Annotated in this window: 49 protein-coding genes (2 of these 49 cut by a window edge); 33 read left to right on the top strand and 16 right to left on the bottom strand. The window is 69.2% G+C overall.

What is annotated here, in order from left to right; translation table 11 throughout:
• Window positions 1–425, bottom strand: the beginning of a protein-coding gene (locus ACWGID_RS04775; RefSeq protein ID WP_452194452.1) for a DHA2 family efflux MFS transporter permease subunit. It extends 1,582 nt beyond the left edge of the window; only the first 425 of its 2,007 coding nucleotides appear in the window; the start codon lies at window positions 423–425; its stop codon lies beyond the left edge, outside the window.
• A gap of 201 nt (window positions 426–626) precedes the next feature.
• Between ACWGID_RS04775 and hemW the strand changes: the two genes are divergently transcribed.
• The 3 genes from hemW to ACWGID_RS04760 all read left to right on the top strand — a co-directional run bounded on the left by hemW (window position 627) and on the right by ACWGID_RS04760 (window position 5,805).
• Complete coding sequence (hemW, locus tag ACWGID_RS04770) at window positions 627–1,898, top strand: radical SAM family heme chaperone HemW (protein WP_452194450.1); 1,272 nt, start codon at window positions 627–629, stop codon at window positions 1,896–1,898.
• A gap of 118 nt (window positions 1,899–2,016) precedes the next feature.
• The gene (locus ACWGID_RS04765; RefSeq protein ID WP_452194448.1) at window positions 2,017–4,380 is read left to right on the top strand and encodes a polysaccharide lyase 8 family protein; all 2,364 of its coding nucleotides are present in this window, start codon (window positions 2,017–2,019) and stop codon (window positions 4,378–4,380) included.
• A 102-nt stretch (window positions 4,381–4,482) separates the two neighbouring features.
• A complete protein-coding gene (locus tag ACWGID_RS04760; protein WP_452194446.1) occupies window positions 4,483–5,805 on the top strand; it encodes a M60 family metallopeptidase in 1,323 nt (440 codons plus the stop codon).
• 60 nt (window positions 5,806–5,865) lie between these two features.
• Here ACWGID_RS04760 and ACWGID_RS04755 read toward each other — a convergent pair whose 3' ends face one another.
• From ACWGID_RS04755 to ACWGID_RS04740, 4 genes are read right to left on the bottom strand one after another with little or no spacing between them, the layout of a single operon-like run.
• Entirely contained in the window at window positions 5,866–7,125 is a 1,260-nt protein-coding gene (locus tag ACWGID_RS04755; protein ID WP_452194445.1) for an alpha-L-fucosidase, read from the bottom strand.
• Entirely contained in the window at window positions 7,122–8,777 is a 1,656-nt protein-coding gene (locus ACWGID_RS04750) for a hypothetical protein (protein WP_452194443.1), read from the bottom strand. The genes ACWGID_RS04755 and ACWGID_RS04750 overlap by 4 nt, the downstream gene beginning before the upstream one ends.
• A gap of 10 nt (window positions 8,778–8,787) precedes the next feature.
• Window positions 8,788–9,681 (bottom strand): carbohydrate ABC transporter permease, encoded by an 894-nt coding sequence (locus tag ACWGID_RS04745; RefSeq protein ID WP_452194441.1) that lies wholly within the window; start codon window positions 9,679–9,681, stop codon window positions 8,788–8,790.
• Window positions 9,678–10,682, bottom strand: a complete 1,005-nt coding sequence (locus ACWGID_RS04740) for an ABC transporter permease (protein WP_452194440.1) — start codon at window positions 10,680–10,682, stop codon at window positions 9,678–9,680. Before ACWGID_RS04740 ends, ACWGID_RS04745 begins: the two co-directional genes overlap by 4 nt.
• A 152-nt stretch (window positions 10,683–10,834) precedes the next feature.
• Between ACWGID_RS04740 and ACWGID_RS04735 the strand changes: the two genes are divergently transcribed.
• The 5 genes from ACWGID_RS04735 to ACWGID_RS04715 all read left to right on the top strand — a co-directional run bounded on the left by ACWGID_RS04735 (window position 10,835) and on the right by ACWGID_RS04715 (window position 17,972).
• Window positions 10,835–11,956 carry a hydroxyacid dehydrogenase gene (locus ACWGID_RS04735; RefSeq protein WP_452194438.1) on the top strand — a complete coding sequence of 374 codons (1,122 nt, stop codon included), beginning with the start codon at window positions 10,835–10,837 and terminating at the stop codon, window positions 11,954–11,956.
• 412 nt (window positions 11,957–12,368) lie between these two features.
• On the top strand, window positions 12,369–14,228 hold the full coding sequence (locus ACWGID_RS04730) for a DUF2264 domain-containing protein (RefSeq protein WP_452194437.1): 1,860 nt from the start codon (window positions 12,369–12,371) through the stop codon (window positions 14,226–14,228).
• Window positions 14,188–15,288: a LacI family DNA-binding transcriptional regulator gene (locus tag ACWGID_RS04725; RefSeq protein ID WP_452194436.1), complete on the top strand. Its 1,101-nt coding sequence runs from the start codon at window positions 14,188–14,190 to the stop codon at window positions 15,286–15,288. The genes ACWGID_RS04730 and ACWGID_RS04725 overlap by 41 nt, the downstream gene beginning before the upstream one ends.
• Before the next feature lie 212 nt (window positions 15,289–15,500).
• Complete coding sequence (locus tag ACWGID_RS04720) at window positions 15,501–16,820, top strand: extracellular solute-binding protein (protein ID WP_452194434.1); 1,320 nt, start codon at window positions 15,501–15,503, stop codon at window positions 16,818–16,820.
• A 132-nt stretch (window positions 16,821–16,952) separates the two neighbouring features.
• Window positions 16,953–17,972, top strand: coding sequence for a LacI family DNA-binding transcriptional regulator (locus ACWGID_RS04715; protein WP_452194433.1), 1,020 nt, complete (start codon window positions 16,953–16,955; stop codon window positions 17,970–17,972).
• Between the two features lie 19 nt (window positions 17,973–17,991).
• Here the strand turns inward: ACWGID_RS04715 and ACWGID_RS04710 are convergent, their stop codons facing one another.
• Window positions 17,992–18,828 carry a hypothetical protein gene (locus ACWGID_RS04710; protein WP_452194432.1) on the bottom strand — a complete coding sequence of 279 codons (837 nt, stop codon included), beginning with the start codon at window positions 18,826–18,828 and terminating at the stop codon, window positions 17,992–17,994.
• 3 nt (window positions 18,829–18,831) lie between these two features.
• Complete coding sequence (locus ACWGID_RS04705; RefSeq protein WP_452194430.1) at window positions 18,832–19,449, bottom strand: hypothetical protein; 618 nt, start codon at window positions 19,447–19,449, stop codon at window positions 18,832–18,834.
• A gap of 125 nt (window positions 19,450–19,574) precedes the next feature.
• Here ACWGID_RS04705 and ACWGID_RS04700 point away from each other — a divergent pair, with 125 nt between their 5' ends.
• Window positions 19,575–22,169 carry a DUF3376 domain-containing protein gene (locus tag ACWGID_RS04700; protein ID WP_452194429.1) on the top strand — a complete coding sequence of 865 codons (2,595 nt, stop codon included), beginning with the start codon at window positions 19,575–19,577 and terminating at the stop codon, window positions 22,167–22,169.
• Here the strand turns inward: ACWGID_RS04700 and ACWGID_RS04695 are convergent.
• The 4 genes from ACWGID_RS04695 to ACWGID_RS04680 form a co-directional block, all read right to left on the bottom strand.
• On the bottom strand, window positions 22,144–22,968 hold the full coding sequence (locus ACWGID_RS04695; RefSeq protein WP_452194427.1) for a DUF3097 domain-containing protein: 825 nt from the start codon (window positions 22,966–22,968) through the stop codon (window positions 22,144–22,146). The genes ACWGID_RS04700 and ACWGID_RS04695 overlap by 26 nt on opposite strands.
• Window positions 22,969–22,977: 9 nt before the next feature.
• Window positions 22,978–24,513: an NCS1 family nucleobase:cation symporter-1 gene (locus ACWGID_RS04690; RefSeq protein WP_452194425.1), complete on the bottom strand. Its 1,536-nt coding sequence runs from the start codon at window positions 24,511–24,513 to the stop codon at window positions 22,978–22,980.
• A 93-nt stretch (window positions 24,514–24,606) separates the two neighbouring features.
• A complete protein-coding gene (locus ACWGID_RS04685) occupies window positions 24,607–25,377 on the bottom strand; it encodes an MBL fold metallo-hydrolase (protein ID WP_452194423.1) in 771 nt (256 codons plus the stop codon).
• A gap of 21 nt (window positions 25,378–25,398) precedes the next feature.
• Window positions 25,399–25,785: an EF-Tu/IF-2/RF-3 family GTPase gene (locus tag ACWGID_RS04680; protein WP_452194422.1), complete on the bottom strand. Its 387-nt coding sequence runs from the start codon at window positions 25,783–25,785 to the stop codon at window positions 25,399–25,401.
• Between the two features lie 92 nt (window positions 25,786–25,877).
• On the opposite strand from ACWGID_RS04680, the gene ACWGID_RS04675 reads away from it, so the two are divergent.
• The 8 genes from ACWGID_RS04675 to ACWGID_RS04640 all read left to right on the top strand — a co-directional run bounded on the left by ACWGID_RS04675 (window position 25,878) and on the right by ACWGID_RS04640 (window position 32,198).
• The gene (locus ACWGID_RS04675; protein WP_452194421.1) at window positions 25,878–26,519 is read left to right on the top strand and encodes a ThuA domain-containing protein; all 642 of its coding nucleotides are present in this window, start codon (window positions 25,878–25,880) and stop codon (window positions 26,517–26,519) included.
• A complete protein-coding gene (locus ACWGID_RS04670; RefSeq protein WP_452194419.1) occupies window positions 26,504–27,607 on the top strand; it encodes a Gfo/Idh/MocA family protein in 1,104 nt (367 codons plus the stop codon). Before ACWGID_RS04675 ends, ACWGID_RS04670 begins: the two co-directional genes overlap by 16 nt.
• A gap of 104 nt (window positions 27,608–27,711) precedes the next feature.
• Entirely contained in the window at window positions 27,712–28,734 is a 1,023-nt protein-coding gene (hrcA, locus tag ACWGID_RS04665; protein ID WP_452194417.1) for a heat-inducible transcriptional repressor HrcA, read from the top strand.
• A gap of 25 nt (window positions 28,735–28,759) precedes the next feature.
• The gene (dnaJ, locus tag ACWGID_RS04660; RefSeq protein ID WP_452194415.1) at window positions 28,760–29,905 is read left to right on the top strand and encodes a molecular chaperone DnaJ; all 1,146 of its coding nucleotides are present in this window, start codon (window positions 28,760–28,762) and stop codon (window positions 29,903–29,905) included.
• Between the two features lie 44 nt (window positions 29,906–29,949).
• Complete coding sequence (locus ACWGID_RS04655; RefSeq protein ID WP_452194414.1) at window positions 29,950–30,153, top strand: hypothetical protein; 204 nt, start codon at window positions 29,950–29,952, stop codon at window positions 30,151–30,153.
• On the top strand, window positions 30,150–30,623 hold the full coding sequence (locus ACWGID_RS04650) for an SAV_6107 family HEPN domain-containing protein (protein WP_452194412.1): 474 nt from the start codon (window positions 30,150–30,152) through the stop codon (window positions 30,621–30,623). The genes ACWGID_RS04655 and ACWGID_RS04650 overlap by 4 nt, the downstream gene beginning before the upstream one ends.
• A gap of 41 nt (window positions 30,624–30,664) precedes the next feature.
• A complete protein-coding gene (locus ACWGID_RS04645) occupies window positions 30,665–30,913 on the top strand; it encodes a hypothetical protein (RefSeq protein WP_452194410.1) in 249 nt (82 codons plus the stop codon).
• A gap of 73 nt (window positions 30,914–30,986) precedes the next feature.
• A complete protein-coding gene (locus tag ACWGID_RS04640) occupies window positions 30,987–32,198 on the top strand; it encodes a DUF480 domain-containing protein (protein WP_452194409.1) in 1,212 nt (403 codons plus the stop codon).
• A gap of 45 nt (window positions 32,199–32,243) precedes the next feature.
• On the opposite strand, the gene ACWGID_RS04635 is transcribed toward ACWGID_RS04640, so the two are convergent.
• The gene (locus ACWGID_RS04635) at window positions 32,244–32,603 is read right to left on the bottom strand and encodes a cupin domain-containing protein (protein WP_452194407.1); all 360 of its coding nucleotides are present in this window, start codon (window positions 32,601–32,603) and stop codon (window positions 32,244–32,246) included.
• Between the two features lie 209 nt (window positions 32,604–32,812).
• Here ACWGID_RS04635 and ACWGID_RS04630 point away from each other — a divergent pair, with 209 nt between their 5' ends.
• Both ACWGID_RS04630 and ACWGID_RS04625 read left to right on the top strand, forming a co-directional pair.
• A complete protein-coding gene (locus tag ACWGID_RS04630) occupies window positions 32,813–33,559 on the top strand; it encodes a class I SAM-dependent methyltransferase (RefSeq protein ID WP_452194406.1) in 747 nt (248 codons plus the stop codon).
• Between the two features lie 248 nt (window positions 33,560–33,807).
• Entirely contained in the window at window positions 33,808–34,209 is a 402-nt protein-coding gene (locus ACWGID_RS04625) for a DUF3040 domain-containing protein (protein WP_452194404.1), read from the top strand.
• A gap of 71 nt (window positions 34,210–34,280) precedes the next feature.
• Here ACWGID_RS04625 and ACWGID_RS04620 read toward each other — a convergent pair whose 3' ends face one another.
• The 3 genes from ACWGID_RS04620 to ACWGID_RS04610 are packed head-to-tail and all read right to left on the bottom strand — an operon-like array spanning window position 34,281 to window position 38,869.
• A complete protein-coding gene (locus ACWGID_RS04620; RefSeq protein ID WP_452194402.1) occupies window positions 34,281–36,599 on the bottom strand; it encodes a transglutaminase family protein in 2,319 nt (772 codons plus the stop codon).
• Between the two features lie 41 nt (window positions 36,600–36,640).
• A complete protein-coding gene (locus ACWGID_RS04615) occupies window positions 36,641–37,927 on the bottom strand; it encodes a DUF58 domain-containing protein (protein ID WP_452194401.1) in 1,287 nt (428 codons plus the stop codon).
• 3 nt (window positions 37,928–37,930) lie between these two features.
• Window positions 37,931–38,869 (bottom strand): AAA family ATPase, encoded by a 939-nt coding sequence (locus tag ACWGID_RS04610; RefSeq protein ID WP_452194696.1) that lies wholly within the window; start codon window positions 38,867–38,869, stop codon window positions 37,931–37,933.
• Window positions 38,870–39,467: 598 nt separating this feature from the next.
• Here ACWGID_RS04610 and mraZ point away from each other — a divergent pair.
• The 13 genes from mraZ to ftsZ all read left to right on the top strand — a co-directional run bounded on the left by mraZ (window position 39,468) and on the right by ftsZ (window position 56,249).
• Entirely contained in the window at window positions 39,468–39,899 is a 432-nt protein-coding gene (gene mraZ, locus ACWGID_RS04605; RefSeq protein WP_452194399.1) for a division/cell wall cluster transcriptional repressor MraZ, read from the top strand.
• A gap of 273 nt (window positions 39,900–40,172) precedes the next feature.
• Window positions 40,173–41,138, top strand: a complete 966-nt coding sequence (gene rsmH, locus ACWGID_RS04600) for a 16S rRNA (cytosine(1402)-N(4))-methyltransferase RsmH (protein ID WP_452194398.1) — start codon at window positions 40,173–40,175, stop codon at window positions 41,136–41,138.
• Window positions 41,138–41,785, top strand: coding sequence for a hypothetical protein (locus ACWGID_RS04595; protein ID WP_452194396.1), 648 nt, complete (start codon window positions 41,138–41,140; stop codon window positions 41,783–41,785). The genes rsmH and ACWGID_RS04595 overlap by 1 nt, the downstream gene beginning before the upstream one ends.
• A 613-nt stretch (window positions 41,786–42,398) precedes the next feature.
• On the top strand, window positions 42,399–44,282 hold the full coding sequence (locus tag ACWGID_RS04590) for a peptidoglycan D,D-transpeptidase FtsI family protein (protein WP_452194395.1): 1,884 nt from the start codon (window positions 42,399–42,401) through the stop codon (window positions 44,280–44,282).
• A 65-nt stretch (window positions 44,283–44,347) separates the two neighbouring features.
• Window positions 44,348–45,874, top strand: a complete 1,527-nt coding sequence (locus ACWGID_RS04585; protein WP_452194393.1) for a UDP-N-acetylmuramoyl-L-alanyl-D-glutamate--2,6-diaminopimelate ligase — start codon at window positions 44,348–44,350, stop codon at window positions 45,872–45,874.
• Window positions 45,871–47,262, top strand: coding sequence for a UDP-N-acetylmuramoyl-tripeptide--D-alanyl-D-alanine ligase (locus ACWGID_RS04580; RefSeq protein ID WP_452194391.1), 1,392 nt, complete (start codon window positions 45,871–45,873; stop codon window positions 47,260–47,262). Before ACWGID_RS04585 ends, ACWGID_RS04580 begins: the two co-directional genes overlap by 4 nt.
• A gap of 29 nt (window positions 47,263–47,291) precedes the next feature.
• Window positions 47,292–48,344, top strand: coding sequence for a phospho-N-acetylmuramoyl-pentapeptide-transferase (gene mraY, locus ACWGID_RS04575; RefSeq protein ID WP_452194695.1), 1,053 nt, complete (start codon window positions 47,292–47,294; stop codon window positions 48,342–48,344).
• Complete coding sequence (gene murD / locus ACWGID_RS04570) at window positions 48,341–49,780, top strand: UDP-N-acetylmuramoyl-L-alanine--D-glutamate ligase (RefSeq protein ID WP_452194389.1); 1,440 nt, start codon at window positions 48,341–48,343, stop codon at window positions 49,778–49,780. The genes mraY and murD overlap by 4 nt, the downstream gene beginning before the upstream one ends.
• A 176-nt stretch (window positions 49,781–49,956) precedes the next feature.
• Window positions 49,957–51,207 carry a putative lipid II flippase FtsW gene (gene ftsW, locus ACWGID_RS04565; RefSeq protein ID WP_452194388.1) on the top strand — a complete coding sequence of 417 codons (1,251 nt, stop codon included), beginning with the start codon at window positions 49,957–49,959 and terminating at the stop codon, window positions 51,205–51,207.
• Window positions 51,208–51,229: 22 nt separating this feature from the next.
• Entirely contained in the window at window positions 51,230–52,318 is a 1,089-nt protein-coding gene (gene murG, locus ACWGID_RS04560; protein ID WP_452194387.1) for an undecaprenyldiphospho-muramoylpentapeptide beta-N-acetylglucosaminyltransferase, read from the top strand.
• Window positions 52,315–53,775, top strand: a complete 1,461-nt coding sequence (gene murC / locus ACWGID_RS04555; RefSeq protein WP_452194385.1) for a UDP-N-acetylmuramate--L-alanine ligase — start codon at window positions 52,315–52,317, stop codon at window positions 53,773–53,775. Before murG ends, murC begins: the two co-directional genes overlap by 4 nt.
• An 18-nt stretch (window positions 53,776–53,793) precedes the next feature.
• Window positions 53,794–54,534, top strand: coding sequence for a cell division protein FtsQ/DivIB (locus tag ACWGID_RS04550; RefSeq protein ID WP_452194384.1), 741 nt, complete (start codon window positions 53,794–53,796; stop codon window positions 54,532–54,534).
• A gap of 161 nt (window positions 54,535–54,695) precedes the next feature.
• Entirely contained in the window at window positions 54,696–56,249 is a 1,554-nt protein-coding gene (ftsZ, locus tag ACWGID_RS04545; protein ID WP_452194382.1) for a cell division protein FtsZ, read from the top strand.
• Between the two features lie 79 nt (window positions 56,250–56,328).
• Here ftsZ and ACWGID_RS04540 read toward each other — a convergent pair whose 3' ends face one another.
• Window positions 56,329–56,847, bottom strand: a complete 519-nt coding sequence (locus ACWGID_RS04540; protein ID WP_452194380.1) for an ArsR/SmtB family transcription factor — start codon at window positions 56,845–56,847, stop codon at window positions 56,329–56,331.
• 57 nt (window positions 56,848–56,904) lie between these two features.
• Between ACWGID_RS04540 and ACWGID_RS04535 the strand changes: the two genes are divergently transcribed.
• Window positions 56,905–57,671, top strand: the 5' portion of a protein-coding gene (locus ACWGID_RS04535) for a S41 family peptidase (RefSeq protein WP_452194378.1). The gene runs 217 nt beyond the window's last position; 767 of the gene's 984 nt are visible here — the first part of the coding sequence; the start codon lies at window positions 56,905–56,907; its stop codon lies beyond the right edge, outside the window.

Below are 57,671 nucleotides of genomic sequence, written 5' to 3'. Positions count from 1 at the left end.
ACGCCCTGGTACCGGCCGCGCTCGGCCAGCGGTACGACGTCCGCGATCACCGCCATCGCGGTCACCATCAGGCCGCCGGCGCCGAGGCCTTGGATCGCGCGGGACCCGACCAGCCACAGCATCGAGTCCGCCATCCCGCAGAGTGCGGAGCCGGCCAGGAACAGTACGACGCTGAGCAGGAACATCGGCTTCCGCCCGTACAGATCGCCGAACTTCCCGATCAGCGCGGTCATGATCGTCTCGGCGAGCAGGTACGACGTGACCACCCAGGACAGATGGTTGGCGCCACCCAGGTCACTCACGATGGTCGGCAACGCGGTCGCGACGATCGTCTGGTCGAGGGCTGCGAGCAGCATTCCGAGCATGATCGCGACGACGACCGCGTTCCGGGTGCCGCGTCCGACTGGCTGAGCCTCGGTGTCCATAAGCCGAATGTAACCGTCTCAGCACTTTCTGCTACAGCATCAGCGCTGCGATCCGGTCAAGAAATAGTGCCGCACCGAAGAACGGGTAGTGGTCGGCCTCACCGGCCCCCGACCGCCTGCGTTCCTCCGTGAATGTCTGGCGCAGACCGACCACTACCCGTTGCTCGGTTCGCCGCTGTCGGGGTTCCGTAGGATGGGTGGGTGCCGTCGACACTGCCCGAGGGGGAGGTTGCGCCCCGGGATGGGGCGTTGCCGGATGCCGCTGTGCGTGAGGCCGGTTCGCGGCCGCTGGGCTTCTACCTGCACGTCCCGTTCTGCGCGTCACGCTGTGGGTACTGCGACTTCAACACCTACACCGCCAAAGAACTGGGCGGCGGTGGTTCGCAGGCGTCGTACGCCGACACCGCGGTCGAGGAGGTCCGGCAGGCGCGCCGCGTGCTCGGAGACCTGGACCGGCCCGTCGACACGGTGTTCTTCGGTGGCGGTACGCCGACCCTCCTGCCTGCCGCGGATCTCGGGAAGATGCTCGCCGCCGTCCGGGACGAGTTCGGTCTCGCGCCCGGTGCGGAGGTGACGACCGAGGCGAATCCCGAGTCGGTGGACCCGGCGTATCTCGAGGGTCTGCTGGCGGCGGGGTTCACGCGGGTGAGTTTCGGGATGCAGAGCGCGTCGTCGCACGTGCTCAAGATCCTCGATCGGCAGCACACCCCGGGCCGGGCGCTGCAGGCGGTCAAGGAGGCGGCCGCGGCCGGCTTCGAGCACGTGAACCTTGACCTCATCTACGGGACGCCGGGGGAGACGCTCGACGACTGGCGGGCGTCGCTGGAGTCGGCGTTGTCGGTGCAGCCGGATCACGTCAGCGCTTATGCGTTGATCGTCGAGGACGGGACGCAGCTCGCGCGGCGGATCCGGCGCGGTGAGCTGCCGATGCCGGACGACGACGATCTCGCTGACAAATACGTGCTGGCCGACGAGTTGCTCACGGCCGAGGGACTGCGCTGGTACGAGGTGTCCAACTGGGCGCGGACCGACGCGGCGCGCTGCCGGCACAACGAGCTGTACTGGCGCGGCGACACGTGGTGGGGCATCGGGCCGGGCGCGCACAGCCATGTCGGTGGGATCCGCTGGTGGAACGTGAAGCACCCGAGCGCGTACGCCGAGCGCATCGGTGCGGGCGAGAGTCCGGCGTACGCCCGCGAGACGCTGGACGAGGAGACGCGTCGGATCGAGCGAGTGCTCCTCGAGGTCAGGTTGTCGGCCGGCCTCCCGCTGGAAGTCCTCGACGACGCGGGCCGAGCCGCGATCGACCAGGTGGTCGCCGACGGCCTCGCCGTGATCGCCGACGGCGCGTTGACGCGCGAGGCGAGCGAGGTTCGCAAGGCGAGCGGTCGAGCGGTGGGTGGCGAGCGGCTTGTGCTGACCGACAAGGGTCGGCTGCTGGCGGACGCGGTGGTCCGCGACCTGCTGCCGTAACTGATCCGCGACCCCTGCCGTAAGTGATCAGAACTGATCACAGTGACCTGTTGACGACTGTTGTGCGCAGACGGCAGGCTTGGTGGTAAGCGTTTACTACCCCTTCCGAGGAGTCGCGATGCCGCCCTTCATCCGTCGCCGCCTGCTGCTCCAGGCCGGGCTCGCCGCCGGCGCTCTGAGCAGTCTGAGCGCGCTCAGCCTGCCCACCCGAGCGTTCGCCGAGGACGAGTTCGACGTCCTCCGGGCGCGCTGGGCCGAGCTGAACACCGGCGGTGCGATCGACGCCGCGGACAGCGCGTACGCCGATGCGCTCGCCGCGCTCAGCGAGCAGGCTCAGGGCTTCGTCGACACGCTGATCACGGCGGCGGACCGGACCGCACTCTGGCCGGACCTCCCGCTCAGCGCGGCGAGCGGCAACTTCTCGATCAGCTACACACGCCTGAAGACGATCGCCCTGGCCCGCGCGACCAGCGGCACCACGGTGACCGACGCCGGCGACCAGTTGAGCAGTGCGCTCGACTTCCTGAACGGCAAGAGCTTCAACGAGTCGCTCAAGGAGACCGGCAACTGGTGGTTCTGGGAGATCGGCGCACCGCGCGCCCTCCTCGACACCTGCATCCTCGCGTACGACGTCCTCTCCGCCGACCAAATCACGGCGTACCTGAGGGCCGTCGACCACTTCGTCCCGGACCCGAACCGCCGGACCAACTCCCCGTCGCTGCGCGAGACCGGCGCGAACCGGGTCGACAAGGCGCTGATCGTCGCGCTCCGCGGGATCGTCGGGAAGTCCGCCGACAAGCTCGCCACCGCCCGCGACGCGCTCAGTGATGTCGTCGAGGCCGGCAAGAACAGCATCTTCACCTATGTCACGAGCGGCGACGGCTTCTACCGTGACGGCTCCTTCGTCCAGCACGGCAATCTCGCGTACGTCGGCACGTACGGCAACGTCGCGCTCGGAGGCGTCGCGAACCTGATCGCGCTGCTCGGCGGCTCCACATGGGAGATCACCGACCCGAACCGCGCCGTACTGCTGGACGCGGTCGAGGCGAGCTTCGCCCCGTTCATGACCGACGGCCTGATGATGGACTGCGTCTCCGGTCGCGCGATCTCCCGCGAGCAGGCCGGCGACCACAGCAACGGGCACGGCACCACGTCGACCGTGCTGCTGCTGGCGAGCGGTGTCGCCGAACCGTACGCCTCGCGCTACAAGGCGCTCGCGAAGGGCTGGATCACCCGTGACCGCCTGAACGACTACCTTCCCGGCGCTTCCATTCCCCAGATCTCCCGCGCGAAGACACTCCTCGCTGACACCGCCGTGACGCCGGCGCCGGCGACTCCGCAGCACTTCCAGTTCTACAACCAGGACCGCGTCGTGCACCGGCGCCCGGGCTGGACGTTCGCGATCGCGATGTCGTCGAAGCGGATGGCCCGGTACGAGTGGGGCAACGGCGAGAACCTTCGCGGTTGGTACGTCGGCGACGGCATGACCTACCTGTACACGGACGACCAGGCGCAGTTCAACGACGCGTACTGGCCGACGGTCGACGCCGAGCGCCTGCCCGGTACGACGGTGAGCACGAAACCGCGCGATCCCGGTGGCAGCGGCGCGGGCACCGGCACGGTCGCGGCCTACGCCGAGTGGGTCGGCGGGGCGTCGTACAACAAGATCGCGGGTGCCGTCGGTATGCACCTGATCAACTACGACAAGACCTTGCAAGCCCGGAAGTCGTGGTTCTGCCTGCGCGACTCGGTCGTTGCCCTCGGCGCCGGAATCGTCGGCACCGACGGCTATCCGGTGGAGACGGTCGTCGACAACCGGAACCTGCACGAGAACGGCACCGCCGCGCTGCTCGTCGACGGGCGGACCGCGAGTGGCACGTACGACGATCCGCGGTGGGCCCATCTGGAGGGCGTCGCGGGCTACGTGTTCCCGCAGGGCGGACGGGTCCGGACCGAGCGGGAAGATCGCACCGCGTCCTGGTCGGAGATCAACATCGGCAACGACACGGCCGGTTCGACCACGCCCTACACCCGGCGGTACGCGAAGCTGATCGTCGAGCACGGCACCGCGACCGGCGGCTACGCCTACGTCCTGTTGCCCGGAGCAACCAGTCGCGAGACCGCCGAGCGCGCTGCGGATCCGGGCCTGAGCATCCTCGCGAACACCTCAGCCGTGCAGGCGATCCGCTCACACCGTGAGCAACTGACGCTGGCGAACTTCTGGGCCGCGGGACAGGTCGGCGAACTCACCGTCGACGGGCCCGCGTCCGTCGTGGTCGGCAAGGACGGCCGTACGACGACCGTCGCGGTGTCGGATCCGAGCCGCACGGTGCAGACGCTGAGGCTGATTGTCGACAAGCCGATCGGCGAAGTTGTCGACAAGGACGCCACCGTGACGGTGGTCGCGACCGGCAAGCAGCTGGTGCTCGACATCGCCGTCGGTGGTACCCGAGGAGCGACGCACACCGCGTCCTTCCACTGATTTTCCGCAAGCAACCGGGGCCGGCGATCATGCGCCGGCCGGGTCGCCGGGTGCTGGCAAGTTCAACCAGGAGGTTGTTCGATGATGCCGCACGCCCGCCCCATGCAATTCACCAGGCGACGTGTTCTTCAGATCACCGGCGCCGGTCTGGCGCTCGCCGCCGTACCCACGGTGGCCAGCGCGCAGACCGGTGGTAACACCATCACGATTCCCGCTCTGCCATCGGCCCGCACGACGGAGCTCGACCGCACCCAGAACTCGCTCAGCCCCACCGAGCTCCGCTCGACGGGCTTCTATCTCCCGTCCGCGACCGCGCTCAACGTCGTCGTACACCAGGGCAGCCTGCTCCCGACGCTCGTGATCGGTGCACCGGACGCCGACGCGCGCGCCGAGTTCAAGTCGTCCCGTGAGTACCCGCTCCAACTGGGCCGCAACACGATCACCGACGCCGGCGGTGGTGTCGTCTACCTCAAGCTGATCGGCGATTCCGGCCAGGCGAAGGTGACGATCGGTGAGCAGGCCCAGCCGATGCCGTACTTCGTCCTCGGCCGCACCGGTGAGGCCGAGTTCCAGGGCCAGCTCGACGAGCGCACCACGCCGTACGTCGAGCTCGTCTCGCCGCACGCGACGATCACGGTCGAACGCGCCTCGGCCCTGACGTACCGCAGCGAGAATCACACCGATCTGCTGTCCACCTACGAGGACATCATCCGGATCGAGGACACCACCAGCGGGTACGACGGGTCCGCGCCGGTGCACGCGCGGTTGGTGCACCCGTACCACTTCGTCGGGTATCCGTCCGCGATCACGGGCGTCGGCGCGTATGCGACGCACGGCCACATGTCGTTCCCGCCGCCGATCCAGGACCGGATGCTGACCGTCGAGGGGCTGCGGATGCGCGGCTGGGGGATCTACCACGAGCTCGGGCACCAGCATCAGCAGATCACCTACAAACCCAGCTCGTTGACCGAGGTGACGGTCAACATCTACTCGCTCGCGGTCAACGCGGTCTTCGCAACGAAGTACGGCCAGCAGCCGCGGCTGCACGCACCGGACGCGAAGACCGGCCTCACACCGTGGCAGAGCGCGCCCGGCAAACTGCGATCGCCGGGAGTCACCTACGGTACGACGTTCGACGCGTACGAGAAGCTGGTGATGTTCGAGCAGCTCCGGCTGGCGTTCGGCGACAGCTTCTGGCCGAACCTGCACAAGCTCGTCCGCGTCGAGCGCCCGTACGCGAGCGACTACACCGACGAGGCGGTGCGGCTGCGGAATCTCGTGGTGCTGTCCAGCCGGGTCGCCGGTCACGACCTCAGCGACTTCTTCCGCGCATGGGGCGTGCCGGTCGACGCCGAGGCGATCGCTCAGCTCGCGGCGCTGCAGCTGACACCGCCGGCTGTCGACCCGACGACGATCCGCCAGTAGGACAACAAGACGAAGGCACCCACCGGGTCGGGGTGGGTGCCTTCGTCGTTCGGGGTGAGCTCAGTCGCGCAGGAAGAGCTCGATCACGACACTGTCGACCTCGGGGGCGCGGTTCGGCAGCTTCAGCGTCAGCGTGTTCTCCGGTAGTCCGGCCAGGTACGTGTGGCCGGGCGCCGACGGGTCGACCGTGACCCGCTTGACCTCCGACGCGTCGTGCAGGAAGTGCGCGTACTCGACCCGGTCGCCGAGCCCCGGCAGATGCAGATGCCCCATTGGCCAGGCGAAGATGTGCAGATACAGCCGCCGTCCGTTCTGCGTGTACCTGCAGTCGGCCGGCGGAACGTACGAGCTCGGCCCGCACTCGCGCACCGATCGCTCGTGCAGGTGCATCCAGTCGCCGATGCCGGTCAGCACGTCGAGAGCCCGGGGTTCCCAGGCGCCGCGGCCGTTCGGGCCGACGTTGAGCAGCATGTTGCCGCCCTTCGACACCGCGTCGACGAGCATCCGGATCAGCAACGCCGGCGACTTCCAGTCGTGGTTGTCCCGGTGATAACCCCAGCTGCCGTTCAGCGTGTGGCACGCCTCCCACGGCACCTGCGTACCGTTGCCTGCCGCAACTTCACTGCCCGGCGGCTGCACCTGCTCCGGTGTGGTGAAGTCGCCCGAGCCGAGACCCAGGCGATTGTTGACGAGAATCCCCGGCTGCAACTCGCGGACCATCGCGAGCAGTTCCTCGGACCGCCACTCGTCCGGACCCTTCGCGTTGAACCCGCGATCGGCGTACGAGAAGTCGAACCACATCACGTCGATCTTCCCGTACTCCGTGAGCAGCTCGCGGACCTGGCCGTGCAGGTAGTCCGCGTACTTCGAGACGTCGCGGTCCGCCGTACGGTCGATGAAGTCGACGTCCTTGCGCTGCGGGTGGTAGAGGTCGACCGGGAACTCCGGATGGTGCCAGTCGAGCAGCGAGTGGTAGAGCCCGATCCGGAAACCACGCGCCCGGAACGAGTCGACCATCGGCGCGAGCAGGTCCTTGCCGTACGGCGTGTGCGGCGCCGAGTAGTCGGTCAGCTTGGAGTCCCACAGGCAGAACCCGTCGTGGTGCTTCGTGGTGATCACCAGGTAGCGCATCCCGGCGTTCCACGCGTCGTCGGCCCAGCGCACCGGGTCGTACAGGTCCGGCGAGAAGTGGTCGAAGTACGGCTGGTAGTCGGCGTCGGTGAGCTGCTCGTACGACTTCACCCACTCGTGCCGCGCCGCGGCCGCGTAGATGCCCCAGTGCACGAACAGCCCGAACCGCGCCTCGGTCAACCAGCTCATCGCGGGCTCGCACCGCCGCTCAGCGCCGACTCGAACTCGCCGCGGATCTTGTCGCCGCCGTCCTTCTTCCACTTCGCCAGGGCGGCGTCGAACGCGCTGATCGGCTTGCGTCCGGCGATCACGTCGTTGCGTACGTCGCTCAGCTTCTGCCCGATGTCGCTCCCGGACTTGTCGTTCGTCGGCGAGATCAGCGAGGCTGTCGGGTCCTTCACGACCAGGCCGATCAGCTTGGTCAGGTCCTCGTGCGCGCGGTCGACGTATGTCGGGGACTGGGCGTTGTAGAGCGCCTGCGGCGGGGCGGTGATGTACTTCCACGGCACGGTCATCTCGGCCTCACCCTTGCTGGTCAGCGTCGGGTTGCCCTGCGCGTCGCGGGTGAAGTCGACCCCTTCGACGCCGTAGCTGAGCAGCAGGTTCTCGGTGCTGCCGAACGGCGCGGCGAAGAAGTTCGCGACGTTGAGCAGCTCCTTCGCCCGCGCGTCGTCCGACTTCTTCATCAGCGTGTAGGCGAACAGGATGTTGTCCGACCAGGTGTTCGCCTTGCCGCCCTTGGGGGCCATCGGGACGAATGCCCGCGGGTCGTTCTTCGGGTCCAGGCGGGCCATGTCCTTGACATAGCCGGAGTACGCCGGGAAGCCGTCGTACACCAGTGCGCCCTTGCCGGAGCGGAACGCGTTCTTCCGGGCGGTGCCGTCGATCCCGTCCGAGCCGGGGACCAGGACGCCGGCCTTGACCAAGTTCACGGCGTACTCGAGGGCCGCCTTGTACTCCTCGGTCTCGAAGCTCTTCACCAGCTTGCCGTTGTCCTGCTTCCAGCCGTACGGGACGCCGAACATCTGCTGGACCATCGTGAAGAACGTGTTGCCCTTGGAGTTCACGATCGCCCACTGGCCCTGCTGCGGCTTGGTGAGCTCCTTGCAGGCGGCCAGGAAGTCCTCCGCGGTGGCCGGGTACTCGATGCCGGCGGCATCGAACAGCCGCTGGTTGTAGAACCCGGCACCGCCGGTGATGCTGCGCGGGATCGGCAGCCCGTAGATCTTGTCCTGGACCACGCAGGCCTGCCAGATCACCTGCGGGATGTTCGCCAGGTTCGGGTAGTCCTTGACCTTGTCACCGGACAGGTACGGCGTCAGGTCGGTGCACTTCGCCGACAGGAAGGCGGGCAGATTGTTGACCAGGCTCGAATCGGACAACAGGACGAGATCCGGCAGCTCGTTGGCGGCCAGCACCGTCTGGAACTTCGTCGCCCAGTCGCTGTCCGGAACGATCGTCAGGTCGAGCGTGCCGCCGAGCTGCTTCTCGACCGCCTGCCAGGCCGCGTTCTTCTCCTTGGCCGGCGGCAGCGGGTCGAAGATGTCGGTCATCACGCTCACCTTGCCGCCGGACAGCGGCGGTGACTTCACCGTGGTGACGAGGTCCTTCGGGTACGTCCGGTAGCCCGGCGGTACGCCGTCCGCGGTGCCGGCCAGATCCGGTTTCGGACCCTCGAAGGCGACGTACGTCGGCAGCGCCACCGAGGAGGCGCGCGCGGTACCGGCCGCCGTACTGCCGTTGCTGCAGGCAACCAGCGTCGGGACGCCGGTGGCGCTCATCACGGCGACACCTACGGCGCTCCGCAGGAAGCTGCGGCGACTGAGTGATGGGGTGGTCACGGTCTTTCTCCTAACCCTTGATGGCGCCGGTGAGTACGCCCTTGGTGAAGTAGCGCTGCAGGAACGGGTAGACGCAGAGGATCGGGACGAGCGCCACGACGACGACCGCCATCTGCACGGCCTGGATCGACGCCACCGCCTCGCCGGGCGACTCGGTGCCGCCGCCGACCGGCTGGCCCTGCAGGACGTAGAGGCGAAGGACGAGCGGCAGCGGCCACTTGCCGGTGTCGCTCAGGTAGAGCAGTGCGTTGAAGAACGCGTTCCAGTGGCTGACGGCGTAGAACAGTGCGACGACCGCGAGGACCGCCTTGGACAGCGGCAGCACGATCCGGATCAGGATCGCGAAGTCGCCGGCGCCGTCGATCCGGGCGCTGTCCAGCAGTTCCGCCGGGATGTTCTGGAAGAAGTTGCGCAGGACCAGGAAGTTGAAGGCGCTGACCAGGCCCGGGACGATCAGCGACGTGTACGAGTTGTACATCCCGAGCGCCTTGACCAGCAGGAAGTTCGGGATGATGCCGGCGCCGAACAACATGGTGAACAGGACGGCGGTGAGGATGAAGCGTCCGGCGACGATCGGCCGGCTGAGTCCGTACGCGAGCGCGATCGTGACGACCATGTTGAGCGCCGTACCGACCACGGTGATGGCCGCGCTGACCAGCAACGCATGGCTGACCACGCCCCCGGCGAAGATCGTCCGGTACGCCGCCAGCGTCGGCTCGCTCGGGAACACTGGAATGATGCCGCCGCGCCGCGTGATCTCGGACTCGCCGGCCAGGCTGGTCGCCAGGATGTTGACGAACGGGTAGAGCACCAGCAGACAGACGACCGCGATCACGACACCCTTGAGCGCGAGCCCGGCCTTCGTCGGCGCCTCCATCCACGGCGGCCGCTGCGAGGTCTTCATCGGCTGTAGATCCCTTCGTGGCCGAAGCGGTGGGCAAGCTTGTTCGCGCCGAGGATGAGCACCAGGCCGATCACGCCCTTGACCAGACCGACCGCGGCAGCCGGGCCCCACTGGCCGTCGAGGACGCCGTGGAAGTAGACGTAGGTGTCCAGGACCTCGGCCGCGTCCGCGCCGACGGCGTCGCGCTGGAGCAGGATCTGCTCGAATCCGACCGACAGGATGCTGCCCAGGTTGAGGATGAGCAGCAGTAAGGTGACCGGCACGATGCCCGGCAGCGTGACGTGCCACAGCCGCCGCCACCGGTCCGCGCCGTCGATCGCCGCGGCCTCGTAGTGCTCGGTCTCGATGTTCAGCAGCGCGGCGAGGTAGATGATCGTGCCCCAGCCGGCGTCTTTCCAGATCAGCTGCAACGTCACCAGCCACGGGAAGAAGCCCGAGCTCGTCATCAGGTCGACGCGCGGCAGGCCGAGATCGCCGAGCAACTGCGGGAGCAGGCCGGTGCCGCCGATCAGCTGCTGGCTGATCGAGATCAGGATCACCCAGCCGATGAAGTGCGGCAGGTACACGACGCTCTGCACGAACCGCCGGATCTTCGGGCTGACGATGCTGTTCAGCAGCAGCGCCAGTCCGATCGGGGCCGGGAAGAACAGCACCAGCTGGAGTACGGCGAACTTCAGCGTGTTCAGCAATGCGCGGTAGAAGTCCGGCTCGGCGAACACGGCGAAGTTGCCGAAGCCGACCCACGGACTCTCCTTGAACCCGAGGTACGGCTGGTAGTCCTGGAAGACGATCACGTTGCCCAGCAGCGGCACGTAGTGGAACACCACGAAGAACAGGAAGCCGGGCAGCACCAGCAGCAGCATCACGCGATCACGCCGCAGCCGCGCCAACAGCCCGCCGCCGGGCTTGGCCGGACGGGCGGCCTTGCGGGCGGAACGGCTCGCTGCGCGACTCGCGGCGCGGTCCGGTGCGCGGCCGGAGGATCGGCTGACGCGATGCATGATGCGCCTCCTGATAGTAAACGGTTGCTATCCCGGGTGGCAGTAACCATGAAACGTTCACCGCCTTGCTGTCAAGGACTTGGAGAACATGTCTTGACCATTGGCCGTCGAGCTGCCTACGGTTTCTAGTAACCGTTTACTAGGAGTGAGTCGTGCCGAATCCTGACACCGACCCGGGCAGCCGTCCGCGGTTGCGCACCCTCGTGGCGATGCCTGCGGAGACCTGGTCGGAGGTATTCACCCCAGCAACCCGCGAGCGCCTGCAAGCGTCCGCCGAGTTGCTCGGCCTCGACTGCGCCGGCTGCGACGAGGAGAACCTGGCCGGCGGGAGTTCGGTCGGCGGGAGCGCGGTCGGCGGGAGTTCGGCCGGCGCTGGGCGGCCGCGGTTGGTGTCGTCGTTTGCTGAAGTGGCGGACGAGTTGGCCGAGGCCGAGGTGCTCCTGACCGGGTGGGGTTGCCCGCGGATCACTCCCGACGTACTCGATGCGGCGCCGAAGCTGCGGGCGATCGTGCACGCGGCCGGGACGATCAAGACGTTCGTCGACGCCGACGTGTTCGAGCGCGGGATCGAGGTGTCGTCAGCGGCCGCGGCGAACGCGATCCCGGTCGCCGAGTTCACGCTGGCGGCGATCGTGCTCGCGGGCAAACGCGCCTTCCGGCACCGCGACTGGCTCCGCGAGTCCGGCGTCAAACGACCGTTGCCCGGCGCCCCGGTTCTGGGCGCACTCGGTACGACGGTGGGCGTCCTCGGCGCATCGCGGATCGGCCGATTGGTGCTCGAGCGGTTGCGGGACCTCGACGTCACGGTGCTGGTGAGCGATCCCTATCTGAGCCCGTCCGAGGCGGCGGCGCTTGGTGCCGAGTGGTGCGACCTTCCGACCTTGTTCGCGGCGAGCGACATCGTGACAGTGCACGCGCCCTTGCTGCCCGAGACCGAGGGGCTGGTGTCGGCGGAGCTGCTCGCGTCGATGCCCGACGGCGGTGTGCTGATCAACACGGCCCGCGGTGGGCTGGTCGATCACGCCGCGCTGGAACGCGAATGCGTGTCCGGCCGACTGGACGCCGTACTAGATGTCACCGATCCCGAACCCCTGCCGCCGGACTCATCGCTCCTCCACGCACCCAACGTCTTCATCACCCCGCACATCGCAGGTGCCATGGGCAACGAAACCACCCGCCTGGGCGACGCCGCAGCCGCCGAAGTCGAGCGCCTAGCGGCCGGCCATCCACTGGCCCACGCCATCACCCGCGACGACCTCAACCGCATCGCATGAAAAACCAACCGGCCAAGGGCGCCACCCCAGCCCGCGCGCACCAGCCTCGCGGTCCGCACGAGCCTCGCGGTGCGCGGTGTGCCGCACGGCGCGGGGTTATCCGCTCGTTTCGGGGGTTCTGCGTTCGTAGACCAGTGGAGAACCCCCGACTGGAGGGGATAACCCCCGGCGGTGCGCGGGAGCTTCGCGGGGCGCGGTGCGTCGTACGGCGTGGGGTTATCCGCTCGTTTCAGGGGTTCTACCCCCGTATGTCAACGGAGAACCCCCAACTGGCGGGGATAACCCCTCGTGTGGCGCGTGTGGGAGTGCAGGGCGTCGAGTGGGACGAGGTGGGCGTGAGGGTTCTGGCTGGCGGGGCTGCCGAGCGGTTGCGGGGGCCGGCGCAGGTGGACTGGTTGTGGATGGGGGACGCATGAGTGGCGGGATGCGGTTGCCGGCGCCGGATCGGCTGGTGTCTTCGCGGACGGGGTATACGCGGGAGACCTGGCTCAAGGTGGCTGATCAGCTGCTCGACTCCTTGGTGCCGTGGTTCTCGGCGAGTGGGGCGCAGGTGCGGTTGCCGGGGCGGGGGAGTTGGTCGGGGGCGGACTGTGACGGGCTGGAGGGGTTCGCTCGGTCGTTCCTGTTGGCTGCGTTCCGGATCGCGGCCGGTCAAGTCGATGAGCGATTGGTCGAGCGGTACGCGCGGGGGCTCGTGGCCGGTGCGGCGGGGGACTGGCCGCGGTTGACGCCGTGCTCGCAGCAGATGGTCGAGGCGGCGGCGATCGCGGTCGGGCTCCACGAATCGCGCGAGTGGTTGTGGGATCGGTTGGACGATCGCGAGCAGGGGCACGTGGTCGACTGGCTGAGCGGGTTCGTCGGGTCGCGGACGTGGGACAACAACTGGCGGCTGTTCCAGGTGGTCGGCGAGCAGTTCCTCGCGTCGGTCGGAGCGCCGTACTCCCAGGACGACATCGATGCGGGCCTCGACCGGATCGAGGACTGGTACGTCGGTGACGGGTGGTACTCCGATGGCCCCGGGCAGAACTTCGACCACTACATCGGGTGGGCGATGCACCTCTACCCGGGGCTGTGGACCCGCATGGCCGGTCCCTCGGCCGACGGCAGGCTGAAGCTCTATCGCGAGCGTCTGCACCGGTTCCTCGAAGACGCCGTCCACCTCACCGGTACGGATGGCGCGCCGATCCACTTCGGTCGTTCACTCTGCTACCGGATGGCCACCGCAGCGCCGTACTGGATGGGTGCGCTCCTCGACGCCACCCCGCTCACCCCGGGCCAGACTCGTCGGCTCTGCTCCGGCACGCTCCGCCACTTCATCGACAACGGCGTCCCCGACGAGCGCGGTCTGCTGAATCTGGGCTGGCATCATCACTACCTGCCAACAACTCAGCCGTACTCCGGCCCGGGCTCGCCGTACTGGGCCTCGAAAGGCTTCCTCGGCCTGCTCCTCCCAGCGGATCACGCCGTCTGGACCGACCGCGAGGAGGCGCTCCCGCTCGACAATCACGATCAGATCCGCCCGATGCCGGCGCCGGGTTTCCTCATCCAGTCCACCCAGCACGACGGTCTGGTCCGCCTCCTCAACCACGGCAGCGACCACAACGCCGAAGGCGATCCGCACTACAACCGCCTGGCGTACTCGACGCGCACCGGCCCCGAGTTCACCGACCACGCAGTCGACAACTCGATCGTCCTCGACAGCGCGCCCGCCGGCCGACGGCGGATCAGACGTATCGCCGTGGCGGCAAGTGGAGCGGCCTCGTGGTGGACGACGGAGGACGCGCGGATCGAGGTCGCGAGCGTCGTGCACGGCCGGATCGAGGTGCGCTGTGTGCTGGTCGACGGACCGGAAGGGATCGTGCGTCACGGCGGGTATGCGGTGGCGCACGAGGACATGCCGGCCGAGGCAGTCGCCGACGGATGGGCGCAGGCGACCCGCATCGATCGGCTGACGAGTGTGGTGGTCGGACTGCACGGGTACCAGCGGGTCGACGTACGGCGTGGGCTCGACACGAACGCGTTCGGCCCGCACTCCGCCACGCCGTACCTCGAGGCTCAGCACCGCGGAGAAGGTCCGCAGGTGCTGGTGTCCGCGGTGGTACTGTCCGGCGACACGGTCTGGCCGGAGGCGCTGTCCGAGAGCATCGCGGTGACGGTGGACGGGCTGCGCGTCACCATCCGGTTCGCCGACGGTACGAGGGCCGACGTACAGCTGGGTGAGGAGGTGGGTGATGGCGGCGGATCAGCCCCGGTCGCGGGCGCGCCGGCGTGACCCCGAGGCCGCCCGGACGATCCGCGACGTGGCCGCCCGGGCCGGTGTCTCCACCGCCACCGTCTCGCGCGTTGTCAACGGCAACTATCCGGTCGCCGCCTCGACCCGCGCGGCCGTCGAACGTGCGATGCGTGACCTCGGGTACGTCGCGAACGCGCACGCCCGCGCGCTGGCCGGCTCGACCACCCGCGTGGTCGGCATCGTCGTCAGCGAGATCGTCGACCCGTTCTTCGCCTACATTGCCCGTGGCGTCCAGTCCGAGGCGCTCGCCTCCGGCCGGCTCTGCCTGGTCTGCTCGACGCAGGGCGGTGAGTCCGCCGAGCTGCGGTTCGTCGACCTGCTGCTCGAGCAGCGTGCCGACGCGGTGATCCTGGTCGGCGGCGCGGTCGAGGACAAGGAGTACTTCGCCGCGGTCGGCCAGCGTGCCCGTCAACTCGCGAGCAGCGGTTCGAGTCTGGTCCTCTGCGGCCGGCCCGGGCTCGAGACCGGCGTACCGGCGTACGCGGTGGAGTACGACAACATCGGCGGCGCCGCGGCGATCACCGATCTGCTGCTCAGCGCGGGCCACACCAAGATCCTGTACCTCGGCGGCCCGACCTTGCTCTCCACGACGACGGCCCGGTTGACCGGGTTCCGGCAGGCTTTCGCCGCCCGCAAGCTCGAACACGATCCCGCCCTGATCCGCACCGGCGCGTTCGGCCGCCAGTGGGGCTACGAGCAGACGCTGCGCGCGCTCGACGACGGCCTCGACTTCACCGCGATTTTCGCCGCCAACGACATCGTCGCCGCCGGCGTGTACGTCGCCCTGCGCGAGCGCGGCCTGCGGATCCCCGAGGACATCTCGGTCGCCGGGTACGACGACGTACCCGTGGCCACCGAACTGCAGCCGGCGCTGACCACCGTCCGGGTACCGCTCGAGGAACTCGGACGGGCCGCCGTCCGGGCCGGGCTGGCCGGTCAGGAGCCGAGCGCGGACCCGTTCGCGCACCAGCAGCCGATGACGACACTGGGGACCGTCGTCGTGGTCCGCGACTCGGTCGGGCCGCCGGCGTCGCGATGATCACGCACAGCTAACTCCCAGGAACTGCCGCCCTCGGTGACCAGCGCAATTCACAGCGTGATCAGCGGTGACACTATGTCAGGACCATGTGCGTCCGGTGTCTCAGCGTGACGATGGAGTGCTTGACATACCGGTGAGGACGTCTGAGACTCAGCTCACTTTCGCGATCCGAGAGCGCTCTCAATCCCCTCACGTTTCAGGGAGCCTGAACCATGCGGCCCAGTGTCCGCTATCGCCCCGTAGCCGGACTGCTCGGCTGTGCCGCGATCCTGCTCGCCACCGCCTGCGGTGGCGGATCCGGCGCCGACGGTGCCGGCAAGGCCGCCGACGGGCCGCAGATCGAACTGACCATCGCCACCTTCAACGAGTTCGGGTACGACGACCTGTACGCGGAGTACGAGGCGCAGCATCCGAACATCAATATCGTCGAGCAGCACGCCAAGACCGTCGACGACCACGTCAAGAACCTGGACGCCAACCTCGCCTCCGGATCCGGCCTGGCCGACATCGAGGCGATGGAAGTCAGCTGGATCTACAAGTACCTGGCCAAGGCGGACAAGTTCGTCGACCTGCGCCAGTACGGCGGGGACGACCTGAAGAGCCGCTGGCTGGACTGGAAGGTCGCCGGCGCCACCACGGCGGACGGCAAGATCATCGGATACGGGACCGACATCGGCCCGGAGGCGATCTGCTACCGCCGCGACCTGTTCGCGAAGGCCGGGCTGCCGACCGACCGGGCCGCCGTCGCGAAACTCTTCCAGGACTGGCCGTCGTACTTCGCCACCGGGCGGAAGTTCAAGCAGAAGGTGCCCGGCTCGGCGTGGTACGACTCCGCGGTACTGACCTGGGAAGCGATGCGCAACCAGCTGATCCAGGCGTACTACTCGAACCAGGACCGCTTCCTCGGCGACGAGAACCCGCTGCTCAGGAAGACCTGGGACCAGGTGGTCGCGGGCAGCAAGGACGGCCTGTCCGCGCGGCTACCCGCCTGGAGCGACGCGTGGAACGCTGCCTTCCGGACCGACAAGTTCGCGACGATGGCGTGCCCGGGCTGGCTGCTCGGTGTCATCCAGGACAACGCGGGCAGCTACGGCAAGGGCAAATGGGATGTCGCGGATGTGTTCCCCGGCGGCGGCGGGAACTGGGGCGGCTCGTACCTGACCGTGCCGGTGCAGTCGCCGGAGCCGGAGGAAGCCGCGAAGCTCGCCGCCTGGCTGACCGCGCCGGAGCAGCAGATCAAGGTGTTCAAGAAGATCGGCTCGTTCCCGTCCACGCTCGACGCGTACGACGATCCGCAGGTGACCTCGCAGGTCAACGCGTACTTCAACAACGCGCCGGTCGGGAAGATCTTCGTGAACCGGGCGCAGAACGTGATCCTCAAGCAACACAAGGGTCCGCGCGACGGCGAGATCAACCAGATCTTCAGCGCGGCGCTCGCCCGCGTCGACAACGGCAAGCAGTCCCCGGACTCCGCGTGGGACCAGGCGGTCGACCAGGCGGACACGGTCGCGAACACCCGCGCCGGAAGCTGAGCGCCGGAGCGGAACCGGGCGTGCGGGAGAAAACTGCCAACACGCCCCTTCAGGCGGCCAATGACTGACGCGCGATCGACCGGGGAGGTACTACGGTGTGAACGCGAGCCAATCGAGAACTGAGGAGGGCCGATGAACGAGTCTGGTTCTCCGACGCTGGAGCAGGTCGCCGCTGTCGCGGGGGTGTCGCGGGCCACCGTCTCCAGGGTCGTGAACGGTTCGCCGAAAGTCCTTCCCCAGACGGTCGCCGCGGTCGAACAGGCGATCCGCCAGCTCGGCTACGTCCCGAACCGAGCGGCCCGCGCGCTGGTGACCCGGCGTACGGACTCGATCGCGATCGTGGTGCCGGAGCCGGACAGCCGGGTGTTCTCCGACCCGTTCTTCGCGGGCATGTTGAGCGGTGTCAGCCGGACGCTCGCGCCGACGTCGTCGCAGCTCGTGCTGCTGATCGAGCCGGCCTCAGAGCCGACCGGAGCCGACGACCAGCGGCTGCTGCGGTACCTGCGCGGCGGGCACGTGGACGGGGCGATCATCATCAGCCACCACGGGCGCGACAACATCCTCCAGGAGCTCGCGCAGTTGCCGCTGCCGATCGTGTTCAGCGCGCGGCCGCTCGGGGTCGATGTCGCGGTCGCCAGCGTGGACGTCGACAACGTGGCCGGGGCGCGGACCGGCGTACAGCACCTGCTGGACATCGGGCGGCGGAAGGTCGCCACCGTCGCCGGGCCGCTCGACATGACGGCGGGTATCGACCGGTTGACCGGGTACCAGGAAGTGATGAAGGAGGCCGGCCTGCCGGAGATGGTCGCGTACGGCGACTTCACGGCCGACGGCGGTGAACACGCGACCCTGCGGTTGCTGGACGACCACCCTGATCTCGACGGACTGTTCGTCGCCTCGGACCTGATGGCGACCGCCGCCCTCCGCGTCCTGTCCCAGCGCGGCCGCCGCGTCCCCGCCGACGTCGCGGTCGTCGGCTTCGACGACTCGGTCCTGGCCACCACGACCACCCCGAAACTCACCACGGTCCGCCAACCGGTCCAGCAACTAGGCGCCCGCCTCGCCGAGATCCTCCTCGCCAAAATCGCCGGCGCCCACCTCACCACCCCCGAGATCTACAACACCGAACTAATAATCCGCGACAGCGCCTGACCGAACAGCACTCCCCAACTCACGGTGGGTCGTTCTGGAATTGGAATTGGACTCGGATGGTGTCGTTGAGGGGGAGGACGAGGGTGGTGTCGGAGGGGTTCCAGTGTTGGGGGACGAGGAACAGGCGGTTCTGGCCGACGACCAGGAGGCGGAGGCCTCGGTAGCGGTAGTTGAAGGATTGGCCGGCGCCGGGGCGGAGCACCGTTTCTTCGATGCCGGGGGAGCGGAGGGCGAGTTTCTCCTTGGTGTCGAGGATGACGACCGGGAACTGGTTCAGGTCGCGGGCGTCGGCCTTCGCGAGACCGCGCCCGGAGTACTGCGCCGTGGTCGCGGTGCCCCAGAACGCGCACGTGACGGTCACGACCGCGAGCAGCACGATCAGGATCCGTTGCGGACCGAGCGTCGGGTCGGTCTTGCGGCGAAGGTAGGTGAGGTACGCGAGCGCCGCCGCGGACAGACCGATGACGGCGGGAACGATCAGCGCGTAGTACGGAAGGTGCCGCAGCAGCGGGAACGCGAGCAGCGCGGCGACGCCGAGGATGAGTACGACGACCGTGACCCGCGCGGCACGACGTACGGTGACGGCGGTCGGGCGGATCGCGTTGTGCAGCAGGAGCGCGGCGACCGCGAGCAGTGTGATCACGAGGAGCGGGACAAGCAGCGGTTGGGGGCTGCGCATCACGTAGTCCTGCGTACTCAGGCCGATCGTGTCGACGTCGATCCCGAAGTACTCGTACTGCGAACGCGCGGACACGTAGCCGAAGTAGAACAGGAGCGCGCTGAGCAGCGTCACCGGCGTGATGATGCCGGCGGCGAAACTGACCCAGCGCTCGGCCTGCGACCGCTCGTCCGCCATCGGTCATCCGCCAGAGGGCGTCGGCGCTGTCTCGGTCGGCGTCGTCTCGGTCGGCACTGTCTCGGTCGGCGATGACTCGCGAGGTTGCGCGGTCAGACCGATCTGGCTGCCGCCGAGGCCCTTCAGATCGTCGCACTGCTGCTGGGTCTGGCAGGTCGCGACCGCCGGAATGACGAGCGTGACGCTGCCGCTGTCGGCGACCTGCTTGAATCCGACCCAGCATTGCGGCAGGTTCTGCGCCGTCCACTCCAGCCCTTCGCAGGACTGCTCGTTGCCGGTGCATCCGGACTGGTCGACCTCGAAGATTCCTTTCGGGTCGAAGAACGGCGTACCGAGTTTGATCGTCACGCCGTCGGGGATGTCTCCGGCGAGCCAGCTGATCGGGTTGCAGTTCGATCCACCGTCGGGGACGCCGCCGATCGGGAGCGACGCGATCTCGAGCGACGGCTTGCCCTGCTGTTGCTGGGTCGACTCGGCAGTGGTCGGTTCCGGGCTCGGCGCGGGCTCGCTGGTGTTCTCCGGCGTGCTGGTGGTGTCCGGTGGTGACGAACCACCAGACGTGTCGGAGCATCCCGAGACCAGCAGGACGATCACGGAAACGGTCACTGCCCAGGCGCGCATACCGACCACCCCCAGCATCAGGATGGCCCCGCGCGCAGACCGCGACAACCTTTTGTTCACGCTCCGCTGCGACAACTGTCGATTCAGGTCACACGCGTGGTATTTCTGAAGGAAAGGGGGGCTTCATGACCGACCATGAGATCCGGATCGCGCTGGTTCTGAACGGTGGCGTCAGCCTGGCGGTCTGGATGGGCGGAGTGACACACGAGCTGGACCTGATCCGGCGGGCTTCCGGCGACCCGGAGGCGCCCGGTCCACAGCCGTACGACGCTGTTCTCGCGGACCGCTGGCGGGAGTTGTGCCGGCGCGGCGAGGAGCGGCGGCGGGTGGTCGTCGACGTGATCGCGGGAACGAGCGCGGGCGGCCTCAACGGATCGCTGCTGGCCACCGCGATCGCGAACGGCTCGACCCTCGACCCCGACGGCTCGCACAGCGCCGAGGGTGCCAACGGCCCGTGGCTGCGACAGAAATGGGTCGCCCTCGGCTCGCTCGACGTCGGCAAGCTGGTCCCGTCCGCGGGCGTGAAGTCGACGTCGGTGCTGGACGGCAAGTACTTCCTGCAGCAGGTCGAGGAGCTGCTGAAAGATGTGGCCGACGCGGGCGACAATGACGCCGAGGAGCCGGTGACGCTGTTCGTGACGGCGTCCGGGCTCGGGGTGCAGCAGTTCGAGGCGAAGGACGCGGCGGGGCAAGCGTTCGTCGTACCCGATCATCGGTATCTGTACGGCTTCACGAGTGAGGACGCGCCGACGTACGACGGTAAGGCGCGGACGTTCACGGTCGAGGACAAGAACGGGCTGAAGGACACCGAACTGCTCGCTCGGGCAGCGCGGGCGTCGGCGTCGTTCCCGGCCGCGTTCGGGCCGGTGCTGGAGACACCGGAGCTCGCCGCGGAGCCGCCGCGGATCCAGCCGGGTCCCGCGGAGTCCGGCTCGTGGCTGGTGGACGGCGGCGTCCTCGACAACGCACCGTTCGGCCCGGTGCTCGACGTGGTCGCCCGGCGGCCGGTGAACGGCAAGGCGACCCGATACGTGCTGTACGTCGTACCCTCGGCCGGGATCGGTCGCGCGTCGACCGCGCTGGCGGGGGCGAAGGAGCCGAGCTGGCGGGTCGCGGCGTTGTCCGCGGTGCAGTTCCCGCGCGAGGTGGACTTCCGCTCCGACGTGGAACTGCTGGAGCGCTTGCTGCTCGAGGCGGACGCGTCCTGGTCGGACACCCAGCGGCTCTTCGACCGTTGCCTGCAGCAACCTGAAGAGCGGGCCCGGTTGAAGGCCGCCGCGACGGCGTTGCAGCCGGCCTACTCGCGTGGCAGGGCGGCCGGCGGGGTGTGGGAAGCGGTGACCATCGCCGGCCACGACCAGTCGACGGTGCTGGACGCGGCGACCGCGCTGTCGGAGACGGAGATCGACGAGATCCTCGCGACCGAGCATCCGTGGGTTCCGGATCCGGATGGTTCGACGACCGCGTTGCGGGACGACGCCGACGGCAATCCGAGCTGGTTGTGGGGGACCGGTGCGGCCGAGCGGGTCGTGCGTTTGATCCTGCGCTCGCTGCGGTTCCGGATCAGTGCGGCTTCCAGCGACGATCGGGTGGCGCTCGACAAGCAACTATCTGCGGCGAGTGACTGCTTGCTGAAGGTGCAGGCGGTCCGCGACGCTCTCGACGTACAACTGGCTGCGGCTCATCTGGATCTTCGGCCGGCCGGTGGCGCGGACGCGGTCGCGGTCGGGCTGAACGACATCTTCGAGCAGTTGCAGATCCAGCGCGCCCTCGGCGACGCGCTCGCCGAGTTGGTCGCGGTGATCGGCCGGGAGCTCGTCGACACCGCGCTCGAGGTGGAGATCGTGTCCCGCTGTACGTCGGCCCGTACGCCGGAGCAGCGCAGCGCACCGTTCCAGTTCCTGCGACTCGGCCCGGACATCCCGCTCGCCGTACTCGATGAACTGGAGGCGGGGTCGATCGCGAACCAGCTCAGCGAACGGATCCTGTACGGCAGCCAGGTCGGGCACTTCGGCGCGTTCGGCGCGGCGGACTGGCGGCGGTGGGACTGGCTGATGGGTCGGCTGCACTGCGTCGCGCACCTCGGCTCGATGCTCGGCGCGGACGTCGACTGGATCCGCGAGACCCAGCGTCAGGTGCTGCAGGCCGAGGGCTGGGAGCTCGGCGCGGTCGCCGAGCGGATCGAACGGCTGGCGCGCGACTTCCCGGTCGAGGCCGGGATGGGCGCGCTGGTGACGATGCGGAACGAGCTGAACGTGTCGCCGGAAGGCCGGGCGATCACCCAGGGCATCGTGGACCGGATGGTCGACGTCTCGGGCGGTCTCGGCCCGCAGGTGGGCGACTGGGTGAAGGCATCCGCGGGCCGCAAGGAGAAGCCGACAGCGTGGCTGCTGCGGACCGCTCGCTGGTTCACGGAGCCTGCCCGGCAGACGATGTGGGAGCGGTTGGTGCGCGGCGCGAAGCTGAGTCCCGCACACCGGCCGCCGATCTTCGAGCCATGGTTGCCCGCAGCAACAGCTGCGGTGGGCGTAGCGTTGCTGATCGTCTCCGGTCTCGTCGACTCGGTCCGCGTCCTGGCCGCCGTCCTCGCCGGTGCGGTGCTCGCGCTGAGCGCCGTACTCGGCGTGGTCACCTGGTACGTACGCCGGGCGCGCCGGCGAATCCGCGCGTGGCTGGAGAAGCAGATGCCGGAGATCAGTCCAGAGTCACGAAATCGATGAGCTCCTCGACCCGGCCGAGCAGCGCCGGGTCGAGATCCGCGAAGCTGTTCACCTTCGACAGGATGTGCTTCCAGGCCGCGGCCACGTCGGCCTGGTCGGTGGCCGGCCAGCCGAACGCCTGCAGCACGCCCTTCTTCCAGTCCTGCCCGTGCGGGATCCGCGGCCAGGCCTTGATCCCGACCGCCGACGGCTTGACCGCCTCCCAGATGTCGATGAACGGGTGCCCGACCACCAGCACGTACGGGTTGCTCACCTGCGCCGCGATCTTCGACTCCTTCGAGCCCTCGACCAGGTGGTCCACCAGTACGCCGAGCCGCCGGCCGGGACCGGGCTGGAACCGGTTGACGATCGGGACCAGGTCGTCGACACCCTCGAGGTATTCGACGACGACACCCTCGATCCGCAGGTCGTCGCCCCAGACCTTCTCGACCAGCTCGGCGTCGTGCCGGCCCTCGACGTAGATCCGGCTGGCCCGCGCGACCTTCGCCCGGACGTTGTCGACGGCCACCGAGCCGGACGCTGTCCGGGTCTTCTTGGCCGGACCGGCTTTCTTCGGCGGCTTCAGGCTGACCGGTTTGCCGTCCAGCCAGAACCCGGGACCGAGCGGGTACGTGCGGATCTTGCCGTGCCGGTCCTCGAGATCGACCACGCCGTGCTCCCAGCGCACGATCGCGCCGACGAACCCGGAGCTCGGCTCCTCGACGACCATGCCCTTCTCGATCTCGACCTCGACGGTCCGCCCGTTCTTCGGCTTCCGCCAGTCGCCCGCGAGTACGTCGTTCCCATACCTGTCAGCCACCAGGCAATGTTAATAAGTGGGAGCCGCATGCGTGGCCGTTGCCTGTCGGCTCGGCGCGGTGAGTGTGAGCACGAGGTACGTGAGGAACCCGACGACGAGACCGACGGCCCACGAATAGTCGTACAGGGGTTTGAGGAACGGGATCAGGCCGTCGGTCGGGAACGGGCCGGCGCCCGGGTTCGAGTACGCGCCGCCGACCGCGAGCAGCGAGCCGAGCAGGGTCGCGACGACACCGCGCCAGTTCCAGCCGGCGGCGTACCAGTAGCGTCCGTTCGGCCGGTAGAGGTCGGCCAGGAACAGGTTGGTCCGGTCGATCATCCAGTAGCCCGCGATCAGGACGCCGGCCACGGATGCGAGCAGACCGCCGTAGAAGGACAGCCAGACGAAGATGTAGATCGACGGGTCCGAGATCAGCCGCCACGGCTGGATCACGATGCCGATCACGCCGGTCAGCAGTCCCGCGGTCTTGAAGTTCAGCCAGCGCGGCAACGCGTTCGCGAAGTCGTACGACGGACTCACGACGTTGGCCGCCACGTTGCAGGACATCGTTGCGAGGATCGCCATGATCAGGCCGATCGTCACGACCACCGGGTTCTCGAACCGGCGGGTGAGCTCGACCGGGTCCCAGATCGCCGAGCCGTACAGCACGACAGTGCCGGAGGTGGTGATGATCGAGACCAGCGCGATGAACGACATCGTGGTCGGCAGGCCGATCACCTGACCCCAGACCTGCGCCCGCTGGCCTTTCCCGAACCGGGTGAAGTCCGGCATGTTCAGCGACAGCGTCGCCCAGAACGCGATCATGCCCATCAGCGCCGGCGGGAAGATCTTCCAGAAGTCGGCGCCCCAGCCGAGTTTCGACGGCTGCGACAGGATCGGCCCGAACCCGCCGGCCTTCACCAGGACCGCCACCATCAGCGCCAGGAACGCGACCGTCACCAGCGGCGCCGCCCAGTTCTCGAACCGGCGCAGGCCCTCGATGCCGCGGAAGATCAGAACCATCTGCAGCGCCCAGAAGAACAAGAAGCTGAGCCACATCGTCCACGGGTGCCCGCCGATCGCCGACGCGTCGGTCCAGCCCTTGCCGAAGAGTTCGCCGACGATCACGTAGATCGCCTGGCCGCCGATCCAGGTCTGGATCCCGAACCAGCCGCAGGCGATGAATGCCCGCAGCAACGCCGGGAAGTTCGCGCCGCGGACGCCGTAGAACGCCCGCGCGAACACCGGGAACGGGATACCGTACTTCGTCCCCGCGTGACTGTTCAGCAGCAGCGGGACCAGCACGATCAGGTTCCCGAGCGTGATGGTCAGGAACGCCTGCAGCCAGTTCATCCCGAGCGCGACCAGCCCGGCCGCGAGCAGGTAGCTGGGGATGTTGTGCGCCATCCCCATCCACAGCGCCGCATAGTTGTACGTCGTCCAGGTCCGCTCCGGCAACCGTGTCGGAGCGAGCTCGGCGTTGGCGTACGGACTCCCGCCGAGGGCCTCGGGATCAGCTAGCTCGACACGTCCGTCGGAGTGCACGGTCTGCTCGGTCGTGACCACAAGTCCCACCTCATCCGGTTGGGCGAAGTCCGTTCCGAACAAGTTGCGCGACGACCGTTGTCCGTGTCAACGGACAACTAGGGAAACGCAGGCTCAGCTCGGGCCGAGGAGCGGGAGGCTCGGGCGTTGCGGCGTACCGAGGACCTGGTAGCCGCGGCGGATCGCGTCCTGGAGTTTGTCGACCGGCCACGGCCAGTCCTCGGTGTGCTTCAGCGCGTCGTCGAGGGAGGTGCCCGCGTGGTGCAACGTGGAGATCGTGTTGGCGACCTTGCCCAGCTCGATCGCCTGGTCGTGAGCGAACTCGAGGTCCACGACGGCGCCGTGCCCGGGGACGATCTTCGCGTCCGCCGGCATCATCCCGACCACCGCCTGGATCGTGTCCGGCCACTCCAGCGGGAACGAGTCCGCGCCGTACGACGGAGGCGCCGACTCCTCGAGCAGGTCACCGACGAAGAACACGTCGACGTCGGGGACGACCACGACCGCGTCGCCCGAGGTGTGCGCGTTGCCGACGTGCACCAGCTCGACGCGGCGGTCGCCGAGGTCGATCACCTTGGCCGCCGCGAACGTCGTACCCGCGAGGTTCTCCTCGGCGGCCGCGTTCTCGTGCAGGTAGACCTCGGCCTCGGTGAACACGCTGTTGCCGACCACATGGTCGAAGTGCGCGTGCGTGTTGACGACGAACTTCACCGGTACGTCGGTCAGCTCGCGAATGTGCTCGCGGAGCTGCTCGGCCTCCTCGGTGGTGGCCCGGGTGTCGATCACCACGGCGCCGTCCGACCCGACGACCAGGCCGACGTTCAGGTCCCACTCGTCGTACCGGCGGACCCAAGTGCGGTCGCCGAGCTCCGTCCACGTACTCATGGCCCCGACACTACTGGGGCGCTACTTGCTCAGTACGTCGCCCCTCGCGACCTGGTCCCGCTTGACGCCGCGCAGCAGTACGCCGACGTTGTCGCCGGGCTGCGCGGTCTGCACGATCTTGCGGAACATCTCGAGACCGGCCACCTCGACCTGCAGCAGCGGCTGCCCGGCGCGGCTGATCAGCACCTGCTCGCCGACCATCACCGTCCCGGCCTGCACCCGCCCGGTGACGACGGTGCCGCGCCCGGTGATCGAGAACACGTCCTCGACCGCCATCCCGAACGCCCCAACCGGCAACGTGTCCTGCGGCCGCGGTGGCTCCGGGAAGCTGTTCGGCTGCGAGTGCCCGCGCGCCAGCATCTCCTGCGGATCCATCGAGTTCGTCCGCTTCCAGAACTTCCAGCCCATCCCTTGAGAGTAGTGGTTGGCAAGGCTCTCCCGCGGACCTAGAGTCGCAAGTGTTCCGAACGGAATTCCGAAACTTTCGAAGGGTGGCCGGTGTGACGACACGACGTGCTGTGGTGGTCAGGGGTGGCTGGGAAGGTCACTCCCCGGTCGAGGCGACCGACCTGTTCATCCCCTTCCTGAAGGAGAGCGGTTACGACGTCACCGTCTCCGACAGCACCGCGGCGTACCTGGACCTGGACGGCGTCGACCTGGTGCTGCAGTGCGTGACGATGAGCGACATCGAGCCCGAGCACTTCAAGGGCCTGGAGGCCGCGATCCGCCGCGGCACCGGGTTCGCCGGCTGGCACGGCGGCATCGTCGACTCGTTCCGGAAGAACTCCGACTACAGCTTCATCACCGGCGGGCAGTTCATCTCGCACCCGCACGGTTTCAACGACTACCGGGTCGACGTGGTCGCCGATCACCCGATCGTCGAGGGCATCAAGCACTTCGACGTACACACCGAGCAGTACTACGTGCACGCCGACCCGACCAACAACGTCCTCGCCACCACGACGTTCGAGGCGCACCCGGACTACCCGTGGATCGAGGGTGCCGTGATGCCGGCCATCTGGACCCGCACCTGGGGCGAGGGCAAGGTCTTCGTCTGCACCGTCGGCCACAAGCTGGACGACCTGGAGACGCCCGAGGTTCGCACCATCATCGAGCGGGGGCTGCTGTGGGCGAGCAAGTGACCAACATCGGCATCGTCGGCACCGGTGTCATCTCCGGCACGTACCTCGACCACCTGGGCAAGCTCCCTGGCGTCGACGTGGTCGCGGTCGCCGACCTGGACGTCTCCCGCGCCCAGGCGATCGCCGACAAGTTCCCGAGCATCCGCGCGCTGTCGCCGACCGAGTTGTACGCCGCCGACGACGTCGAGATCGTCCTCAACCTGACCATCCCGGCCGCGCACGCCCCGGTGCACCAGGCCGCGATGGAAGCCGGCAAGCACGTGTACGGCGAGAAGCCGCTCGCCGTCGACCGCACCGAGGCCGAGCCGCTGCTCAAGTACGCCGCCGCGAACAACCTCCGGGTCGGCTGCGCACCGGACACCGTGCTCGGCACCGGTACCCAGACCGCCCGAGCAGTGATCGACCGTGGCGACATCGGCGTACCGCATGCAGCCTTTGCTGCCTTCACCACTCCCGGCCACGAGCTGTGGCACCCGGCGCCGGAGTTCTACTACCAGCCCGGTGGCGGCCCGGTGCTCGACATGGGGCCGTACTACGTGACCAGCCTGGTCACCCTGCTCGGTCCGGTACGTCGGGTCACCGCACGGGCCGGCCAGTCGAAGCAGGAGCGCGAGATCCACTCGGGTCCGCGGGCCGGCACCAAGTTCCCGGTGGAGGTGCCGACGCACGTCACCGGCGTACTGGAGCACGAGTCCGGTGCGCTGACGACCGTACTGATGTCCTTCGACGTCTGGGCGGCCCGGCTGCCGCGGATCGAGATCCACGGGACCGAGGGGAGCCTGTCGGTGCCGGACCCGAACGGTTTCGACGGCACCGTCGAGATCGCGACGGCCGCGCAGCGTGACTGGACCGAGGTCCCGGTCGCCGGTGGGTACGCCGGAGCGGGCCGCGGCGTCGGCGTCGCGGACATGGCCCGGGCCCTCCGTAACGGTGAGCCGCATCGCGCTGACGGAGCGTTGGCGTACCACGTGCTCGACGTACTCGAGTCGTTGCTCGAGGCGGCGGTCCAGGACCAGCCCGTGGACGTCGCGAGTACGGTCGAGCGTCCGGCCGCCGTACCGTTGGGGGCGTCCCCCGAGACCGCCTGAGACCCGCCCCACGCCGCCACGCGTCAGTGCGAGCTCCTACGGCTCGGTAGACTGGCACTCGGAACTTTCGAGTGCCAGTGTCGATCGAGAGAGGGTGTGCGCGCGTGCTGGACGAACGCAAGCTCGATGTGCTCCGCGCCATCGTCGAGGACTACGTGGCGACCCACGAGCCGGTCGGTTCGAAGACGCTCGTGGATCGTCACAACCTCGGAGTCTCCCCGGCCACTGTGCGTAACGACATGGCCGCGCTGGAGGAGGAGGGGTACATCACCCAGCCGCACACCAGCGCGGGGCGGATTCCGACCGATGCTGGGTACCGGCTGTTCGTGGACAAGCTCAGCACGGTCAAGACGCTGTCGGTCGCCGAGAAGAAGGCGATCACGTCGTTCCTGGCCGGTGCGGTCGACCTGGACGACGTCGTCCGGCGGACGGTCCGGCTGCTCGCGCAGATCACCCGCCAGGTCGCCGTCGTGCAGTACCCCTCGCTGAACCGGTCGAGTGTCCGGCACATCGAGGTCGTCACGATGACCCCGCGGCGGTTGCTGCTGGTGCTGATCACCAGCAACGGCCGCGTCGAGCAGCGCCTCGTCGAGCACCCGCACGACGTCGAGGAGCAGCTGATCGCGGACCTGCGGTCCCGGCTGAACACGGTGCTGGCCGGCCAGCGCCTGACCGATGCGACCACATCCCTGGCCGGGGTCCCGGAGCTGTTCGCTCCGGCCGACCGGTCGCTGGTCGCGTCGATCGTCACCACGCTGCTCGAGGCGTTCACCGACGAGGTCGGCGAGCAGCGGATCGCGGTCGGCGGCGCCGCCAACCTGACCCGGTACGGCGACGACTTCGAGCGCAACGTCAAGCCGGTGCTGGAGGCGCTGGAGGAGCACGTCATCCTGCTCAAACTGCTCGGTGAGGCCACCAATCCGCAGACCCTGACGGTCCGGATCGGCCACGAGAACCCGTTCGAGGAGCTCGCCACCACCTCGGTGGTCGCGACCGGATACGGGTCGAAGTCGGAGGCGCTGGCCACCCTCGGCATCGTCGGCCCGACCCATATGGACTACCCGAGCACGATGGGCGCCGTGCGCGCCGTCGCGCGCTACGTCAGCCAGATCCTGGCCGACTCCTAAACGACAACAACCACTGGTCTGGAGTATGAGCACCGATTACTACGCCGTCCTAGGTGTCAGCCGCGACGCGTCACCGGACGAGATCAAGAAGGCGTACCGCAAACTGGCGCGCCAGTACCACCCGGACGTGAACGACTCCGAGGACGCGCACCAGAAGTTCCAGGAGATCGGCCGCGCCTTCCAGGTGCTCAGCGACCCGCAGAAGCGGCAGATGCACGACCTCGGCGGCGACCCGTTCGCGACCGCCGGGGCCGGTGGGCCGGGTGGTCAGGGCTTCGGCCAGGCGTTCACCTTCACCGACATCATGGACGCGTTCTTCGGCCAGACCGGCGGGGCCACCCGCGGGCCGCGGCCGCGGACCCGGCGCGGCCAGGACGCGCTGATCCCGCTCCGGATCGATCTCGCCGAGGCGGCCTTCGGGACCACCCGCGAGCTCAAGGTCGACACCGCCGTCCTCTGCCCGACCTGTAGCGGATCCGGCGCGGCGGCCGGCTCCGAACCGGTGACCTGCGAGATCTGCCACGGGCGCGGCGAGGTGACCCACACGCAGCGGTCGTTCCTCGGCGAGGTGCGGACGATGCGCCCGTGCCCGAACTGCCGCGGCTACGGCACCACGATCCCGAACCCGTGCGTCGAGTGCTCCGGCGACGGTCGCGTCCGCTCCCGGCGTACCGTCACGGTCAAGATCCCCGGCGGCGTCGACAGCGGCACCCGGGTGCAGCTGTCCGGTCAGGGCGAGGTCGGTCCCGGCGGCGGTCCGGCCGGCGACCTGTACGTCGAGATCGAGGTCGAGCCGCACGAGATCTTCACCCGCAACGGCGACGACCTGCACTGCACGGTCACGCTGCCGATGACGGCCGCCGCGCTCGGTACGACGATCGACCTGCCGACCCTCGAGGGCGAGACGACCCCGCTGGAGATCCGCCCCGGCACGCAGTCCGGCACCGCGGTCACGCTGACCGCGCGCGGCGTACCGCGGCTGCGGCACGCGGGGCGCGGCGACCTGATCGTGCAGGTGATCGTGGAGACGCCGACGAAGCTCGACGACGACCAGGCCGAGCTGCTCCGGCAACTCGCCGTCGCCCGCGACGAGGAGCGTCCGCAGGGCCAGGTCCAGGCCACCCACAAGGGCGTCTTCGGCCGCCTCCGCGACGCCTTCGGCGCGCACTAACCCCGCTCCCCCCCCCCCCCCCCCCGCTTCCCTCCGCTGCCTCGGTGTCGGCCTCAGTGCCGGTCGGCCACGTAGCTGCGGGTGCGAGCCCGGCGGCGGTCGGGGTACTGGACGCGGAATGGGGGCCGGAGCGCGCGGTGTTCCGGGTGGAAGCAGGCTGCGGCCGGCACGGCCGCCAGGAGCTGTTCGATCTGGCCCACGACCCGGACTCGGGTCGTTGGCAACTGGAGAGGGTGACCGACCGATGACTGTTTCACCGGTATCGCCGGCCGCGGCCGGTGCGGCCAGCCGCGAGCTGTCCCGTGCCCGCGCCGCCCTGGCCGAGGCGACGGAGACGAGCGACCACCTGATCCGCTACTCGAGCGCGCATGTCGCGGCGCTCCGGGTCGCGGCCGCGGTGCTCGCGGTCCGGGCTCGCCCGGTCCGCTCGAGCAGCCGCCGTCGGGTGCAGCGCAACGCCTGGGTGCTGCTCGCCGAGGTCGCGCCGGAGTTCGGCGAGTGGGCGACGTTCTTCGCCGCCGGCGCCGGGCAGCGTGCCGCGGCCGAAGCCGGCCTGGAGCGCGCCGTCACCACCCGCGAGGCGGACGACCTGATCCGCGCCGTCGATACGTTCTACAACCAGGTGGAGGCGAGCCTGCGGCTGTCCACCAGCCCGGTGCTCACCGCCACCACCGACCCGCAGTCCGTCCTGACGCAACCGTGGATGCAAGCCAGCTGAATCACCAGCAGTGAAACACCAGCACTGAGGAGATCCCGACCGTGAGCGAACCATCGAGAGGGCTCGGCAAGGACCTGTGTGCTCGTGTGCACGCCCTCACCGGCGCCGAGTGCTACCTACCGGACACCCACTACCCACGTCCTCACCACTCCCTGTCCGGCGAGGCCTGGCACGACGGGCTGTGCACGCGCTGCTCGGGCTCCGGCCTGGTCGACGACGCGCTCTGCCCGTCCTGCAACGGCACCGCGTTCGAGCCACTGACGCTCCCGGAGACCTACCAGCCCGGCTGACCGGACCTAGTGTCCTGAGTAGCAGCCGGGGCTTTTGCTCACGTCGGCCGGGTGAGCCCTTAAGGTCGGACGGGTGAGCGATCTCCCTGTTCTGGATGCCGAGGACCAGCGGGTCCTCGGGAGCTTGCTGGAGAAGCAGTCGACGGTGCCGGCGTCGTACCCGTTGACGGCCAACGCGTTGCGGACCGCCTGCAACCAGACGAGCAATCGGGAGCCGGTCGTCGACTACGACCAGGGGACCGTCGAGCGGGTGTCCCGGTCGCTGCGCGATCGGGACCTGCTGCGGATCGTCTGGGTCGACACTGGCCGACGGACGTTGAAGTACCACCAGATCCTCGACGAGAAGCTCGGTCTCGAGGAGGACGAGCGGGCGCTCATCACCGTGCTGCTGCTCCGTGGCGCGCAGGCTCCCGGCGAACTGCGGACGCGGACCGAGCGGCTGCACAAGTTCGACGAGCGGACCGACGTCGAGGACTGCCTGCGCCGGATGGCCGCCCGTCCCGAGCCGCTGGTTCGTGAGCTCGAACGTCGCGCCGGCCAGCACGACCGCCGCTGGATCCACCTCCTCGGCCCGGTGCCCGACGAGGAGGCGGTCGTCGCCGTCGAGGCCGTCGATCGCGACACGGTGATCTCCGACGGCGTCGAAGCACGTGACGCGCGGGTGCGGGCGGCGTACGACGCGGTTGCGACGACGTACGCGGATGAGCTGCTTGACGAGCTCGACGGGCTGCCATTCGAACGTTGGTTGCTCGACCGGGTGATTGCCCACGCCAACGGCCGCCCGGTGGTGGAGGTCGGCTCGGGGCCTGGCCACATCACGGCGTATCTGGCTGAGGGTGGTGCTGATGCCACCGGCATCGACTTGTCACCTGAGATGGTGGCCGAGGCGCGCCGCCGGTTCCCAGAGCACAGCTTCGAGGTCGGGGACCTGCGTCGGCTCTGGCGGCCGCCCGCCAGCTCGGGCTGGGCGGCGGTTCTTGGTTGGTACTCGCTCATCCATTTGGCGGCGTCCGAGCTTCCCGAGGCGATCGGGGCGCTGACCCGGCCGCTCGACCCCGGTGGGTGGCTGGTCCTCGCGCTTCACGCCGGGGCGGAGGTGCGGCACGTCGAGGAACTTCTCGGGCATGAGGTGAGCCTGGACTACGTGCTCTACGACCCGAACCAGGTTGTCGCCGCCGTCGAAGCGGCCGGGCTGACCGACGTCGAGTGGTACCTGCGCGGCCCGATCACCGCCCGCGCCGAAACCACCCGCCGCCTGTACGTCGTCGCCCGCACCCCGTCCTGACCGACCGCACGTCCGCCGGGTGGGCGGCGCAGGCTGGCGCTCGGATCAGGCCTTGGCGTACGTCTCCGCCGCGGTCGACTCGAATTCCAGACCGATCACTGGCTCCTCACCGACGACCCAGGCATCGTGCCCTGGTTCGATGACGTAGGCGGTACCCGCCACGAGACGTGCCTTGGTGCCGTCGTCGTGGACAACCTCCATCTCTCCGGAGAGCAGTGTCCCGACATGGCGGAGCTGACAGGTGTCACCTCCGACGACGGGACGGATGGACTCCGACCAGCGCCAGCCGGGTTGAAAAGTGATCCGCGCGACGCTGGCCCCCGGCAGCTTGACGACGTCGACGCTCGCTTTGTCCGGCCGGCGTTGCTCGTCCGGCTCGGTGAAGGACTTGCTGAAGATGGCCATGATCCCCTCCCTGGTGATCGGCTCTCCCCTCACCTCCCACGGTGACGCGCTCGCCACGTCGGCGACAGACCCCAGGAACTGTCAGGCGCTTATGGTCCGCTAACGGGCTCCGCCGGAGCGGCCGATCGGATGCAATGAGCGGGGCGGGGTGGGAGTGGAAGTAGGGTGTGGCGCGGTGGGGCGGTGATGCTGGATCGGCAGGAGGGTTGATGGTGGATCGGCGACGGCGGAGCGTGCGGACCGCGTTGGTGGGAGAGGCGCTGCGCGTTGCGCTGGCGGGACGCGGCCGGACCGATCCGGGTGCCGGGCTGGACATCGTCGACCTCGGCGGTGGGACCGGCGGGTTCGCGGTTCCGCTCGCGGTCGAAGGGCACCGGGTGACCGTGGTCGACCCGAGCCCGGACGCACTCGCCTCCCTGGAGCGCCGGGCCCGCGACGAAGGCGTGAGTGAGCTGGTCCGCGGTGTCCAGGGTGATGCCGGCGAGCTTCCCGGGCTGGCGGGGGAGTCGAGCGCGGACGCCGTACTGTGCCACGGGGTTCTCGAGGTCGTCGACGACCCGGTGCAGGCACTGCAGGCGATGGCCTCGGTACTGCGCGAAGGCGGCGTACTGAGCCTCCTGGTTGCCCAGCGCAACGCGGTGGTGCTGGCGCGGGCGCTGGCCGGTCACCTGGCCGAGGCGCGGATCGCGCTGCAGGACCCGGACGGCCGGTGGGGTGCGACCGACCCGATGCCGCGGCGGTTCGACGAGGCCGGGATCACCGCGCAGCTGGCCGATGCCGGGTTCATGGTGCACACCGTGCACGGCGTACGGACGTTCGCCGACCTGGTGCCGTCCGCGTTCGTGGACTCCGAGCCAGGCGCCGCGGAGTCGCTGGCCGAGCTAGAACGCGCGGCCAGTCAGCACCCTGCTTTCCGTGCGCTGGCGACGCAGCTGCACATCCTTGCGACGCGCTGAGGGGCGCCGCCGTCCCCGACGTACCTGACGGAGGGTGACGGCTGAGCTACGCGTCCCACGAGGGAGGTGCGGACGCTGCGAACTGACGGTGAGCGACACGCCGACAGACACCGGTTTGGGACCTGCCCTCCGGGGGCAGTTGCCGGACCGTGACGCGCTGGACAGCCGGTCAGGGTTTCGTGTCGGCCAAGCGCGGCCTAGACTGAAGGCGGCCTATCGAGATCGCGCTCATCATGGAGGGATCGACGGTGCCCCTCTCGGAAGAAGAGCAGCGCCAGTTCGAGCAGCTCGAACGTGCCCTTGCTGCGGAAGACCCGAAGTTCGTTTCCGCCATGCGTGGGACCAATGTGCGCTTGTACTACAAGCGGCGGGCAGTGCTTGCCGGCGTTGGATTCGTGCTGGGCATCGCGGTGCTGATGACCGGTGCGATCATCCCGAACACCATCATCGGAGTCATCGGCTTCGTGATGATGGTTGCGTGCCTGTACATCGCGGCGCTGAGCATGAAGCGGATCAGCAACGCGGGGGAGGCCGACGACATCCCCCCGCCGCCGCCGACCAAGCGGCACCGGACCAAGCACGATTCGTCCGGCTCCTTCATGGAGCGGATGGAAGACCGCTGGCGCCGTCGCCGCGACGAGGATCTCTAACCCGTCTGAGCGCAGCCTGAGACTTCGACCACACCCGTGCCCTGGTGGGACGGGTGTGGTCGTTTGTGTACTCAGTTGGCGTGCCGGCGCTTCGGCAGGATGCCGGAGCGGAGCCGCGCCAGCAGCAGGTCGAACTCATCGAGCAGGTCGGAGGCCTCAGTGGTGCCGCGGCTCAGGTACCAGCGCCACGACGGCGGCAACAGCCGTGCCCGCCAGCGTCGCCGCGCCGCTGCCCGCGACCACAAAGCCGCACGTACGGCGGCCGCGTCGTCGCGCAGGTCCAGTTCGGGATCGGCGTCACCGGCGTACCGCAGGGCCTCGATGCCGCGGGCCAGGCGGCGGGCAGCGGGATGCGTCTCCTCGGGGAGCTTCGTCATCAGCCACTGACCGGTCTGCCGCGGTGTCGAGATGTCGGACCAATCGAGGCCCAGGTCCCGCGAGGTGTCCCGGACCTCCGCCCACAGCCCCTCGGCCGCTTCCCGCCCGGGCGGCCGCATGAACCGTTTCCGCCGGGTCAGTGTCCGGATCAGCCACGGGATACAGAGCACCAGCAGTACGGCGAACGTACCGGCGATCGCCTGCCCGCCACCCTTGGTGAACCAGTTGCCCGGTGCAACGACCGGGGCACCGCTCGAGTCCGGGAGGTTGGGGTCGTGCCGGGGCTTGTCGATGCCCGGCGTCTGCTGGCTGCCCGGAGTGGTCGCCACGGCGGTCGGCGCGGTGGTCGGGCTGGTCGGGTCTGGACCGGCAGCGACGGTCCAGTTCGGCGTGCTCGCGACCCGGGCGGACGGCGTCGGCTCGAACCGCACCCAGCCGATGCCCTGGAAGTACAGCTCCGGCCAGGCGTGCATGTCGTGCATCCGGACCGTGAACTCGCCGTCCTTGCCGGCCTGTCCGGGCAGGAACCCGATGCCGACCCGGGACGGGATCCCGATGATCCGGGCCATCAGGGCCATCCCGGTGGCGAACTGCTCGCAGTACCCCGTCTTGTTCTTCAGCAGGAAGTCCTCGAGCGCGGCCATCCCGCTGCCCTTGGCGTTCTCGGTGCTGTAGGTGAAGCCGCCGCTGCTGCGGAACCAGTTCTGGATCAGGACGGCCGCCTCGAACTTGTTGTCCGCGGCGGCGGCGGTGATCTCGTACGTCTTCTGCTTGATGTCGGTCGGCGTCTGCCGCGGCACGACCAGCGTGTACTGATCCGGTCCGCCGGTGGTGATCGAGTCGTGCAGCTGCTCCGGCGTCGGCTGCAGGTCGTACGACGTGACCTTGTACTTCTTGCCGGCGACGATCGAGCCGTTCGTCGAGACCACGTCCAGTGCGCCGGCGTCGTACTGCCACTCGCGCTTCAGGGAGATCGAGTGCACCGGGTAGGGGACCGGGGCGAACTGCGACCGGAAGTCCCTGGTGACGTTGATCTCCATCGTGCTCTGCGCGACCTTCGAGAGGTCGCCGGTGTAGCCGGGCGGCGGCGTCAGGTCGCCGGTGATCTTGTGGCCGGCGGACCGCGGCGCGATCCGCCAGGTGTTGCCGTCGAACAGATCGAGTGCGGTCAGTCGGAGGTAGCTGCCGCCGGCCGGCCCGCCCTTGTAGGTGAGGGCGATGTCGTTGGCACCGCGCTTCAGGTTCTTGCCCATGTCGAGCATCGGGTCGGTCGACGAGATCGAGGCGCCGAGTCCGTTGCCGTTGCCGTTGCCGCCGGCCAGACCGTTGCCGATGACACCTTCCGGCAGCGCGGGCAGCAACGCGGGCAGCAGCGCGGCGATCGCGACCACGCTCAGCCCGATTCGGCGCCCGGCCTGTCCGAGCGCCGACGCCTCGACGGGCTCGGCCGCGTCGAGGTGCGAGACGCCGGAGATCCGGCGGCCCCAGCGGCTCAGCCGGCTTCGGCCCTCGGCGGACAGCAGCACGATGTAGCCGACCGCGGGCGGGATGAACAGCAACGCGGGCAGCCCGCCGTGCACGGTCGCGGCCGGCACCGTGTACATGATCAGGAGCAGCAGCCCCGACCAGGCGGCCTGCCGCAGCTGTACGGCGATGACGTGGATCAGGAACCCGGTGGCGGTGATCACCGACACCGCGAACAGCGTCAGATGCGAATCCTGCGGCAGCGGCGCACTGAATCGATTGATGGAGTCCATCGCGTCGACCATCTGTGCGTTGAACTCGATCGCGGTCGCCTTCACCGGGAACAGCCCGAACTTCATCGTCCCGTGCAGGAAGAACAGCGACAGCAACTCGACCAGCACCAGCAGCTGGACGATCGGTACGACGATCCGCGGGGTGCGCAGGTTCTGCAACAGGACCCCGATGCCCGTCATCAGCGCGCACAGGAACGCACTGATGAACAGGAACGGCCCGGAGAACACCGGCGTCAGGACGAGCGACCCAAGCACGGTCGCTCCCCAAGCGGCGATGGAAATCCTGGCGTGACCGGTCATGCGATCCGTCCGCTTCGTAGGCCGAGGGTGGACCAGACAGTTGGTAGATGGTCACCGCGGCGGACTCTGGCTACGCGCCAGCCGTTGCGGAGGAGTTCGTTCTCGGTGGCGTCCGTGGCTGCGGAAAGGCGCGCGGCCTTCTCGGTTGCCTCGACGCCGACCGCCCAGCTCGCGGCGTCCAGCAGCAGCGCGACTCCGGTCGCCTGGCTGGTCCGCCACCGGTTGAGCGCCGTGACGTCGTCGGAGCTGCACGCGCCGACCACCGCGATCACCAGACTCGGCTCCTGCGCGTGCCGGTCGACGGTCAGCAGCGGACCGATCTCGGCGTACTTGTGCTCCTCGACGGTCGCGCACTCGGTCAGCAACTGCTGCTGGGTCAGTGGCTGGTGCACCGCCGTTGACGAGCGATGCGTGATCGCCGACAGCGTGGTCGGCCCACCGAGCATCGTGGTGACGTAGCCGCGGCGTACCCGGTCGATGCCGATCGAGGCGATCGCGCTGACCGCCCACTCCAGGCTCGACGACGGCCCGTGCCCGTGGTGCGAGATCGTCCGCGCGTCCAGGAACAGCGCGCAGCGGCTCTGCCAGGGCTGCTCCTCGCGCCGCACCATCAGCTCGCCGCGGCGTGCCGTCGACCGCCAGTGCACCCGGCGCAGGTCGTCGCCGTCGCGGTACTCGCGGACCGTCGCGTCCTCCTCGCCGGCCGCCGCGATCGCCCGCGGCCGGTTCTCGCCCGAGCCGGCCCGGTCCGCACCCAGCCGGATCTCCGGCAGCTTGAAGACCCGGGGCGTGACCAGCAGGTGCTGGCTCCGGGTGAACGTCCGGCTGGTCTCCACCAACCCGAACGGGTCGGCGACGGTCAGCATCAACGGCCCGACCTGGAACAGCCCCCGGACGTCGCTCTTCACCGGATAGGTGACGGTACGGCGCCAGTTCGGGCTGACCCGGTCGACGACGAACCGTGGCCGGTGCCCTAATACATAAGGAATGCGGTCCTCGAGCAGCAGCAACCCCGCGGGCATCCGGCCCTGGTTGCTCAGGGTCAGCTCGACCGTCGACTGGGTCCCGACCGGGACCTGGTCCGGCGCGAGGCTACGGCGTACCTGCAGACGCAGCCTGGTCCGGCCGACGACGAGGGCCGCCACGACCGGCAGCGCGGCCAGCAGGATGCCGACCCGCAGCAGGTCCTTCTGGCCGAGCAACAGTGCACACAGCGAAGCCGTCAGACCGGCCGCGACGAACGCCCGCCCCCTGGTGGTCAGTCCGCGCAGTGCGTGCCGCATGGCTCAGTCCCGACGCGTGCGGGGGAGGGCCACGTTGGACACCAGCCCGGAGATGATGTCGGCTGCACCGCGCCCACCGAGATGCGCCTCAGCCGCCGGCAGTACGCGGTGCGCGAGCACCGGAACCGCGAGCTCCTGGATGTCGTCCGGCAGCACGAACTCCCGGGAGTCGAGCGCCGCGGCCGCGCGGGCCGCCCGGATCAGGTGCAGCGTGGAGCGCGGGCTGGCGCCGAGGCGCAGCTCCTGCGAACGCCGCGTCGCACCGACCAGAGCGACGGCGTACTCCTTCACCGACTCCGACACGTGCACGGACTGCACGGTCTTCACCAGGCGGAGGATCTGCTGCCCGTCGGTCACCGGCTGCAGGGTCAGCAGCGGGTCGTCGGCCGCGTGCCCGTCCAGCATCCGCAGCTCGGCGGCCGGTTCCGGGTAGCCCATCGAGACCCGGGCCATGAACCGGTCGCGCTGCGCCTCGGGCAGCGGGTAGGTGCCTTCCATCTCGATCGGGTTCTGCGTCGCGATCACCATGAACGGCGCCTCGAGCTGGTACGTCGTGGTGTCGACGGTGACCTGTCGCTCCTCCATCGACTCCAGCAGCGCGGCCTGGGTCTTCGGCGAGGCCCGGTTGATCTCGTCCCCGACGACGATGTTCGCGAACACCGCGCCGGGCTTGAACTCGAAGTCGCGGATCTCCTGGTTGAAGACCGAGACGCCGGTGATGTCCGACGGCAGCAGGTCCGGCGTGAACTGGATCCGTCGCACGCTGCAGTCGATCGACTTCGCCAGCGCCTTGGCCAGCATCGTCTTCCCGACGCCCGGAACGTCCTCGATCAACAGGTGGCCCTCGGCCAGCAGCACGGTGACGGCGACCTCGACAACGTCGCTCTTCCCCTCGATCACCTGCTCCATGGCGCGGCGGACCCGGCCCGCCACCTCGGACAGCTCGTCGAAGTCCCCGGCCCCTGCCAGCGGCGAGCTGGTCGCGGTGGTGCTCACTCTGAGTCCTCCCCATTCGTTGACTGCCGCCACATTGTCACCCGCTGTAGGGGTCGGACCTAGAGCGGCGGGAGTTTCGTTACCTGGCGATTCGATGTCCATCGGCGCACGCCCTCACGGCGGGGTCGGTAAGTCGTCCCTCCAAGCGTACGGGTGGCCAAAGGTGTGCGCGGGGCGTACGACGCTCCAAACGCCTGCCTGGTTCACGGTCGAACCAAGACAAAGGTTCACCGATCGGGTCGCGGGCTCCTCCACTTTCCTCCACCCCTTCCTCCCTTTTGCTCCACAGCGTCCTCCACTTCGCACCACCAGTGCCCTCCACCACGCTCCACAGCGCCGACGGCACGCTCCGCAGGCGCCGTACGCCGACGGTTGAGCCGGCAGCGACACGCAGGAATCGAGCGGCGGATTCAGGCGGCGCGGGGGCGTAATGGGGCGGAAGTTGGTTGACGGTGGTGGAAAGTGGAGTAAGGTGGAGCGCAGTGGAACTGAAGTGGTGGAATCTCTCGCCTGAGTCGGAAGGTCCGCAACGGGGAGGTGGAGCGTGTTCCTCGGAACGCACTTCCCCAAGCTCGACGACAAGGGGCGACTGTTTCTTCCGGCGAAGTTCCGGGACGAGCTGGCCGACGGTCTGGTGATCACGCGTGGACAGGAGCGATCGCTGTCCGTGTGGCCGGAGCGTGAGTTCGTCCAGCTGACCGAGCAGTTGAAGCAGGCTCCGATCACCAACAAGGGTGCGCGGGACTACCTACGGATGTTGTTCGCCGGTGCCTCCAACGAGATGCCGGACAAGCAGGGCAGGGTCACCATCCCGCCGATGCTGCGCGATTACGCATCACTGAATCGCGACTGCGTCGTCATCGGGGCGATGAATCGGGTGGAGATCTGGAACACGGAGAACTGGAACCGGTACTCCGCGGAGCAGGAGCAGGCGTTCGCCGACCTCTCCGAGGAAGTACTGCCAGGCATCTTCTGAGCAACCAGCTGAACAGTGTGCGAGGGCCGAACACACCGAACCGTCCGGTGAGATCACGGGTCCGACTTCCGACCTGGAGTGTTGGCGTCACTTCCCCGGCGCCAAGACCAGCAGGTACTTCCCCGGAAGGCGTACCCGCGATCTGACCGGACGGTGCTGTCTGAAGATCCGCACCCGTTCACGTACCACCTGTCCGGGCACCGCGACGCCGGGACAGCACACACAAGACCTGCGGGGGCAGGGTCGCCTCCCGCGGCGACGGGAAGGGTCGAGATGGACGCTGCGGATCGGCATGTGCCGGTGATGCTGGAGCGCGTGGTCGCGCTGCTGGCACCGGCGCTCGCGCGTCCCGGTGCCGTCCTCGTCGACGCCACCCTCGGCCTCGGCGGTCATTCCGAGGCGTTCCTGCGGGAGTTCCCCGAGGTCCGGCTGATCGGCTTCGACCGCGACCCGGCCGCACTGCGGCTGGCCGGCGAGCGGCTGGCGCCGTACGCGGACCGGCTGACGCTCGTGCACGCGGTGTACGACGAGCTGCCGCGGGCGCTCGCGGACCTCGGCGTACCGGCGATCGACGGGATCCTGTTCGACCTGGGCGTCTCCTCGATGCAGCTGGACGAGGCCGAGCGTGGTTTCGCCTATTCCCAGGACGCGCCGCTGGACATGCGGATGGACTCGACCGGACCGACCACGGCCGCGGACATCGTGAACACCTACAGCGCGGCCGACCTGGCCCGCATCCTGTTCCAGTACGGCGAGGAGAAGTTCGCCCGCCGGATCGCCGACCGGATCGTCCGCGAGCGCGAGATCGAACCGTTCACGAACAGCGCACGGCTGAGCGAACTGGTCCGGAACGCGATCCCGCAGGCGGCCCGGAGGACCGGGGGACACCCGGCGAAGCGCACCTTCCAGGCGCTCCGGATCGAGGTGAACGGCGAGCTCCAGGTACTGCGTCGCGCGCTGCCGGCCGCCCTCGGTGCGCTGGCGTTGCACGGCCGGATCGTGGTGATGAGCTACCACTCGCTCGAGGACCGGATCACCAAGCAGGTGTTCGCGGCCGCCACGAAGACCGACGTACCCGACGACCTGCCGGTCATCCCGGCGGGGCACGAACCGTACCTGAAGCTGCTGACCCGCGGGGCCGAGCGACCGACCGAGGACGAGGTCGCGGCGAACCCGCGGGCCGCCTCAGCCCGGGTCCGCGCGGCCGAACGGATCCGGGAGAAAGGACTGGTGGCCTGATGAGTACTGTCTTCAGCCCGCAGAAAGCGCGGGTCACGCCGGTCACCACCAAGACCGCCAAGAAGGCGGAGCCCCGGCTGCGGGTGGTCTACGGCGCGCCGTTCCGGCCGCCGCGGATGCCGTTCGTCATCTTCGTGGTGTCGCTGCTGGCCGCCGGCCTCGTCGGTCTGCTGCTGCTGAACACGGAGCTGCAGAGCGGGACGTTCGCGATCACCAAGCTGAGCAACCAGGCCGATCAGCTGCGCGACCAGCAGGAGCAGCTGGAGAAGCAGGTCCGCACGCTGGAGTCGCCGCAGAACCTGTCCGACCGCGCGCTGCGGATGGGCATGGTGCCGAACCCGAACCCGGTGTTCCTGCGGCTGTCCGACGGGCGCGTGCTCGGCGTACCGGCCGAAGGCAAGGCCGGAGCCGGTACGGCGATGTTCGGGCCGGGAACGCCGACCGGGACCGCGACCGCCAAGCCGCCCGCGGTGGTCAAGCCGCCGGTGGTGAAGCCGACCACCGGCACGGTGAAACCGCCGGCGACGACCACGAAGCCGACGACCGGCACCACGAAGCCGAACGCAGGCACTACGAAGCCGACGGCGGGTACGACGAAGCCGCTGGCCACGACGACGAAGCCGCCCGCCACGACCACACGGGGATGATCGGATGACGGACCGACGGGGAAACGAGCCGCCACGCGATCGTGGCACCGGATCTGGCCGGGGGAACCCGCCGCCGCGCAAGGCTCAGCCCCGTCGTCCGTCCACTACGGACAGTGCCCGCAACACCCCGCAGCGCGCCGAGTCGACCCGGGACCGGCTGCTCCGCAAGGCGCAGGAGGAGAACGGCACTGCCCGCCGTCCGGGGTCCCAGGACCGGGCGAACGGCAGCACGCCAGCGCCGCGCAAGCGATCCGACGAGAGCCGCGCCCGTACCGGCGACAAGCGCGCGGACAACGACCGGGCTCGCGCGGGTGAGAAGCGTGCGGGTCAGCGGCGGGTGGACGAGGCTCGCGGTCGCGCGGGAGACCAGCGGGCGCCGAGGGCAGAGTCCGGCGGCCGTACCCGCGCAACCGGCGGCACGGCTCGCAGCACCGGCAGTGGGACCCCCCGCAGCACGGGAAGCGGGAGTGCTCGCAGTACCGGAAGCGCTAGTGCTCGGAGCGGGAGTGCTCGCGGTGCAGGGGGCAGTGGTCGTAGCGGCGGCGCTCGCGCCGTCGGAACCGGTAGCGGGCGGAAGGGGCCGACGAAGAAGGCGGCCCTGAAGAAGGCGGCCGTGAAGAAGGGGTCCGCGAAGCGGCCGCCGCAGAATCGGCCGGCTCCTCGGCCCAAGAAGCGGAAGGTGCGCAAGCCGCCGCGGATGCTGCGGTTGGGGCGTCCGGCGCTGCGGCTGCGGATGACCTTCGGCGTGATGGCGTTCGTCCTGTCACTGTTCGCCGGCCGCCTCGTGCTGCTCCAGGGCGTGGACCCGGACAGCTACGCCCAGGCGGCGACCAAGGAGAACGCCCGGACGTACACCCTGCACGCGTCCCGCGGCACCATCGAGGACCGCAACGGCGTCGAGCTGGCGGTCACCGAGGACGCGGTCGCGATCACCGCGGACCCGAAGCAGACCAAGCCGGTGGCGCAGCAGCTCGCCGCGATCCTGGCACCAAAGCTCCCCGGTACGACGACCGCGAAACTGATCGCCTCGATGAGCGGTCCCGGCCGGTTCGCGTACGTCGCCCGCAAGGTCAGCCCGACGGCCTGGACCGCGATCCAGAACGAGATGAAGGCCGCGAACGTCCCGATCGCCGAGCAGAACAAGGGCAAGCCGACGGAGCAGCAGGCGCCCCTGCTGACCGGGCTGTACACCGAGGAAGACCCGATCCGCAGCCACCCGAACGGCAGCATCGCCGCGTCGGTGGTGGGCGTCACCAGCGGCGACGGCAAGGCGCTGTCCGGTCTCGAGTACGGACTGAACAGCAAGCTGTCCGGCAAGGACGGCAGCGCGATGTACGAGGTCGATGCCAAGGGCAACAAGATCCCGAACGCGAACCACACGGTCGTGGAGCCGAAGCCCGGCGTCGGCGTGCAACTGACCCTGGACACCGACCTGCAGTTCTTCGCGGAGAAGCGGATCGAGCAGGCGGTGAAGGAGTACAAGGCCAGCTCGGGCACGGTGATCGTGATGGACACGAAGTCCGGCGAGCTGATGGCGATGGCCAACTACCCGAGCTTCGACCCGAACAAGAAGTTCACCTCCGCGGACCTGAACAACCCCGCGCTGGAGCGCAGCTACGAGCCGGGCAGTGTGCAGAAGGTGGTCACGATGGCCGCGCTCGCCGACGCCGGGAAGATCAATCTCGGCACCAAGCTGAAGGTGCCGGGCAGCATCGACGTCCAGCGCCGGATCATCAAGGACCACTGGTCGCACGACACGATGAACCTGACCATCTCCGGGGTGATCGCGAAGTCGTCGAACGTCGGCACGATCCTGGCCGCGCAGCAGATGCCGATCGCGCAGTTCGTGAAGTACCTGCACGACTTCGGGTTCGGGGAGCCGACCGGCCTGAACTTCCCGGGCGAGACCAAGGGCCTGCTGACGCCGGGTGACGAGTGGCCGGAGCTGACCCGCTCGAACGTCGCGTTCGGCCAGGGACTGTCGGTGAACGCCGTCCAGGAGACCGCGGCGGTGAACGCGGTCGCGAACGGTGGCGTGTACATGCCGCCGAAGCTGGTCCGCAACTACGTCGACGCGAACGGCACCGTGACGCCGAACCAGGTCGCGCCGGGCCGCCGGGTGGTGAGCGAGCAGGCCGCCAAGGAGGTCACCACGATGATGGAGGCGGTGACCGCGAAGAAGGGCACCGCGCCGCAGGCCGCGATCGACGGCTACCTGGTGGCGGGCAAGACCGGTACGGCGCAGCAGGTCGACCCGAAGACGGGTAAGTACGGCAAGTGGGCGACTTCTTTTGCCGGATTCGCTCCGGCCGACAACCCACGGTTCGTTACGTACGTCGTACTGCACGACCCGAGCGACGGCGTTCGCGGTGGTGGCCTGCAAGGAGGACCGGTGTTCCGAGACGTGATGAGCTACGCGCTGCAGAAGTACGTCGTCCCGCCGTCCGGGGCGAAGCAGCCGGAGATCCCGCTCACCTGGACAGACCCGGGCCGGTGAGGCAGAGCCTGGTGACGCAGGGGCAGGTAGGAGTCACAGGGCCCGGAGCGGTAGCCTCAGGGCCCGTGTCCACCCCTACCGCCGCCGGCGGCGCGGTCGCAGCGATCAGGCCACGGCACGTCGTGCCGGTGAGCCTCGCCGACCTCGCGAGCGTCGCCCATGTACACGTCCCGGCACCGTCGCCGGCGACCGTGACCGGTGTCTCCCTCGACTCGCGTTCTGTCCTTCCCGGCGACCTGTACGCCGCTCTGCCCGGTGCGGTCACGCACGGCGCGGAGTTCGTCGCGAAAGCCCAGCAGTCCGGCGCGGTCGCCGTACTGACCGACCCGGCCGGCGCCGAGCGGGCCGCGGCGACCGGTCTGCCGGTGCTGGTCGTCGACAACCCGCGGAGTGTGCTCGGCGCGGTCGCGTCCCGGATCTACGGTGAGCCGACGAGCGCGTTGCGGCTGCTCGGCGTGACCGGAACCAACGGCAAGACCACCACCAGCTTCCTGCTCGACGCGGTACTGCGGCAGCTCGGCCGCTCGGCGCTGATCGGGACGATCCAGACGCGGGTCGGTGACGAGGTGGTGAAGAGCGTCCGGACCACTCCGGAAGCCACCGATCTGCAGGCGCTGTTCGCGGTGATGCGTGAGCAGGCGGTCACGTGGTGTGCGATGGAGGTCTCCAGCCACGCGCTGGCGCTGGGCCGCGTCGACGGGGCCCGGTTCGCGGTCGCGGGGTTCCTGAACCTCACCCAGGACCATCTGGACTTCCACAAGACGTTCGAGGACTACTTCCAGGCGAAGGCCTCGCTGTTCACCCCGGAGCGCTGCGATGTCGCGGTGGTGACGATCGACGACGAGTACGGGCGCCGGCTCGCCGCGCAGACCGTCGTACCGCTGGTCACCGTGTCGACGACCGGTGCTGCCGACTGGACCGTCGCGAGCCGGCACCGGTCCGAGCACGGCACGACGGTGCTGGACATCGAGGGGCCGGGCGAGACGCTGACCGTGGAGATCGGGCTGCCGGGTGACTTCAACGTCGCCAACGCGCTGCTCGCGACGGCGATGCTGCGACAGCTCGACGTACCGGCCGAGGCGATCGCTGCCGGGCTGCGGACCGCGACGGTGCCGGGGCGGATGGAGCTGTTCACCCGCGAGGACGGGCTGGCGGTGATCGTGGACTACGCGCACACGCCGGACGCGATCGCGCTGGCGCTGAGCGCCGCGCGCGGCGCCACCAAGGGCCGGCTGTTCGCGGTTGTCGGGTGCGGTGGCGACCGCGATCGCGGCAAGCGGCCGGCGATGGGTGCCGAGGCGGCGCGGGCCGCGGACGTCGTGATCGTCACCGACGACAACCCGCGCAGCGAGGACCCGGCGGCGATCCGGGCCGCGGCGCTGGAAGGTGCGCGGCAGGCCGTGCCGGACGTGGACCTGCACGAGATCGGTGACCGTCGGCAGGCGATCGCGACCGCGATCGAGCTGGCCGGCCCGGGCGACACGGTCGTCGTCCTCGGGAAGGGTCATGAGACAGGCCAGGACGTCGGCGGTGTGATCCACCCGTTCGACGACCGCGAAACTGTGCGTGAGCTGTTGGAGGCAGATCGGTGATCCCTGTCAGTTGCGGCGAGATCGCCGACGCCGTCCGCGGTGAGCTGGTGGGCGTCGAGCCCACGGCTGTCGTCGACGGCGCGGTAGTCATCGACTCGCGTGCGGCCGGACCCGGGGGACTGTTCGTCGCCCTGCCCGGTGAGCGCGTCGACGGCCACGACTTCGTCGGTACGGCGACCTCGGCAGGCGTCACGGCGTCGCTCACGACCCGTGTGGTCGACGGCAGCCCGTGCATCGTCGTCGACGACCCGCAGCGGGCCCTCGGCGACCTCGCCCGGCTCGTCGTTGGCCGGCTGCCCGACCTGGTCGTGATCGGCCTGACGGGTTCGACCGGCAAGACGAGCACCAAGGACCTGATCGGCCAGTTGATCAGCCCGTACGGCGAGACCGTCGTACCGGAGGGCTCGTTCAACAACGAGATCGGGCACCCGCTGACCGCGCTGCAGGCCACCGCGAGCACGAAGTACCTGGTCGCCGAGATGGGGGCGCGGCACCGGGGCGACATCACCTACCTGACCGGGATCACGCCGCCGACCGTCGGGCTGGTGCTGAACGTGGGCACCTCGCATATCGGCGAGTTCGGGTCGCAGGACAACATCGCCGTCGCCAAGGGCGAGATGATCGAGGCCGTGGCCGCAGGAGGCACCGCGGTGCTGAACGCCGACGACCATCGGGTCGCCGCGATGCGCAGCCGGACCGAGCAGAAGGTGCTGACCTTCGGTGAGGCGCCGGAGGCCGACGTCCGCGCGACCGACGTGAAGATCGACGGCGAGGGCCGGCCGGCGTTCACGCTGCACCTCGGCGGCTTCAGCGGCGCCGTCCAGTTGCGGCTGATCGGCGAGCACTTCGTCTCGAACGCGCTGGCCGCCGCGGCGGTCGCGGCGGCCGTCGGTATCACTCCGGAGCAGATCGCCGACGGTCTGAACGCCGCCACCCTGATGTCCGCGGCGCGGATGGAGCTGACCGAGCGCGCCGACGGCGTCACGATCATCAACGACGCGTTCAACGCGAACCCGGACTCGACCCGTGCGGCGCTCAAGTCGCTGGTCGCGATCGGCCGGTCCCGCGGCGCGCGGACCTGGGCGGTGCTCGGCGAGATGCTCGAGCTCGGCGACACCTCTGCCGACGAACACGACGCGATCGGCCGGCTGGCCGTCCGGCTGGACGTGAACCGGTTGGTGGTGGTCGGCGCGGGCGCGAAACCGATGCACCTCGGTGCCTCGCTGGAAGGCTCGTGGGGCAACGAGTCCACGTACCTCGAGACCATCGGTGAGGCGCTGGAGTTGCTGCGCGCCGAGCTGCGCGCGGGTGACGTCGTCCTGGTGAAGTCCTCGAAGGCCGCCAAACTCCGCAGCCTCGCAGATGCCCTCGTGGAGGCACAGCAGTGATCTCGATCCTGTTCGGCGGCGCCGTCTCGATGGTGCTGACGCTGCTCGGCACCCGGTGGGCGATCACGCTGCTCGCCAAGCGCGGGTACGGCCAGGAGATCCGTGACGACGGCCCGACGTCGCACAAGACCAAGCGCGGTACGCCGACGATGGGCGGCACCGTGTTCATCGTCGCGACCATCGTCGGGTACTTCACCGCGAAGCTGTTCGCGATGCTGACCACCGGCGCCGGGAGCGGGCCGACCGCCTCGGCGCTGCTGGTGCTGTTCCTGTTCGCCGGGATGGGTGCGGTCGGGTTTCTCGACGACTTCATCAAGATCTTCCGACAGCGCAGCCTCGGCCTGCGGAGCAAGGCGAAACTGGCCGGCCAGACGCTGGTCGCGGTGATCTTCGCGGTGCTCGCGCTGCAGTTCCCCGACGACCGCGGGCAACGGCCGGCGTCGCCGTTCATCTCGTTCATCCGGGACATCGGCTGGCTGGAGCTGCCGGCCGTCCTGGTGATCATCTGGATCCTGCTGCTGATCGCCGGCATGTCGAACGGCGTGAACCTCGCCGACGGCCTGGACGGTCTGGCCACGGGCGCGTCGATGATGGTGTTCGGTGCCTACACGCTGATCTGCATCTGGCAGTTCAACCAGAGCTGCGCCACCGAGCGCGGCGTGGGCGCGAAGTGCTACGAAGTACGAGATCCACGGGATCTGGCCGTGGTCGCGGCCTGTCTGACCGGGGCGCTGTTCGGCTTCCTGTGGTGGAACGCGTCGCCGGCGAAGATCTTCATGGGTGACACCGGTTCGCTGTCCCTCGGTGGCGCGCTGGCCGGGATGGCCGTGATGACCCGCACCGAACTGCTGGTGCTGCTGCTCGGTGGGCTGTTCGTCCTGATCACCGCGTCGGTGATCCTGCAGGTCGGCTACTTCAAACTCACCCACGGCAGACGCCTGTTCCGGATGGCACCACTGCATCACCACTTCGAGATGCTCGGCTGGGAACAGGTCAACGTGGTGATCAGGTTCTGGATCATCCAGGGCCTGTGCGTCGTGATCGGACTCGGGATCTTCTACGCGGAATGGGTCACCGGATGAGCCTCGAAACGCGCACCTCCGATGGCTGGGACACCACCCGGTTCGTGGTGCTCGGGTTCGGTACGGCGGGCTACGCCTGCGCCGACTCGCTGCTGCAGGCCGGTGCCGAGCAGCTCGTCGTACTCGACGACCGGGACAACGAGGGGTTGCGCGAGAAGGCGCAGATCCTGGAGACCCTCGGCGCGACGATCACGCTCGGCCCGGGCAGTACGGCGGAACTCCCGAAAGAGGTCGACGTCGTCGTCACGTCGCCCGGCGTACCGCCGCATGCCCCGCTGCTCGCGCAGGCGGCCGAGCGCGGCGTACCGATCTGGAGCGAGATCGAGCTGGCGTGGCGACTGCGCGACCCGGCCAACGCCGCTCCGTGGCTGTGCATCACCGGGACCAACGGCAAGACCACGACGGTGCAGATGCTGACCGCGATCCTGGAGGCCGCCGGTCACCGGGCCGTTGCCGCGGGCAACGTCGGCCTGCCGCTGCTCGAGGCCGTCATGGACCCCGAGCCGTTCGACGTGATCGCGGTCGAGCTGTCCAGCTACCAGCTGCACTACACGCACTCGATGTCGGCGCACGCGGCCGCGGTGCTGAACATCGCGCCGGACCACGTCGACTGGCACGGGTCGCTGGAGGCGTACGCCAAGGACAAGGGCCGGATCTTCGAGAACTGCCAGGTCGCGTGCGTGTACAACGTGGCCGACCCGGCGACCGAGCAGCTGGTGATGGACGCGGACGTGATCGAGGGCTGCCGCGCGATCGGCTTCACCCTCGGTACGCCGGGCCTGTCGATGGTCGGTCTGGTCGACGATCTGCTGGTCGACCGAGCGTTCATCGAGCAGCGGCAGACGTCGGCGCTGGAGCTCGCGAGCCTGTCCGACATCACGCCGCCCGCGCCGCACAACGTGGCGAACGCGCTGGCCGCGGCGGCACTGGCCCGAGCGTTCGGCGTACCGGCGACCGCGATCCGCGACGGGCTGCGTGGGTTCCGGCCGGACAAGCACCGGATCGCGCACGTCGCAGAGGTTGCCGGGGTCAACTATGTCGACGACTCGAAGGCGACCAACCCGCACGCCGCGCAGGCCTCGCTGCTCGCCTACGAGCACGTGGTCTGGATCGCCGGCGGTCAGGCCAAGGGCGCGACGTTCGACGAGCTGGTGATCGCCGCCCGGGAACGGCTGCGGGCCGTCGTACTGCTCGGGCAGGACAAGGACGTGATCGCCGAAGCTCTCGAGCGACACGCACCGGATGTGCCGAGGATCGTGGTTGACGCAACGGACACTGGAGCCATGGAGATCGTGGTGGGGGAGGCGACGAAGCTTGCACAAGCCGGCGACACCGTGCTGCTCGCGCCCGGCTGCGCCTCCTGGGACATGTTCGCCAATTACGGGGCCCGTGGGGACGCTTTCGCCGAAGCCGTTCGCTCGTTGGGGCGTGGCTGATGGTTCCACGCCTACTGCGCGGCGCTCGGCACGGCACCTCGCCGCACGTGAGCAAAGGCCACGATGCTCCGCATCGAGACCTTCGCTCCCGCGCGCCGATGCACCGCGCCGAGCACCTGCTCGCTACGGCGTGGAACCATCAGCCACGCCCCGGTCAGTGATCCGGAGGTGATCGCGTGACGTCGATCGCTGACCAGCCGGACCAGAAGAACAAGACAAGTGAGCGCCCGTGGATCGCGGCCATCAAGGACGTGCTCGACCGGCCGCTGACGTCGTACCACATCGTGCTCGGGGCGACCGGCCTGTTGCTGGTGCTCGGGCTGATGATGGTGCTGTCGGCGTCCAGCGTGCTGTCGCTGCGGGTGAACGGGAACAGCTACACGATCTTCATCCGGCAGCTGATCTGGGTCGGCGTCGGCCTCCCGATGGCGTACGTCGCCTCGCGGATGACGCCCCGGCACTTCCGGATGCTCGCGTACGTCGCGCTGCTCGGCTCGATGTTCCTCCTGGTGCTCACCTACATCCCCGGCCTCGGCGTCGGCGTGAACGGCAACACCAACTGGCTGAACCTCGGCGGACCGCTGCAGATCCAGCCGAGTGAGTTCGCCAAGCTGGCGATGGTGATGTGGTGCGCGGACCTGTACGCGCGCAAGGAGAAGCTGCTCACCCAGTGGAAGCACCTGCTGGTCCCGATGGTCCCGGTCTGCGGTCTGCTGATTGCGCTCGTGGTCGGTCAGCACGACCTCGGTACGGCGCTGGTCCTGATGGCCGTGATGATCGGCATGATCTGGATCGTCGGCGCGCCGACCCGGTTGTTCGTCGCGACGATCGTGGTGGTCGGCGCGGTGGCGACGTACTTCGTGAACGCGGAGCGGTACCGGATGGAGCGGGTCACCTCGTTCCTGGACCCGTTCGCGGACCCGACCACGGTCGGCTGGCAGGCGTACCACTCGTTCTACGCGCTCTCGACCGGCGGCTGGTGGGGCGTCGGGATCGGCAACAGCCGGCAGAAGTGGAGCAACCTGCCGGAGGCGCACACCGACTTCATCTTCTCGGTGATCGGTGAGGAGCTCGGCCTGGTCGGCTCGCTGACCGTGCTCGCCCTGTTCCTCACGATGGCGTACGCCGGGGTGCGGATCGCGACCCGCAACACCGAGCCGTTCGTCCGCTACGCGGCGGCCGGGATCACCATCTGGATCATGGCGCAGACCCTGGTCAACCTGGGCGCCGTGATCGGACTGCTACCCATCGTGGGTATCCCGCTCCCGCTTTTGTCGTACGGTGGTTCCGCACTGCTGCCGACGCTGATCGCGATCGGCATGCTGTTGTCCTTCGCGAAGGCCGAGCCCGGCGCGCAGGCCGCCCTGAAAGAGACCAGGCGGCCCCGGTTCGGGTGGTTGCCTCCGCGGCGTATGTCGTACAAGTGAACCCGCGGGAGCGTTGAAAGCTGTGCCCAGCATCGTTCTGGCCGGTGGCGGTAGCGCCGGCCACACCTCACCCCTGATCGCCACTGCCGACGCCCTGCGCCGGATCGACCCGACCATCGAGATCCTGGCCCTCGGGACCGAGCGCGGCCTGGAGACCCGGGTGGTGCCCGAGGCCGGGTACCGCCTCGAGCTGATCCCGCCGGTGCCGCTGCCCCGGAAACCCACGCCCGCCCTGCTGGCCGTCCCCGGCAAGATGCTGGCCTCGGTCAGTGCCGCCCGGAAGGCCCTGGAGGACGCGAAGGCCGACGTCCTGGTCGGCTTCGGCGGGTACGTGTCCACCCCGGCGTACGTCGCCGCCTGGCGGCGCAAGACCCCGATCGTCGTGCACGAGGGCAACGCGGTCCCGGGGATCGCCAACAAGTTCGCCGCCCGCTACTGCACGCAGCACGTGAAGACGTCGTTCCCGGGCAGCGAGCTGCCGCACGCCGAGTACGTCGGCCTGCCGATCCGGCGGGCGATCTCGACGCTGGACCGGTCCGCGCTGCGCGCCGAGGCCCGGCAGTTCTTCGGCCTCGATCCGGACGCGCCGACGCTGTTCGTGACCGGTGGGTCACAGGGCGCGCAGCGGATCAACGAGGCAATCTCCGGCGCCGCCGCGGACCTGCAGGCGGCCGGCATCCAGGTGCTGCACGCGATCGGCCCGAAGAACACCCTCGAGGTGCCGCAGACCGGCCGCTACCCGTACGTCGTCCTGAACTACGTCGACCGGATGGACCTGGCGTACGCCGCCGCGGACCTGGTGGTCTGCCGCTCGGGCGCGAACACGGTCACCGAGGTGTCCGGCGTCGGCCTGCCCGCGATCTACGTCCCGCTGCCGATCGGTAACGGTGAGCAGCGGCTGAACGCGAAACCCGTGATCGACGCGGGCGGCGGCGTCCTGATCGACAACGCGACGCTGACCGTCGACTGGGTTCGTGCGAACGTGCCCCAACTTCTGCTCGACCGCGAGCGTCTCACTGCTATGTCCACAGCTGCGACCGGCGTCATCCGGACCGACGCCGACGACCGATTGGCGCGGATCATCCTCGATGTGGTGGGGTCTGCTTCGTGATCGTCACCGCTCCTGACACCCTGCTGCCGGCCGAGAAGCTGGGCCGGGTGCACTTCGTAGGAATCGGCGGCGCGGGGATGTCCGGGATCGCCCGGATCATGGCCTCGCGCGGGATCGAGGTGTCCGGCTCGGACGCCAAGGACGGCAAGGTGCTGGCCGCGCTCCGCGCGCTGGGCGCGACCTGCTGGGTCGGGCACGCCGCCGAGCACGTGCAGGACGTCGACACAGTGGTGGTGTCGACCGCGATCCGCGAGACCAACCCCGAGGTGGTCGCCGCCCGCGCGGCCGGGATCACGATCCTGCCGCGGGCCGCCGCGCTCGCGTCGGTGATGGTCGGCCGCCGGACCCTGGCCGTCGCCGGGACGCACGGCAAGACCACCACCACGTCGATGCTCACGGTCGCGCTGCAGCACTGCGGCGCGGACCCGTCGTACGCGATCGGTGGGAACCTCAACGAATCCGGGTCGAACGCCCACGACGGCAACGGCGACCTGTTCGTCGCCGAGGCGGACGAGTCGGACAAGTCGTTCCTGACCTATGCGCCCGAGGTGTCGATCGTCACGTCGGTCGAGCCGGACCACCTGGACAACTACGGCGACGAGGCCAGCTACCGGAAGGCGTTCGAGGAGTTCTGCGGGCGGGTCCTGCCGGGCGGCTTCATGGTGATCTGCCAGGACGACGCGGGCGCGCGGCGACTGGCGGCGTACGCGCGGGACCTCGGGATCGACGTCCGGACGTACGGCGAGGCCGAGGACGCGGACCTGCGGGTCACCGAGATCACCGCGACCGGGGCGACGCAGTCCTTCGTGCCGGTGTACCGCGGGCGCAAGCTGCCGGTGGTGAACCTGCAGCAGGCGGGCAAGCACAACGCGCTGAACGCGTCGGCGGCGCTCGCCGTCGGGCTCGGGCTCGGGTTCTCCGCGGCCGACCTGGCCGAGGGGCTGGCGGCGTTCACGGGCACCGGGCGGCGGTTCGAGTTCAAGGGGCTCGAGGACGGCGTCCGGGTGTTCGACTCCTACGCGCACCACCCGACCGAGCTGGCGGTCGACCTGACCGCCGCGCGCCAGGTGGCGGGGGAGGGGCGGGTGGTCGCCTGTTTCCAGCCGCACCTGTTCAGCCGGACCCGGATCTTCGCGACCGAGTTCTCCGAGGCGCTCGCGCTGGCCGACGAGGTCGTGGTGATGGACATCTTCGCGGCCCGCGAGGACCCCGAGCCGGGTATCACGGGGGCGCTGATCGCGAACCATGTGCCGCTGAAGCCCGAGCAGGTGCGGTTCGAGCCGTCGTGGTCCGCCGTACCGCAGCTGGTCGCGGACCTGGCCGAGCCGGGTGATCTGGTGGTCACACTGGGCGCGGGCGACGTGACACTGATCGGTCCGGAAGTTGTTGGTTTGCTGGCGGAACGCGCCGCTACCCGCGAGTCTCCCGCGGACGCGCTCGCTCCTGTGGTGGAGTAAAAGGGTGGGGTTTGTTGAATGAGCCAGAGCGTCGATCTGGCTCGGGCACAGCAGCGGTTCGCGCGCCGGCAACGGCTGGTGCGGTGGCGCAGCTGGCTGCCCTGGGCCATCGGCGGCGGCCTGGTCGTGCTGGCCGGGCTGATCGTCTGGTTGTTCTACTTCTCCTCCGCCTTCGCGGTCTCGGGCGTCCGGATCAGCGGTGCCGACACGGTGCCGGTGGCAACGATCGAGCAGACCGCCGCCGTGCCGATGGGCACCCCGCTGGTCAACGTCGACCTGCGGTCGATCGCGGACCGGGTGCGCACCATCCCGGCGGTGGCGGACGCACAGGTGACCCGGGCGTGGCCACGCAAGATCGTGATCGTCGTCACCGAGCGGGTTCCGGTGGTGGTGGTCACGGACGGCTCGCGGTACGAGCTGGTGGACGCGACCGGGACGAGGTACCGGACGGTGCCGGACCGGCCGGCCGGGCTGCCGGAGGCGAGGGTGACCGGGGTACGTCGCGACGTCACGATCCACTCGGTGGTGACGGTGTCGGCGGCGCTCCCGGAGACGTTGCGGGCGCAGGTGGGATCGATCTCGGCAGCGTCGCCGGACTCGATCACCCTGAACCTCAGCTCCGGGGTGAAGGTCGTGTGGGGCAGTTCCGATGACAGCGAGCGCAAGGCCGGCGTACTCAGCGTGCTGATGAAGCGGCAGGCGAAGGTGTACGACGTCTCGGCGCCCGATCTCCCTGTCACCAAAGGGGAAAAGCGGTAACGGATCACATCCGGGATGACGCGCGGCGAGGCGCGTGGACTTTGCCCGGAAGCGTCCCGTACCGTGCGTCGTAATCTAAAGTTGACATAAGTCTAAGCATCCACTTGAGGTTCAGTCTTTTCGCTGGACAACGGGAAACGAACGAGGCGAGAGGCGCGGACGTGGCGGCACCGCAGAACTACCTGGCACTCATCAAGGTCGTAGGTATCGGCGGGGGCGGCGTGAATGCCGTCAACCGGATGATCGAGCACGGTCTGAAGGGCGTTGAGTTCATCGCCATCAACACCGACGCCCAGGCGTTGCTGATGAGCGACGCGGACGTGAAGCTCGACATCGGCCGCGAGGAGACCCGCGGCCTCGGCGCCGGGGCGAACCCGGCGATCGGGCAGAAGGCCGCCGAGGACCACGCCGAGGAGATCGAGGAGGCGCTGAAGGGCGCCGACATGGTCTTCGTCACGGCCGGCGAGGGCGGTGGTACCGGCACCGGCGGCGCGCCCGTCGTGGCCCGGATCGCCCGCTCGCTCGGCGCGCTGACCATCGGTGTCGTGACTCGGCCGTTCTCCTTCGAGGGCAAGCGCCGGGCGACCCAGGCCGAGGACGGCATCAGCACCCTCCGCGAGGAGGTGGACACGCTGATCGTCATCCCGAACGACCGGCTGCTGACCATCTCCGACCGCGCCGTGTCCGTGCTGGACGCGTTCAAGCAGGCCGATCAGGTGCTGCTGCAGGGTGTTTCCGGGATCACCGACCTGATCACCACGCCGGGTCTGATCAACGTCGACTTCGCGGACGTCAAGGCGGTCATGTCGAACGCCGGCTCCGCGCTGATGGGTATCGGCTCGTCCCGCGGCGAGGACCGCGCGGTCGCGGCCGCCGAGGCAGCCATCTCGTCGCCGTTGCTGGAGGCAAGTATCGAGGGCGCCCACGGCGTCCTGCTCTCGATCGCCGGTGGCTCCGACCTCGGCCTGTTCGAGATCAACGAGGCGGCCCAGCTGGTGTCGGAGTCCGCGCACTCGGACGCGAACATCATCTTCGGCGCGGTGATCGACGACGCCCTCGGGGACGAGGTGCGGGTCACGGTGATCGCGGCCGGGTTCGACGGCGGGATGCCGAAACGCCGCGAGCAGGCGATGAACCAGGCGCGACCGCAGTCGTCCCGCCCGTCGTCGCAGGGCAGCTACTCGGCCCCGATGTCCGGTGGCTCGACACCGCAGGTCGGCCAGCAGGCCGGTCAGCCGACGCAGCCTGCCCCGCAGACTCCGCCGGTCCAGGCCCAGCCGCCGGTGCAGCAGCCTGCTCCGACGCAGCAGCCGAGTCAGGTGCCGAACGCTCAGCCCTCGGCCGGGAACCCGCCGGTCGGTGCCGCGCCCGGCAACCAGAGCACCCCGACCACGCCGCCGGCGCCGACCGACGACACCGTCCCGGTGCCGGCGCCGACCGAGCCGCGGCCCGGTGTCGGCACCACCAACTCCGCCCGGCCGCCGGCCGGTGACGGCGTCCGCACGGTGCAGTCCGGTCAGCAGTCGGCGCAGCCGGCCCCGCACACCCCGGCCTCGCCGTCGACGCAGCACTCGTGGCCCACCAACGGCCCGAGCAACGCCACGGGCAACAACTCCGGAAACACTTCGGGCAACACCTCCGGCGCCGGCCAGGCGAACCGGCCGAAGAAGCAGGAGCCCGAGGAAGACCTCGACATCCCCGACTTCCTCAAGTAGGTCAGTCCGCTTCAAGCACCCATCAGCCCGCTCGCCGGTTCGGCGAAGGGTTGGTGGGTGTTCTTCGTTGTGGTCGAGGTCAGGCGGGAGGCTCTGTCTGGCGGGGGCGGTAGACCGACACCACGACGCCGTACCGCGACTCGGTCGGGCCGGCGTCGGTGAGGTCGTCGACCATGCGGCCCAGGGTGGCGGCCAGTTCCTCGGCCTGCGCGGCTGTCAGCCGGATGTTCCGCACCGTGAAGAGCGGGTCGTCGTCGTCCGCCGTCTCGAGCTCGGCCGCGACGGCCTGGAGTGCGACGGTGTTGTTGGCCCGCGCGCCTTCACCGACGAAGCCGAACCGCCGCACGGAGCGGCGGTAGTACTGCTCGGTCCCGCCCCGCACCTGCCGGGTCTCGGCGACGTGCACCATCCCGGCGTCACGCAGTACGCCCAGGTGGTGGGCGACGTTGCCTTTCGCGGTCCCGAGCGTTGTCGCCAGCTGGCTGATCGTGGCCGCTTCCTGCCCGATCGCGAACAGCAGCCGGTGCCGTAGCGGGTGCCCGAGCGCCTTGAACTGCGCGGCACTCGACACTTCCAGATGGTCGACGATCTCTTCCATGGATCAAGCGTCGAGAATTCTTGACGCTTTGTCAATCCGCGTGCTCTACTCCTGCTCATGGAGACCGAACAGATCAGGGCCGTCGTCGGCCGGCTCGGCGCGCTGGTCGCCGAGCACTACGTCTTCCCCGAGGTCGGCGCCGAGGTCGCGGCCCGGCTCGCCGCGGCAGTCGCCGAGGGCCGGTACGACGACCTTCGGGCGCCGGAGGAGTTGGCCGAGCGGGTCACGACCGACCTGCAGATCGGTAATCGCGACAAACACCTGCGGCTCAAGTACCACCGCGACGGGCTGCCGGACGAGACGGACCCGGCGGCCGAGGACGCGTACTGGCGCCGCCGGGCAGCGCTCGACGCCGGCGGGATGGCGCGCGTCGAACGGCTCGACGGCAACGTCGGACTGCTGGAGATCCGGCCGTTGCTCTACCCGCCGCATCTCGCCGGTCCGGCGGTCACCGCTGCGATGTCGTTGCTCGCGTCGACCGACGCGCTGCTCCTCGACTTGCGGCGCTGCGTGGGTGGATCGCCTGACCAGGTCGCCTTTGTGTGCAGCTATTTGCTGGACTCCGACGAAGCGATCCACCTGCAGGATCTGATCAGTCCGTCGGAAGGGACGACGCGGCAGTTCTGGACATTGCCGTCTGTGCCGGGCCCGCGGTTCGGTGGTGGTAAGCCGATCTGGGTGCTGACGAGCCCGATGACGTTCTCGGGTGGCGAGGAGTTGACGTACAACCTGCAGCAGTTCGGGCGGGCGGTCATCGTGGGGGAGCGGACCGGCGGCGGCGCGCATCCCCGGCGTGGGTTCAAGCTGGACGAGCAACTCGAGGG

The organism is Kribbella sp. NPDC054772 (genome assembly GCF_053611945.1).
Note: the sequence above shows the minus strand (reverse complement) of the source record. Positions and strands in the feature narration are given on the sequence as shown.

Excerpts from the sequence above, each read along its gene's own strand:
- ACWGID_RS04765 (WP_452194448.1), top strand. The coding sequence starts at position 2,017 with ATGCCGCCCTTCATCCGTCGCCGCCTGCTGCTCCAGGCCGGGCTCGCC.
- ACWGID_RS04760 (WP_452194446.1), top strand. The coding sequence starts at position 4,483 with ATGCAATTCACCAGGCGACGTGTTCTTCAGATCACCGGCGCCGGTCTG.
- ACWGID_RS04755 (WP_452194445.1), bottom strand. The coding sequence starts at position 7,125 with ATGAGCTGGTTGACCGAGGCGCGGTTCGGGCTGTTCGTGCACTGGGGC.
- ACWGID_RS04745 (WP_452194441.1), bottom strand. The coding sequence starts at position 9,681 with ATGAAGACCTCGCAGCGGCCGCCGTGGATGGAGGCGCCGACGAAGGCC.
- ACWGID_RS04740 (WP_452194440.1), bottom strand. The coding sequence starts at position 10,682 with ATGCATCGCGTCAGCCGATCCTCCGGCCGCGCACCGGACCGCGCCGCG.
- ACWGID_RS04730 (WP_452194437.1), top strand. The coding sequence starts at position 12,369 with ATGAGTGGCGGGATGCGGTTGCCGGCGCCGGATCGGCTGGTGTCTTCG.
- ACWGID_RS04725 (WP_452194436.1), top strand. The coding sequence starts at position 14,188 with ATGGCGGCGGATCAGCCCCGGTCGCGGGCGCGCCGGCGTGACCCCGAG.
- ACWGID_RS04720 (WP_452194434.1), top strand. The coding sequence starts at position 15,501 with ATGCGGCCCAGTGTCCGCTATCGCCCCGTAGCCGGACTGCTCGGCTGT.
- ACWGID_RS04715 (WP_452194433.1), top strand. The coding sequence starts at position 16,953 with ATGAACGAGTCTGGTTCTCCGACGCTGGAGCAGGTCGCCGCTGTCGCG.
- ACWGID_RS04710 (WP_452194432.1), bottom strand. The coding sequence starts at position 18,828 with ATGGCGGACGAGCGGTCGCAGGCCGAGCGCTGGGTCAGTTTCGCCGCC.
- ACWGID_RS04705 (WP_452194430.1), bottom strand. The coding sequence starts at position 19,449 with ATGCGCGCCTGGGCAGTGACCGTTTCCGTGATCGTCCTGCTGGTCTCG.
- ACWGID_RS04700 (WP_452194429.1), top strand. The coding sequence starts at position 19,575 with ATGACCGACCATGAGATCCGGATCGCGCTGGTTCTGAACGGTGGCGTC.
- ACWGID_RS04685 (WP_452194423.1), bottom strand. The coding sequence starts at position 25,377 with ATGAGTACGTGGACGGAGCTCGGCGACCGCACTTGGGTCCGCCGGTAC.
- ACWGID_RS04680 (WP_452194422.1), bottom strand. The coding sequence starts at position 25,785 with ATGGGCTGGAAGTTCTGGAAGCGGACGAACTCGATGGATCCGCAGGAG.
- dnaJ (WP_452194415.1), top strand. The coding sequence starts at position 28,760 with ATGAGCACCGATTACTACGCCGTCCTAGGTGTCAGCCGCGACGCGTCA.
- ACWGID_RS04650 (WP_452194412.1), top strand. The coding sequence starts at position 30,150 with ATGACTGTTTCACCGGTATCGCCGGCCGCGGCCGGTGCGGCCAGCCGC.
- ACWGID_RS04635 (WP_452194407.1), bottom strand. The coding sequence starts at position 32,603 with ATGGCCATCTTCAGCAAGTCCTTCACCGAGCCGGACGAGCAACGCCGG.
- ACWGID_RS04630 (WP_452194406.1), top strand. The coding sequence starts at position 32,813 with ATGGTGGATCGGCGACGGCGGAGCGTGCGGACCGCGTTGGTGGGAGAG.
- ACWGID_RS04615 (WP_452194401.1), bottom strand. The coding sequence starts at position 37,927 with ATGCGGCACGCACTGCGCGGACTGACCACCAGGGGGCGGGCGTTCGTC.
- rsmH (WP_452194398.1), top strand. The coding sequence starts at position 40,173 with ATGGACGCTGCGGATCGGCATGTGCCGGTGATGCTGGAGCGCGTGGTC.
- ACWGID_RS04595 (WP_452194396.1), top strand. The coding sequence starts at position 41,138 with ATGAGTACTGTCTTCAGCCCGCAGAAAGCGCGGGTCACGCCGGTCACC.
- mraY (WP_452194695.1), top strand. The coding sequence starts at position 47,292 with ATGGTGCTGACGCTGCTCGGCACCCGGTGGGCGATCACGCTGCTCGCC.
- murD (WP_452194389.1), top strand. The coding sequence starts at position 48,341 with ATGAGCCTCGAAACGCGCACCTCCGATGGCTGGGACACCACCCGGTTC.
- ACWGID_RS04550 (WP_452194384.1), top strand. The coding sequence starts at position 53,794 with ATGAGCCAGAGCGTCGATCTGGCTCGGGCACAGCAGCGGTTCGCGCGC.
- ACWGID_RS04540 (WP_452194380.1), bottom strand. The coding sequence starts at position 56,847 with ATGGAAGAGATCGTCGACCATCTGGAAGTGTCGAGTGCCGCGCAGTTC.